The following is a 56694-nucleotide window of genomic DNA, read 5'->3' as shown; positions in this document are numbered from 1 at the left end:
GTTTTCGGCCTTGGCCGCTGCCCCCAGCTGCGCTCCCGGAGTCACCCGGTGGGCCGGGCCGGCCGTCGCGGCACCCAGCGGTACGACGATGGCGAGCACCGCGAGGCCGGCGAGCCCGGTCAAGCGGAGTTTCTGCGCACGCTGCATGGCCCCCACCTGCGATTGAGATGCCGCCGACGACGGCTTGACGGTGGTGCGAACCTATCGGCCGGCGGGGGTGCCCCATGCCACCCGAAGCCCGTTTCCGGGCGGGATCGGGGGCGGTCACACCCGTACGGGTGATCCGCCCGCGGGCGGTGGGCGACACCGCCCGCAGCGAACGGTGCCGGGGCGCCGCGCGGCGTCAGTAGGCGAGGCGGCTGCCGCCGTCGGGGGTGCTGGTGCTCGCCGTGACGAGGGCGTCCACGATCGTGGCGACCTTCGGCAGCCAGGGCGCGGCCGGACCGGCGGCCGGCGGCCGCTCCCAGCGGACCCGGCCGGCGCCGACCGGTGAGGGCGGGAGCACCACATAGCCGCCCTCGCCGTGGAACCGCAGCGAGCTGGGCACCCAGTCCCGGGAGTGCAGCAGCTCGCCCAACTCCGCGAGGTCGTAGGGCGATACGAGCAGCGACCAGCGGGTGGGGGTGGCCACCACGGGGCCGAGGCGTACGCCGAAGTGGTCCAGGGCGGCCAGGGCACGGGCGCCGGCGACGGCCGGCAGGCTCACCGCGCAGGGCGCCCGGCCGCCCGTGGCCAGTACCAGCGGGGCATCGGGGCGGTTGGTCCACCACCACCGCAGCATCCGGGCATCGGTGGTGGCGGCCAGCAGGCCGGGGTCGAAGGGGTGCGCACCGGGCACCACGCAGTCGGGGTCGGGGCAGTTGCACCGAGGGGCGGGCCGCTCGCCGAGGCCGAGCCGGGCGCCGGCCGGCTGGCGGCCGCCCGACCTGAGGCCCACTCCGGGAAGTACGGGCCACTGCCACTCGGTGGCGCACTGGAGCGCCGCACCGAGCAGCGCCGACCTTCCGCCGCGCCGGAACAGGAGCTTGCGTCGCCTTCCGAGGATCTCGCGCATGAGCGCTCGTTCCTTTCCGTTAACGCCGAGGGCTGAGTCCATCGCACTACGCATCGCATTGCAGGGCACTGCTTCCGACCCGCGGTCGTTCCGCCGTGCCGCTTCATGCCGTTTGTGACGTTTCCTGAAGGCCCGGCAGTGCAGCCCGGGGCCGATCGCGCATCGATCACGTCACGTGGATCACTGGTCACCGCGTGTACAAGGCAGCGCATCACGCCGTACGCCGAGCGTGGAACGTGGCGGGGGGTGGCGCGCGCATGGCGCTTGCGCTTGGGTCGTGCAGTCCCCGCCGCTTGGGAGTGCGTAGCGGCCGTCGGCGTGTGAGACGCCGCTGCCCGCCGGAGGGTTCCGGTGCGGCCGCAACTGGCCCCGCACCTTTCCGATTACGTACCCGCCACTGTGGTGATGACGCGCTGCTGATCGCCGTCAGTCGACCTCAAATTGACGCTCAGGGGGCTTTTTTCAGGCCAAAGTACAGACCTCGCTGACACCACAAACCCCATGGGGACAGTGCTGGACATCACATCGTTGATGCGTGTACATCTGGAGTCATTAATAGCGGAGCAGCATGACATGGGGGTTTGCGATGCTATTGAGGAAATTGAGCGGCCCACTGCACCGCACAACATCACTCAACAAAATGCCGCACTCCCTGGCAAAAAGCGGCCTGACCTGGGGTCAAACCCGGCCCGACGAGAGCCGTCGGTCATGAGCGCCCCGCACGTACCGAAAGTGGCTGGAATCGAACCAGCTCTTCCCGCCCCCGCGCACACTGTCGCGCCGCATGCCGCGAACGCTCCCGCGGACGCCGGCTCCGGCGCCCCGTCCGAGGGCGCGCCGGGCGCCCCCCGGGACCCCGGTTCCGACACCCCGTCAGCCGGCGCCGGCGGCACGTCCTCCGGCGTGTCCGGCGACGGGCAACTCGCCGCCGTCCAGGACCGGCTGGCCGGCTGGATCTCCGACCTCAGCACCCTGCACGACCTGACCGAACGGCTCGCGCACACCCGCACGCTGGACGACGCCCTGCGGGAGCTGCTGCGGGCCGGCGCGGCGCTGGTCGGCGCCCGCCGCGGGCTGGTCGTCCTCGCCCCGGCCGACGGCCTCGGCCCGGAGACCACCGTCGGCCTGGGCCTCGGCCACGCCGAGATCGGCCACATCGAGACCGTCCCGCGCCGCGCCCTGTCGTACGCCCGGATACTGGACGGCCTTCCGGAGCCCGGCGCCTGCGGCGAGGACGAGCGGGCCGAGCCGCTCGACGCCCCGGCCCGCACCGCCGACCCGCGCGCGGGCGCCGTGGTCCGCACCGAGATCTCCGAACCCGACATCCCCGGGGAGAAGGACCTCGACCCCCGCCTGCGGGAGGTCGCCGCCCGTCTCGGGTACGCGGCCAGCTACGCGGTCCCGCTCACCGCCGACCCGATCGGCCGCACCGGCGCCGCGGTCTGGCTCTACGACGAACCGGCCGAGCCCACCGAACGGCAGCGCCATCTCGTCGGCCTCTACCGGGCGCACGCCGCCGAGCACCTCGCCCGCCTCCTGGAGCTGCACCGCAGCCGGCAGGCCACCGAGACCCTCCGCGAGGAGCTGCTGCCGCACCGGCTGCCGCGGATCCCCGGCGTCCGCCTGGCGGTGCGGCACAGCACCGGGCCACGCGGCGGCGGCGACTGGTACGACGCGCTGCCGCTGCCCGACGGCGCGCTGGGCCTGGCGGTCGGCTCGGTGACCGGCTCCGGGCCGAGCGCGGTGGCCGCCATGGGGCGGCTGCGGGCCTCGCTGCGCGCCTACGCCGTCATGGAGGGCGAGGATCCGGTCGCCGTCCTGTCCGACCTCGAACTGCTGCTGCGGCTGACCGAGCCGGCCCGCAGCGCCACCGCGCTGTTCGCCTACAGCGAGCCGCCGCCCGGCACACCGGGCGGACCGGCCCTCGCCCCCGGGCCGGACGGCCTCGACGGCGCTCCCCCCTGCCCGGACGGCGGGTCGGCGGACCCCCGGGGCGGCTGGGGGAGCGCACCGGCGCGCACGCTGGTGCTGGCCGGGGCCGGCCACTGCCCGCCGCTCGTCCTGGGCGGGACGCGGACCGAGTTCGTGGAGACCTCGCTGTCGGCGCCGCTGGGCATGCTGGCCTGCTGGGAGGCGCCCAGCGTGGAGATCGAGGCGGCCGGCGGCGAGACCGTGCTGCTCTACAGCGACGGTCTGCTGCAGCGCACGGGCGAGTCCATGGACCGCGCCTTCAGCCTGCTGCACGCGGCCGCCGCGGGCGTCCCCCGGGCGATCCGGCACGATCCCGAGGCGGTCGTGGACCACATCGTGCGCACGATGCTGCCGCAGGGCCTGGACGATCCGTCGTCGGAGGAGGACGTGGTGCTGCTCGCGGCGTACTTCGAGGAGTGAGCCGGCCGCACGGAGCCGCCCGGTCCGCGGCGCGGCGACGCACCGCGGACCGGAATGCCGGAGAGGTCACACCTTTCCGCCCCTGGACCGCTTTCGATCCGCACATACGATGGAAGGCGGTTCAGTCTTTAGAGGAGGCACCGTGACCGACGAGCTCACGCCGGAGACCCCGGACGAGCACGAGCAGCCGATCAAGCAGCGGAAGAACGGCCTCTACCCGGCCGTCTCCGATGAGCTCGCGGACAACATGAAGAGCGGCTGGGCGGACACCGAGCTGCGCGACCTGCGGCCGATCGAGCAGGCCCCGAACGCCGCCCGGCGGCGGGCCGCGCTGTCCGCGCGCTTCCCCGGCGAGCGTCTGGTGATCCCGGCGGGCAATCTCAAGACCCGCTCCAACGACACCGAGTACGACTTCCGCGCCTCGACGGAGTATGTCTACCTCACCGGCGACCAGACCGACGACAGCGTCCTGGTCCTGGAGCCCCGGGGGGACACCCACGAGGCGACGATCTACCGGCTGCCCCGCTCCGACCGGGACAACGGCGAGTTCTGGCTGAACGGCATGGGCGAGCTGTGGGTCGGCCGGCGGCACAGCCTGACCGAGGCCGAGGCGCTGCTCGGCGTCCCCTGCCAGGACGTGCGCGAGCTGGCCGAGGCGCTCAAGGAGGCCGCCGGCCCGGTCCGCGTGGTGCGCGGCCACGACGCCGGCATCGAGGCCGCGCTGACCGACAAGGTCACCGCCGAGCGCGACGAGGAGCTGCGAGTCCACCTCTCCGAAGCGCGCGTGGTCAAGGACGAGTTCGAGATCGGCGAGCTGCAGAAGGCCGTCGACTCCACGGTGCGCGGCTTCGAGGACGTCGTGAAGGTCCTCGACAAGGCCGAGGCGACCAGCGAGCGCTACATCGAGGGCACGTTCTTCCTGCGCGCCCGCGTCGAGGGCAACGACGTCGGCTACGGCTCGATCTGCGCCGCCGGCCCGCACGCCACCACGCTGCACTGGGTCCGCAACAACGGCCCGGTCCGCTCCGGCGATCTGCTCCTGCTGGACGCCGGCGTGGAGACCACCTCCCTCTACACCGCCGACGTCACCCGCACCCTGCCGATCAACGGCCGCTACACCGACCTCCAGCGCACCATTTACGACGCGGTGTACGAGGCCCAGGAGGCGGGCATCGCCGCGGTCAAGCCGGGCGCGGCCTTCCGCGACTTCCACGACGCGGCGCAGCGGGTCCTCGCCGAGAAGCTGGTCGAGTGGGGCCTGCTGGAGGGCCCGGTCGAGCGGGTGCTGGAGCTGGGCCTGCAGCGCCGCTGGACCCTGCACGGCACCGGCCACATGCTCGGTCTGGACGTCCACGACTGCGCCGCGGCCCGCACCGAGTCCTACGTCAACGGCACGCTGGCGCCGGGCGTGGTGCTGACCGTCGAGCCCGGTCTGTACTTCCAGGCCGACGATCTGACGGTCCCCGAGGAGTACCGCGGCATCGGCGTCCGGATCGAGGACGACATCCTCGTGACGGAGGACGGCAACCGCAATCTGTCGGCCGGGCTGCCGCGGCGCTCGGACGAGGTCGAGGCCTGGATGGCCGGCCTGCTCGGCAAGTAGCCCGCGCGGCAACGCCGCACCCGTCCCCCGGTGGCCTCAGCCGCCGGGGGACGGGCCGTCGGCCTTCCGCGTGTACGCGCCGGCGTGGGCGGCCGCCAGGACGGCGGTCGCGGCGGAGTCGGCGAGGTCCCGGTCGACGGGGCGGCGGGTGATCAGGATCCGGTAGTAGAAGGGCGCGCCGAGCGCCGACAGCACCTGCACCGGGTCGGTGTCCGGCGGCAGTTCGCCGCGGCCGACGGCGCGTTGCACCATCCGGCCGGCCAGCGCCAGCCGCTCGTCGAAGAAGCTCCGCAGCTCCGCGGCGACCTGCGGGTCGCGTCCCGCGGCGGAGACCACCGCCTCGATCAGGCTGCGCACCCGCGCCTCCCCGTAGAAGGCGGCGATCGCGCGGGCCAGCGCCCGCAGGTCCCCGGCCAGGCTCCCGGAGTCCGGCAGCGGCACATCGGCACTCAGCTCGGTCAGCAGCTCGCAGATCAGGCCCTCGACACAGCGCCAGCGGCGGTAGACCGTGGCCAGATGGATTCCCGCGCGCTGCGCGACCTTCTCCATGGTCAGCCCGCCGAACCCGCTCTCGCCCAACTCCTCCAGGACGGCGGCCACTACGGCTTCGCGGGTGCGGGCAGTGCGCCCGCCGGGGCGGGCCTCGCCCGGGGCATGGTGCGCTGTCGTCACGACGGCTCCGTATTGCAGTGCGGGATCACGCCAAGTATTGTCCGGGAAAGGTTAATGCGAGCAACTTCGTATTAATCAGGTGTGCGCTGGTCTCGCCGGGACAGGGGACGCCGCGGGGGAGGTCCTCCCACCGCGAGACCGCGCTAACCACCTTACGCAAGGGCGATTTTCAGCCAGAAATCCGACTGCGCACGTTCGCCCCGTTTGACACCTTGCCGCCGGCACGTCCGCATGCTGCCCTGGCCCTCGCGCGCCCCGCGGCTCCCCCCTGACAGCGCCCGCGCCCCTTCGCGCCCTCGCTCCCGGATGTGGTCCGGGCCGCGCCGGTGGACTCTGGAAGGGACCGCACCGCGGCGCCCCGTGCGAGCGCGCGGGGCCGGACGGGAGGTGGGCCGCATGGACGGACGCTGGACGGCGCGCCTGGCGCTGACCGCGGCAGCGGCGGCGGTGCTGGTGCTGCTGGGCTTCGCCGGGCTGCGGAGCATCGCCCTGGTGGGCCTGGGAGCGGCCGGACTGGCCGTGGCGGCGGTCGGCCTGTGGTGGATGCTCTCCCGCAAGGGGGCCGTGCGGGTGCTGGGCCTCGTGCTCGCGCTGGCCGCCCCGCTCGCCGTCCTCGTGCTCTATGTGATCGCCGGGCTGCTCTGGGTGGTGCTCGTCTCGGTCGTGCTGTGGGCGCTGGCCGTCACCACGGGCCGGGCCGCGCTGGCGGCGCGGAGCGGCCCGGCGAGCCGGCCGGAGCCCGCGGCCGCGCCTCCCGCGCACCCCTTCCTGATCATGAACCCGCGGTCGGGCGGCGGGAAGGTCGGGGAATTCGGGCTGGTGGACAAGGCCGAGGCGCTCGGCGCCGAGGTGTGCCTACTGGATCCCGCGCACCCCCAGGACGTGACGGAACTGGCCCGGCGGGCCGTCGACGAGGGCGCGGATCTGCTCGGCGTCGCGGGCGGCGACGGCACCCAGGCCCTGGTCGCGGCCGTGGCGGCGGAGCGCGATGTGCCGTTCGTGGTGATCTCCGCCGGGACCCGCAACCACTTCGCCATGGACCTCGGCCTGGACCGCGAGGACCCCTCGACGTGCCTGGAGGCGCTGACCGACGGCGTCGAGCGGCGCGTCGATCTGGGCTTCGCCGGCGACCGCGTCTTCGTCAACAACGCCTCGTTCGGCGCCTATGCGGCGGTCGTGCAGAGCCCCGCGTACCGCGCGGACAAGGCCCGCACGACCCTGGAGATGCTGCCGGACCTGCTGACCCACCACGGCGGTCCGCACCTGGCCGTGCGCGCGGGCGGCACCGCCGTCGACGGGCCGCAGGCCGTCCTGGTGAGCAACAACCCCTACCGCATGGACGATCCGGCGGGCCTGGGGCTGCGGGAGCGGCTGGACTCCGGCGTGCTGGGGATGCTGGGCGTCAAGGTCGACAACGCGGCCCAGGCGGCCTGGATGCTGCGCGGCCGCAACGGCCCCGGGCTGACCTCGCTGAGCGCCCGGGACGTCGTCGTCGACGCGGACTCCCCCACCGTCCGGGCCGGCGTCGACGGCGAGGCCCTCACCCTGCCCACCCCCGTCCGCTGCCGGATCGCGCCCGGGGCGCTGCGCGTGCGGCTGCCCCGGCACCGCCCCGGGGTGCCGCGCGGTCTGCCGCCGATGGACTGGCACCGGGTACGGCGCCTGGCGCTGCGCACGGGACGGGATGCGACGGGGCCGAACTCAGCGGCGGGGCACCGCACTTCGCGCGGGTGACTGAGGGGCGCGGAAGGGGCGCGCCTCACGACGCCAGCGGAAGCGCCGCCCCCTCGCGCCACTTGAGGATCGAATGGCGGGAGGTGGGGGCTGACCTGCGACGTTGCCGCAAAAGTCCTGCGGACCAGGGAAAACTACGCTTGGTAGTTCTCACTGGTCCGCAGGGTTTTTCGGTGCGTTGTGCCCTGGGTGTGCCCGCTGAGGGCACAGCACATGGCCGATGGCACCTCCACCGCACTGCATACGCTGCCGGCAGGTACTTGGCACCGGAGTACGGCGAATGAGGGCGCAGGTGGGACCCAGCCCATCGCCTACGCCTTGCGAGGGAAGATGGAGCCGGGTACCACCCGGTAGGCCGTCGGGGGGTGGTACCCGGTGGCTGACTCTGGCGCGTTCGCTGAAGTCCTCGGGCTTGCGCTCGTAGCGTCGTGCAGTCGGCGGCAGGCGGAGAACCAGGACATGATGCGCTCGACGACCCAGCGGTGTCCGCCAGGTGCTGCAGGTGATTCAGTCAGCGATGGCCGCAGAGTCGAACGCACCGAGCACTCCTGCACCGCACCTCCAGAGCCTTCATCCCGCTGCCTACCAGCCCATTGAAGCGACGTCCCACCGGTCACGGAGAAGCGCACGGCGCGTACGTCGGCCCCCGACGGGCAACTGGCATCATGAGGGGAGCAGCAGTCCCACGTCACGCTAGGGGCATGGCATACATGAAACTCGTCAAAGGTCGGCCTGAAGATCAAGGGACGCGCGACCAGGCATCGGTGGATAATGCTCGAAGGGTTTTCACCGGAATACTATTTTTCGGGGCCTTCAGCGTGTGCGGCTATGCATTGCGACGCTTAACGTCGGGAGGCTTCGCGCATCTTTCGCCAATTGTATTGATTTACGCATGCGCCGGATTCGCCACGTGCGGCATAATTGCATGGATCACCTTGCGAAAGCTCTGGACGTTCATCAAGGATGAATGGCTTTACCTGAGAGAACAGAAATCGCGTAGGGGAAAGTACACCCCACCTCACCCTTAACGCTTCATCGCCTGTCTAGCACATCGGAGCGAGTTGCCCGTCCCGGCGAAAGCGAAAGCGGAAGTTCCGCATCAAGGCCATTAGTTTTTCAACTATCGAGTACTAGTTCGAGATGACTAGCCGGCGTAGCCCTTTTTTGACTGGTGCCCCACACTTAACATCACTCATCATTAATCACATGAACAAGAAGATGCGCACGGGTATCGCCGTAAGTGCGGCGGGGGCAATCGCGTTATCCTTAGGGGTAGCAGGCGATTCATCCGCCGTCAGCATGAGTTCAAAATCGTCACCTCTCAGTGCGACGCGGTGCGAGGAAGACACTTGCATCAGCGTTACGGGCTCGGGAACCTACGTGAGCGCTATAGCTATCGGCAACAACAGCGGCAGCGGCGGCAAGGCGTACATATTCGTAAATGGTTACCCTCGCTGGACGCTCGGCTACCTCAAGGGGCATTGGCGAATCCGTAAGGAAATCCACCAGCACCTCAAAGACGGGGATAGGGTCTGCGGCAGCATTGACAGCGCCGCTAAGGGACACCCCTGTGTAGACATCATCGCCTAGTCCCATTCGCCCCACAGGCCCTCAGCGGCCCGGCAGGTCCATACTGCCGGGCCGCTGTCTTGCCCCGTCAGAGTGTTTTGATGTGCAAGGTCTGGGTGAGGGCAGCTACCGCCAGCACTTCGTCGAGTACGCCGCCTGCCTGGGCATCGATAGTGAAGCAGACCTACGAATGGCTGAGGTTTCGCCGCCTCCTCCTCAGCCGTGATCCACCTCTGCCATGACTGACCTCATGCCCCGCCGCGTCACCGGAAGAGACACCGTCTCCTTGCGCAATCCGAGACCGCATGATCAAACGCAATCCACCGGGGGCGTAACAACGGGAGAAAACGACCTCTTAGAGGCCGTCGTATTCCCAGGCCCGGCCGGTCTGTCGATACTCCTCCACCGGAATCGGATCGACTCCTGGGCGCATGCGGGCGGTGTAGAGCAGCCCGTCGAGGTGATCGATCTCGTGGTGGATCAGGCGGGCGAGTCCACGTTCGTACACGGTGGACACGGTCTCGCCGGTCAGGGTCGTCGTCTCCACCGTGATCTTCAGGGGACGGGGAACGAGGCCGCGCACGTCGAAGAAGCTCAGGCACCCCTCGTACTGCTCGTCCGTCTCTCCGGAGCTGGTCGTGATCCGCGGGTTGAGGAGGACGATGGCGGGAGTCTCCCCTGGCGGCTGGACGACAGCGGCGGATCGTGCGAGACCGATCTGCGGGGCGGCGATGCCCATGCCCTTCGCGAAAGGGTGGACCTGTCCGATCCGCTCCATAGCGGCGAACAACTCGTCTACGGTGTGCTCGGCTCTGTCGCGCTCGGTAGGCAGGTCGAAAAGGCGGGCTGGTTCGGCGAGGATGCCGGCGCCGTGCTGGACGACACCGAGATCTCGCATGCGCTGGCTGGGCCGCACATCAATCACCTGAGTCCCCTTTGATCCGTGTCGCGTGGTGGCCGTGCCCGGAACCGCCACTCCAGACGGTACCGAGCGTGCAGAGCAGGTGTGGTCGTGATCCATGTGAATTGCCGTAGCTCACTCTCGTCGCTGCGTACGGGAGGGGTTCGCAAGGGGGTCGCCTCGGCGGTCATCGACGTCTCTGTGCCCCACACGGCGGGATCGAGAGCAGCAGGGAAGACGAGTTGGACTTCCAGTCGTTCGGTGGGCAGGCGGACCGCCCGCTGGAACCAGTTGCCCCACTTGTCGTCGCCGACTGTGTAGGCGTACTCGATCCATACTGATTCCCCCGGGTAGAGCGGAAAGCGGCCCTGTTCGTTGTCGAACAGCAGCCAGACTTCCTTGAAGGCGTCGCGGTCGTGCTTGGCCTCCCACCGCATCGTCTCCCCCCGGCAGGTGGCTGTCAGGTCGAGTTCGTCCCATGTCAACGGGTGGGCTCGGTAGTGCGCGTTGGACCGCTCGGGGTCGCCGGGGTGGCGGTCCACGGAGATGCGGATCAGGTAGCGGGTCACCGGTTCGCCGCCGGTGTTGCGCAGCCGCCGACGCATGGTCAGCCGGTACTTGCTGCCGTCGTACTGGAGCCGGGCCGCGTCGTGTTCCACCACGAGGGCCGATCCGGTCGCATATGGCTGCTCCGGCCTGCGCTGGGTGGGCGGCGTCGCCGGCCGCTGGGTACGAGCCTTCGCCTGCTCGTAGTCGCACCAACGTCGCCAGATCGCCTTCCCGGCGTTCAGAGCCTCGTCGGCGAGGCGCGAGAATTCCTCGCTGGGCTTGTGACGGCCCGACTCCACGTGGCTGACGTAGGACGGGTCAAAGCCCATGGCCAGAGCCAGCGCCCGCTTGGACATGCCGCGTACTTCCCGCCAGCGAGCCACCTCGGCCGCGTAGTCCTCGGCCGCCTGCTCGACCGGGATCTCCTCGCCTTGCGCCTCCATCGAAGCCCCGCCCCGCGTCATCGTTGGTGAGCATGAATGAACCGTGAGTGATCCCAGTTCACCATCCCGTCACGGCCCGCGTCGCCGTTTTCCTTCCCTCACCGGCCCGGATCGACGCTCCGGGCAGACGAGGGAGGCGAAGCATCATGCGTGTGCTGTACCTGCTCAACATCTCCAACCCTGACCGACTGTCCGCGGATTCTGGCTGGATCTTCGCGGATCTGCTTGCGCCGGCATTGGCGGATGCCGGCGCGGAGGTCACCGTCGCGGCTCCGGCTGCGGCCGGGGATGCCCGCTGCGGCTTCCGCCAGACGAAGGTGCCGGGGACGAAGTACCGGGCCCGGTTCTCCACGGATATCGACGAGCTGGTGGCGTTGATCCGGGCAGAGAAGCCCGACGCCGTCGTGGCCAACCAGATCGAGGAGGCCCCGGCCGTCCGAACCGCCCTGCTGGAGGCCGGATCGGACGCGCTTCTGGCCGGGTACTGCCACTACCTGCCGTTCTCCTTCACCGGCGGCGGTCAGCTCCTGCTCGACCCTTCGCTGAACGACGCCGGGCTGGGCCGGCCGGTGCTGTTGGCGTTCGCCGCCGGGCTGGCCGCCTGCGACAGGGTGATGGTCCACTCCGCCACCGCCGCCTCCTGGGTGTCGGCCGCAGCAGCCCGCATGACCGTCGACCTCGGCGACCTGCTGCAGGTGGTGCCCGCCCCACGGGACGAGCGTCTGGTCTGTGATCCCTCAACAGCTCACCGGGGGCAGGACGCTGGGACGATCGGCGTCTACAACCACCGTCTGTACGCGCACTACGGGACCGAGCAGTTCGTGCATCTGGCCCGCGAACTCAGCGCATCCGGCACGGTCCGGTTGCAGGTCATGGACCTGTTCGGCCAGCGCCGGGCCGTCCGTACGGGCCTGGATGACAGCCCCGAGCGGATGCGCGACCAGCTCGCAGCTCTGCCGAACATCCAGATCGTCTCCGACCGGGGCGACCGCGTCCGCTACAGGAACCTGCTGGCCGGCGCCCGCTTCGGTATCGCTCCGTTCCGCCCCGGCTGCCCCTGGTCGATGAGCGTGATCGACTGCCAGGGCATGGGGCTGCCGGTCATCTCCCCGCGACTGGGCTGGCTCGCCGAGCACATCGACCCCGAGCTGTGCTTCACCACCCCGGCTGAGGCCGTCGCCCTGGCCGAGCGCCTCGCCACGGACGACGAATTCCATGCCCTGCACGCCAAACGGGCTCATGCCTCCACCACCGACTTCACGCCCGCCCGGGTCGCCGCCCGCTACCTGGAGGCCCTCTCGTGACCGACTTCGACGCGGTCTTCCTCTCTTACGACGAGCCGATGGCCAACTCCCTCCACGCGCGCTTCCAGCGGACGCTCGGCGGCACCGCCAAGCGCGTGCACGGCGTGCACGGGATGCGCCGGGCCTACCGACTGTGCGCCGAGGTCGTCGACCGCGAGCAGTTCTTCCTCGCCGACGGCGACTTCGCCATCGACTCCGGCTTCGACGCAGCCGCCGTCGAGCCGCTGGACGAAGGCGTGTCCATGCGGGTGTGGCGGGCGGTCAATCCGGTCAACGGTCTGACGTACGGCTACGGCGGGCTGAAACTGATCCGCCGCAGCGCCCTGCGCGAGATGGGCGAGGCCGTGGACGTCCTCGCCGCGCTGCCCGGTCGCATCGAATTCGCCCAGGAGACCGCTGGGATCACTCGGTTCAACCAGAGCCCCTTCCACGCCTGGAAGGCAGGTTTCCGCGAGTGCGCGATGCTCGCCCGCGGCAGCGAGTACGGAATGGCAACCGAAGACGCCCGCCAACGGGTGGAGGCGTGGACGGATAGCAGGTGCGGGGAGTTCGCCTCCCACGCTGCCGCCGGGGCCCGTGAGGGCGTCACCTTCGCCCGCGAGGCCGCATGCGACCCGAAGCTGTTCGACCACCTCAATGATCCCTCCTGGCTGCGGGCCCAGTTCACTGCCGCTCACGGGGAGCGGGCGGTTTCCGGATGACCCACGGCCTCGTGCTCATCGAGCCGTACGCCGACCGCTTGGGCGGGCACCACCAGCGCACGCTGGTCGCGCTCGCCCAGGCCCGGCCCGGCACCCTGGTCATCGCCCCGAACGGGATCGCTCGCAACGCGGTGGGAGCCCTGCGCGAGGCGGGGGCCCGGCTGGTGACCGCGCCGGTAGGGCGTCCGGCGGCCGGGCTGCTGGGCGCCGCCCGACTCGCCGCCGGCCTCTCCTCGGCCGGGCAGTGGATCTTCCGTTCGCGCCGCTGGCCCCGTGCCTTGCGGCGAATGCCTCACCAGATCACCCTCATCGTCCGCTGTCTTACGGAGGCGTCCACGCTGCGGACCACGCTGCGCCTGGAGTCGGACGCCGAGGCGGTGGTGATCCTGACCGCGAGCGAGGCCCTGCACGGGGCCGCTGCCGTCCTCGGCGGCCTGCCGCACCTGCGGTTCGTCCACGAAGCGGTCACCACGGAGGACGCCGTGGTGCGGCTCATCGGCCGGCTCGCCCGCCGGGGGGAGAAGAAGGTGCTTGCGGTGTACCCGACGCAGACTGTGGGCGATCAGTTCGCCGCGGTCTTCCCGGATCTGCCTGCGGTGGTGCAGGCCTTCGCGGTCGACGACGGTCACCGCCTGAGCGACGCCGAACGCGACGGCGGTCGCACCGCATTCGGCATCCCCGGCGCCGAAGCCGTGGTGTGCCTGGTGGGCGGCTGGTGGCCGTACAAGGACATCGCTGTCATCGACGCCGCCTTGGACCGCCTGAAGGAACCACTGCACCTCCTCGTTGCGGGCAGCCCCCTCGATGAGGCTGTGCTGGAGCGGTGGCGGGCCTTGCCCAACCTGCGTCTGCACACGGTGCCCGGCCCGGTGGCGGAGCCGGTGCTGCGGCTGGTGTACGCCGCCGCCGACGCCGCTCTGGTCGCCCGGCATCCCGGCGTCGGCAAGGAATCCGGGCTCGTGATGGACGCCGTCCGTCTCGGCGTCCCCCTGGTCGTCTCCGACCACGACCCCTCCCTCACCGCCCGCCTTCACGGCCAGTACTGGGCACTGACCTTCCCCGTCGGCGACCCCGACGGACTCGCCGACGCCCTGCACGCCGTGGTTCGCCAGCCGCCCGAGCGGCCCGGCGCCGAGGCACCCCGGCGGCTGGGGATGTGGACCGCCGCCGAGCAAGCCGACTTCCTCGCCCGAAGCTTCGCCTCACTGCGTACGAAGGAGCCCCGATGCTGACCACACCCACCTTGATCGCTGTCATCGGCCCCGTCGAGGTGCCGCTGCTGGCCGCCTGGGTCCGCCACTACCGGTGGCTGGGCGTCGAGCGGTTCCTGATCGCCTTCCACTTCCCCGAGCACGTGCCCGACAGACAACGGCACGCACTCCAGGCCGCATGCCGCGAGCTGGGCATCATCCCGACCGGGACCAGCACCGGACCGTGGCACGAGCACACCAACTCCCAGCTCCGCGACTCCCTCCGCCACACGGCCGGCCCAGGCTGGCACCTGCTGGCCGACGCCGACGAGTTCCAGCAATACCCCGCCCCACTCACGGAGATGATCGCCCAGGCCGAGAAGTCCGGGCACCGCGTGATCGGCGGGCTGATGCTCGACCGGGTCGCCGCGAGCGGACGCCTGACCGGCTGGAGGCCCGAAGGCGGACTGGACCTCGCCTATCCCTTCGGCGGCCACCTCACCCACCGGCTTCTGCATGGCGACCCCAGAAAGATCGTCCTCGCCCGCCAGGACGTCAGCGTCGCCTCCGGCAATCACCGGGCCCATGGCCATCGGCCGGATGCGGACCGCATCTGCGCGGTGCACCATTTCAAGTGGCGCTCGGGCGTCCTCGACGACCTCCGCCGCCGAGTGCGCCACTTCTCATCCGGCACCTGGCAGGAACAGACCCCCGCCGTGCGCGACGAGGCCACCCGCCTGCTGGACCACGTCGGCCGGCACGGCGGTGTGATCAACATCAGCGATCCGCGATTCGCCTTCCGCAGGGTGAGCCTGGACCGGATGCCCTTCAGCTGGCCCGCCGAGGCCCGGAGCATCTTCACCACCTGGCGGCCGTACGCACACACCGGCCAGGATTAGAGACAATGCCCGCGTTCGCGCACGCTCGCGGAAGGGATGACCGACCCTTGCCTCTCGCCGTTCTCCTGGCCGGCCTGACCGGCTCCGGGAAGACCACTGTCGCCCAGGCTCTGGCCGACCACGGCTACATCCGGTTGTCCGTGGACGAGGAGGTGCACCGCCTCCACGGCCGCTACGGCGTGGACTACCCCGAGCACACCTACTTCGAGCGCGAACGCCCCGTCGTCGAGGCAACCCGGGAACGCTTCATCAAGGAGATCGAAGCAGGGCACGATGTCGTCCTCGACCACGGCCTGTGGCGCCGTAGCGAGCGTGACGCCTGGAGGCAGGCCGCCCGGGAGGCGGGCGGCCACCCCCTCATCGTCTACCTCCCCGCCGACCGGGAGGAACTGCTCCGGCGCCTCGCCGAGCGCAACCACCGTGAGGACGCCAATGCCCTCACCGTGACCCCCGAAGCCCTCGACGACTTCTTCGACCGCTTCGACCCACCGGCCGAAGACGAAGAGGTCATCGTCTACACCGGAGATCTGGAGGAACTCGCGGCCACGCTGTCCTCGGCGAGGTCGAGCTGAAAAAGCCCGTGATCGTCATCGGCGTCGACGCCGATCCGCTGGCTGTTCGCTGGTCGCCGCGGGTGCGGGCTGTGATGTGGGCGCGGTGCGTGCGGTGTGGCGGGTGCTGCTGGTGCGGGCTGCCTGTGCGCGCTTGTTCGGCTGAGCGGTGATGCGCCAGTTGAGGACCTCGGCGGGACGTTCGGCGGTGTCGAGTTCTCGGCGGGCGACGACCTCGGCCAGGAGGTGTCGGGTGTTGTGGCCGGCGGTCTCGGCGCGGGCGAGGGTGGTGGTCAGGGCGGGCCAGGCGGGGTCCGTAAGGATCCGGTCGGCGTGGTCGGGGACAGCTGCCCGCACGACGGCCTCGAATCGCAGGGCTGTGGCAGCGCGGGGCGCGCGGCGGGTGAGGTCCGCCAGGACCGGCTCGGCGGCTTGGCGGTAGCTGTCCTGCAGGTGGCGGACGGCTTGTTCGGCTGCGGCGGCCTGCTGTTCGTGGCCGCGCTGTGCGTGCCACGTGGCGGCGGCGCGGGCCACGTGCAGGGCTGCGAAGACCACGGCTATGGCCAGTCCGCCCGGCATGTTGGGCGCATAGGCGAGTTCTTTGGCGGCTTGGCGTAGATCGGTGGCGGCCTGGTGATCGGCACGGATGGCCGAGCGGCGGGCTCGGTTGAACGCCTTGGCTGCTGCTTGCAGTTCGGCTTGGTGCGGGCCGGGTGTGGCGCGGGCGAGGTTGTGCAGGACGTCGCCGAAGGCTTCCAGGTGCCCTTGGGCCACGGCGTCGTCTCCCACATCAAGGACCGTACGGGCCGTGTGCACAGCGGATTCGGTACGGCGCCACGACTCGGCCGGGTCCGCCACCGGTTGCGGGCGGTCGACCACCTCTTGGGAGGGGAGGCGTTCGCGCAGGCGGTTGTAGGACAGGTCGGGGGCAAGCTTGGAGCCACCGAACCAGATGGTGTCGCCGGGTGCGGCCAGGCTGTAGCCGGTCACCTCACCGGTCTCGGGGCCGGTGCGCGGCTTGACCTGGATGCCGAGCGAGCCCAGCACGGTGAAGTAGTCGTCCATGCTGCGCACGGAAGCGGCGACCGCGTACGCCTGCTCGCGCAGCCACTCCCGCGCGGTCACGTCCTGACCCTGCCGTTCGGCCTTGGCTCGCTCTGCCCCGGTCGGCGTGCGGGGAGCGGTGAGGTCGCCGGACTTCAGGCGGCGCAACCCGAACTCGACCTCGATCTTGCGGCACTCCTTCTGGGCCCGCCAGCCGTCCCGGTTGGTCCGGGGCCGGCGGCCGTCGGCGCGGACGGTGGTAGCCAGGATGTGGATGTGGTCCTCCGCGTGCCGTACCGCGATCCACCGGCAGGCTTTCTCGTCGCCCTCGGGCGCGATGCCGGTGGTGGCGACGACCCGGCGGGCGACCTCGGCCCACTCGGCGTCGGTCAGATAGCGGTCACCGGGCGCGGTGCGCACTGGGCAGTGCCACACGTGCTGCGGTGGCCTCTTGCCGAGTTCGCGGGTGCGCAGGTCGACGTGATGGTCGAGGCGGTTGGCGAGTTGGGTGTAGGTGGCGTTCGGGTCGCGGCCGGGGTCGGGTGCGCCGGCGAGGTCCCAGGCGACGACGATGTGGGGGTCGGTGTGTTCGTCGCGGCGACCGGGGCCGAACAGGTAGGCAATCAACCCGCGGGTGTCGCAGCCGGTGGAGACGTCAGGCACCATGAGCGGCCCCTTCCGCGAGCAGCTGGTCGATCAGCCGATAACTGGCCTCGGCCGCCCGCTCGATGCCCGCGAGTACGGCCTCAGTGCGCTCGGGTATCGCGCCGGAGTGGATGGCCATGGTGATCTGGTTGAGGTTGGTGCCGATGCGGTTGAGCGACCTGGTGTGTGCCTCAACGGCCTCCACCAGCGGGCGGATGGGGTCGTCCTCCGGACTGCCGGCCATGTTCGCCTTGCCGAGCGCGACCGCCAGCGCGGCGTCGCCGACGAACCCGGCGAACGCCTGGCCACGCCGCTTGGCTTCGGCGTTGATGATGCCTACGGCGGTCCGGGTGAAGCGGATGTTCTTGACCTGGTCGCGTTTCTCGGTGGTGCGCTTGCGGTTCATCCGCGCGGGCAGCACCGGGGCGTCAGGCTCACGCCACGACGGCTGCTCGACGGGCACTTGGGCATCGGCAAGCACTTCGGTATGCGGGACGGCGGGATGCTCGGCGCTGTCGGCGCAGGTCGCGGCGTTGGGCTCAGCCTTCCCCTCTACCGGCTCGGGCGCCCGCTGGCGCCCGGCCACCTCTTCCTCCGCCACCCCTGGGGCGGGTGCAAGCGCGGACGAAGCCTCGTTAGAGGCTCGTTCGCTCCAGCTTGCTGCTGTTCGTCGACCCAGGCCGAACCATCCCTTACGGCGGCGAGCGGGGTGGCGGTCGTCGGTTTCAGTGTCGTGCATGGCGGTGCTCCGGCGGTGTGTGGGCGGGACTTCGTCACGTCCGTCGCATCCGTTGCAGGGCTGGTCAGAGCAGGTACGGACGCGGGTGCTGGTACGGAGAAGTCCGTCCCGGTGAGGACGTCCGTCCCCGCGCTGACCTGCGCGGGGACGGACGCGACGGATTGATACGGACTCAGGGAGGCGGGTTAACGGCTGCGCTTGGGGCCCGTAATGGCGCCGGGCGGACCGATGGGCAGCGACCCCGTCGGCCCGGCGGGCGGCAGCCCGTAACCCTGGCGCGCCGGACCGGTCCCCTGCGCGGGATCGGGTGCCGCCTCGGCGAGATCGGGGCAGTGGCGAGCCCAGGCGTCGAGGAAGCGATTGCGCATGTACGCCTTGGCCTGCCTGCCCTTGTCGAACCGGTGGTTGGCCGAGCTGATGCCAAAGTCCCTCAGCATGTTGCCCAGGTGGTAGGCGTTCAGGCCCTTGGTGCCGTACTCCGCCCACGGACCATCGGCGTCCTGGATCAGGGCGGCGACCAGATCCTGGGTCGGCAGGGCCTCCGGGTTGTTCTCCCGCTCGAAGATGCGGTGAATGTCGCGCAGCAGCCGCGTCTTCAGACTGCTCTGCTCGTCCTGGACCGCCTCATGCCGGGTCATGGCCAGGCAGGCGGCCCGGGCCTGGGCGGGCCAGCGTCCGCCGGCCAGGTCGGCGATGATGACCAGCGGCTCCCAGGTGTCCGCCGCACGGTCCTCCACCGGCATTTCCGGCACCATGCGGGCTGCCGTGCTCCGCAGCGGCCCCAGCCAGGCGGCCAGCCGGTCACGCAGCGCGTTCAGTTCGGGCACCGAGTACCGCGACCTGAACGGCGTGACCTTCTCTCCCGGCTTGCGCTTCTGCATCCGCAGCACGACCGCCCTGTCCATGATCGTGTCGGGCAGGTCGCCGATCCCTGCGATCGCGGCCATGGCGAAGGTGGGATAGGGGGTCGGCTTGTGCTCCGGTCCGGAGATGCGCCAGGCGGGCCGGTTGCGCTGGTGTCCGGCGTTCAGCAGGCCGCGCAGGTCCTCCTTGTCGCCCGCTTTGGGGCCGAAGATGGTGTCGGCCTCGTCCACCAGCAGCGTGGGCGGGTTCTTGCCGATGACGCGGAAGATGACCGCCGGGGAGGTGTTCACCGTCATCATCGATTGGTGCACGGTCTCGTGGAGCACGTCCAGGACACGAGACTTGCCGCAGCCCTTCGTCGGGCTCACCACCGCCAGGCGGGGCGCGTGCTGCAGAGCGGTCTGGATGTGGGAGGCGGCCACCCACAGGGTGACTGCGGTGAGTGCCTCCTCGCCGGGCAGCACCACGTACTTGCCGATCGCCGCCCGCAACTCATCCAGCAGCGCGGCGCCATCACCGGCCACCTCGACCCCGGTGCCCACGTGGTCTCCGGTGCCCGCCCCGTCGTCGGGGACCACGATCTCGTGCTGCACGGTCCCCTCCACGGGACCGTCGATCCCCGGCGACCGGCGGGGACCACGATCACGGTCCCCATTGCGGTCCCCTGGCGCAACGTCCGCGCCTTGGGGACCGGTCCCCATGTGCACGCTGCTGACCTGCACGTTTCCGCCGGACGTGGATATGGGAACCGTGGCTTGCGGGGACCGGGGACCGGGCGCATCGCGGGGACGGTCCTCAGCCGGCGCGTCAGCGGGGCGCTGGTCCGCACCTGCTGCAACGTCCGACAACGCAGGGGACCGTGTGTCCACCTGTTCCGCGCGACGATAGGGGATGCCCTGGCCAGGGACCGCAACCGTGGGCCAGACGGTCTTGGGGGATGTGTTCGTGGTGCTGGGGGACGTAGAGTCCTCCATAGACGTTCCTCTCCGGTGAGGGGCAGGACGGGCAAGGTCCCGCCCCTCACCAGCTCGTCGTTCAGGGATGGGCAGTCAGCAGGGGAATCTCCGGCCCTCGGCGTTGGCGCGCCGGGGGCCGCACTGTTTCGGCGCCGGCTACGCCGTGAGCTCGTACGCGGACTGGGCAGAAAGCCATTCGTCCACCTCCCGCCAGCGGTAGCGCAGATGCCGGCCGACCTTGAGGACGTTCGGGCCGATGCGGCGATGCCGCCACTGGTAGAGGGTCTTCACCGGCACACCGAGGTAGGCGGCGACGTCCTCCGGAGTGGCCAGCGGCGCACGGTCCGGGCCGCCTGATGAAGCTGCGGGGCGTGGAATTTTGGGCATGGGACTCCTTCGAGGGGATTCGGGGTTGGACAAGATAGCCACAGATCTCCTGCAGCATCCAGCGGCATTGTGCGGAAATTCTGCGGCCGCACCAAACGGCACCTCACCGATTGGGGCTAATACCGTAAACGCTGATTCCGGATTTCCGAAATCGCTCCGCCACCTATGCCGGTTTTCGCAGGGATCTCATCAGCGCCCGACGCCCCCTCCGGGACGAACCACCAGGCGAGAGGGCTGTGGTGCCAGCTTCCGATGCCGCTGCGGCGGCGGACCGTAGCACACAATTCCGGCCTCACCGAACCGCACGTCGCGGCCGATAATTCCCCGGCGCCTACGAGTATTGGAGACTTTAAGAACCAACTCTTGCCACGGCCCGGCAATTCGAGTTAAAGCTGTCTGTCATGGCAACACGACCCGTAGAAATAGGCCCCGCCGGAGTCCAGGCTGCTCGCAATATCGAGCGCCTGCGTCTGGCTCGCGCGCTCTCCCAGCACCAGCTCGCCGAACGCTGCACCGCGCTGGGGCGCCCGCTCACCAACACCGCCATCAGTCGCACCGAGCGCGCCCGCCGCCGCTGCGACGTGGACGACCTCGTCACCATCGCCGCCGCTCTCGGCGTAGCCCCACGTGACTTGCTGCCACGGTGGACAGCCCCAGGCGTCGCCTGTCGTCCCACGATGCAGTCCCTCAGCCTCGTGCAGGGGGCCCTCCTTGGCTGACGTGTACGACCGATGGCACAAGTCCTTCCCCAAGGAAGGCGACGACGAGTGCCCGGAGCACAAGGGCAAGGTCCCCACGGCCGACCACGGCAAGGGCAAGCGCTGGCAGCTGCGCTACCGCGACCCGCTCGGCAATCAGCGTAAGGAGAATTACGACCGGAAGGTCGATGCCGAGGCGGCTGCGGCAGCCGTGGACAACGACCTGCGCCAGGGCAAGTACATCGACCCGACGGCGGCGAAGAAGACGCTCAAGACGTACGCCCGCGAGTGGCTCGACGACGCGACCGCCGGCATCGGCACGGTGGACGCGTACACGGGCATCGTCCGCAACCACATCGAGCCGCACCTGGGTCATCTGGAGTTGCGATCCCTCAACCGTCCTTCGCTCATCCAGGGTTGGGTGAAGAAGCTCCAGGGTGCGGGCCTTGAGGCGTCCACCATTGGCTTGGTCAACTCCGTGTTCTCCGCCATGCTGGACGCCGCTGTGGAGGACGGGCTGCTGCCCAAGAACCCGTGCAAGTCCAGCTCGGTCAAGCTACCCAGCAAGCCGAGGCGGAAGGTCGTCCCCTGGAGCCTGGCGCGCGTGCACGCGGTCACGGACGCTCTGCCACACCGCTTCCAGTGCGGCGGCAAGCTGGCGTTCGGCTGCGGCCTGCGCCAAGGTGAGGTCTTCGGCTTCGACGAGGACGAGCTCGACTTCGACCGCGGCGTGGTCCACATCAACCAGCAGATCAAGCTGGTCCGGTCGACCATGGTGTTCGCCCCGCCCAAGGGCAACCGGATCCGCACCGCCCCCATGGCGGACCAGCTGGCGGCCGCGATCAAGGCCCACATGAAGGACTACCCGCCGGTGTCCGTGACCCTGCCGTGGATAAAACCTGACGGTGAGCCCCGCACGTACCGGCTGCTCTTCACCGACGAGCAGGGGCGCGCGTACCACCGCAGCGTCTTCAACCAGTACGTCTGGAAGAGCGCCCTCGCCGATGCCGGAGTCATCCCGCCCCGCGAGAAGGGGTCGCCGCGCTACGCGGCCGCCCCCGACGACGGCATGCACGCCTACCGCCACGCCTACGCGTCCGTCCTCCTCGACGCCGGCGAAAGCATCAAGGCGCTGTCCGAGTACCTCGGCCACTCTGACGCCGGCTTCACGCTGCGCACGTACACGCACCTGATGCCGAACAGCGAGTCCCGTACGCGGCGGGCGATGGATGCGGCGTTCGCCCAAGCGCTTACGGGCGACACCCCCGCAGCGACCGTGCACAGCGAGGGCACACCGGCCGCGGCGGAATCCTCCGCCATGTGCCCTGCGTGTGCCCTGGTCGCCTGAATCCGACCGGTGAAGGGCGATTCAAGCCGCCGCACACCTACCCGATCACATCGGGTTTCAGCAGGTCAGAGCCCGAATTCCAGGCCGGACCGTTCACGACGCCAGCGGAAGCGCCGCCCCCTCGCGCCACTTGAGGATCTTGTCGAAGCTGACGACCGCGCCGGGGCGGCCCGTGCGGTTGCGGTAGTGGACGTGGTCGGTCAGGGCCTCGATCAGAAAGAGCCCCCGGCCGTCCTCGGCGAAGGCGGGGGCCTGCGCGGGGGTGGGCACGGGGGCCGGCGCGAGGGCGCGGTCCTCGGCCGTATGGGGCGGGGCGGAGGGTGCGGGGCGGGGGCGGAAGCCGGGGCCCGAGTCGGTGATCTCGATGCGGCAGGTGTCGCCGTCGATGAACGCCGTGACGCAGTAGTCCTCGGAGGCGGCGTCCCCGCCGTGCTCGACGGCGTTGGCACAGGCCTCGGAGAGGGCCACCGCCAGGTCGTAGCAGATGTCCGGGTCCACGCCCGCCGTCTCCATCGTGCCCAGCAGCAGGCGGCGGGCGAGCGGGACGCTCGCAGCCTCACGCCGCAAATGGAGTGACCACCAGATGCTCATCGCTCCAGCCTCCTGGCCGCGGCTCGACATATCGATACCTATTGCCGTGCCTCAAGGTCCGTAAGCATGTCCGGGACGTGATATCGCTCATTCGGCGGATGCGAAGAGTGAGCGCATCGGTGTAGGTGCAGCGCCTCCCATGCGCCCTTGCGCGCCCCGCCGGACTCCTCGGGCGCCCCGCCGGGCGCCCCTTGGTGCCGACCTGCCGTAGGCGGCCCATAAGTGCAGTGGGATGATGGCGCCGCCATGACTCCCCCGCCCGCCTCCACAGCGCGCGCGGCCGCCGATCTGCGGCTGCTGAGGGCCGCGGTCTTCGCCGCGGCCTGTGTCGCGCTGTCCGCGGCCGGGCACATCACCGCCTCGTGCGCCGGCGTCCCGCTGTGGACGCTCGGGCTGGCCGGGGTCGCGGTCTTCGCGCTCGCGGCGCCGCTGGCCGGGCGGGAGCGTTCGCTGCCGGGGATCGCCGCGGGACTCGCCGTGGCGCAGCTCGGTCTGCATGCGCTGTTCTCCTGGGGCCAGAGCCTTCGGCTCGCGCCGCCCCGCGTCGGCGGACACGGCATCGGCGGCCTCTCGGACCAGGCGGCGATCGCCCTTGCCCGCCATATCACCTGCGGGTTCGGCGCCGGGCGGATGGATGGTGCGCAGGCCCGCCGGATGCTCGGCTCGGGCGGCTTCGACACGGCGTCGGCCGCCGGGATGACCGCTCCGGCGGGGCACCCCATGGCCGGCGCCGCGGGCTCCGGGCCCGAGGCGCTGCTGCCCTCGCTGCCCATGCTGCTGGGACACCTGCTGGCCGCGCTCGCGCTCGGCTGGCTGCTGCGGCGGGGCGAGGCGGCGCTGTGGCGACTGGTGCGGCTGTCGGCGCCGGCGGCGTACGAGAGCGCCGTGCGGACGCTGGCCCATGCGGTGCGCGGGGCGCTCCGGCTGGTCCGTGCCCTGCTCACGGGACTTGCGACGGCGCACGACAAGACGCTGCGCGCCCCCGTTTCGTACGGGGATGACAAACCCGGCCCGCAGGACCCCGCACTCCACCACAGTGTGATCAGGCGCGGGCCACCCACCCTCGCCCTCGCGGCCTGACGTCACGCGAACCACGCTCCCACAGGACGGGTACGGGCTCGCGCGTCGTCGCCGTACGCGCGCCACCCGAACCGTTATGAGCACCTTTCTCCTTCCTGTGGAGTGTTTTTCGATGTCGAGGAATTCGAAGATGACGCCGATGACGACGCCGTCGCAGCAGCCGGAGTCGTCGCGGACGCGGCGCTACGCGCGCCGGATGCCGCTGGTCGGCGCCGCCGCGGCCGGCAGCGTGCTGCTGCTCGCCGGACCGGCCTTCGCGCACGTCAGCGTGCAGCCGGAGACGGCCCCGAAGGGCGGCTTCGCCACCGTCAACTTCAAGGTGCCCAACGAGCGCGACGACTCCTCGACGGTGAAGCTCGAGGTCACCCTGCCGACCGACCACCCGCTGGCGTCCGTCATGCCGCAGCCGGTGCCGGGCTGGAAGGTGTCGATCACCAAGGCCAAGCTCCCCAAGCCGATCGAGATGGAGGGCGAGAAGATCACCGAAGCCCCCTCGAAGATCACGTGGACGGCCGAGGGCAAGGGCGTCGAGCCGGGCCAGTTCCAGCAGTTCCCGCTCTCCGTGGGGCAGCTGCCGAAGGACACCGGCCAGCTCGTCTTCAAGGCCCTGCAGACGTACGACGACAAGAAGGTCGTGCGCTGGATCGAGCCCACCAAGGAAGGCGCACCGGAGCCGGAGAACCCGGCGCCGGTGCTCAAGCTCACCGCGGCCGAGGCGGACGGCCACGGCGCCGCCGCGGACGGCAAGAGCGGCGAGGACGGTGGCAAGAACACCGCCGCCGCGGCGTCCGGCAGTGACACCACGGCCCGCGTCCTGGGCGCCGCCGGCATCGTCGTCGGCCTCGCCGGAGTCGGCTTCGGCGTGTTCGCCGGCCGGCGCCGCAGCGCCTGATCACCGCATGGGCCGGCGCCCGACCCGTGCCGGCCCGTGCACTCCCTCCCGGAGCTCCGGGAGCCGAACTCACAGGATTTATCTGCAATGCGTAGAAGGACCCTGCTGGCGTCCGCCCTCACGGCGGCCGCAGCCCTCAGCCTGACCGCCTGCAACGGCGATGACCAGGACAAGCCCGCCGCCGAGGTCTCCGGCGGCACCGCCGCCAAGCCGATCGTCACGCTCGACAACCCGATGGCGAAGCCGGACCTCGTCCTGACGGACACCGCCGGCAAGAAGTACGACCTGGTGAAGGAGACCAAGGGCCACCCCACACTGATCTACTTCGGCTACACCAACTGCCCGGACGTCTGCCCGCTGACGATGGCCAACATCGCCGTCGCGGTGAAGCAGCTGCCGAAGGCCGAGCAGAAGGATCTGCGGGTCGTCTTCGTCACCTCCGACCCCGAGCGCGACACCCCGGCCACCCTCAAGAAGTGGCTCGGCGGCATCAACAAGGACTTCACCGGGCTGACCGGCAAGTTCGACACCATCCAGGCCGGCGCGCGCAGCGTGAACATCGGCATCGAGAAGCCGGTCAAGAAGAAGAACGGCGATGTCGTGTCCACCCATGGGGCGCAGGTGCTGCTCAGCTCCCCCAAGGACAACAAGATCCACTGGATGGGCATGCAGGAGGCGACCTCCGACAACTACACCAAGGCACTGCCGAAGATCGTCAAGGGACAGAACCCGTGAACCGCCGCACCACCCTCGCCGCCGCCCTCACCCTGACCACCGGTCTCGTACTGGCGGGCTGCGGCGACAGCGCGCCGAAGCTCAAGGTCGCGGACGCGTACATGCCGCAGCCGGTCACCCAGGACATGGCGGGCGCGTACTTCACCGTCAAGAACAGCGGCGGCACCGCCGACAAGCTCACCTCCGTCACCAGCGACCTGTCCAAGGACATCTCGCTGCACAAGACGGTCGGCAGCAAGATGGAGCAGGTCAACTCCCTGCCCGTACCGGCCAACGGCGAGCTGGTGCTCGGCCGCGGCGGCAGCCACCTGATGTTCATGGGCCTGAAGAAGAAGCCGGCCGAGGGCGAGAAGGTCACCGTCGAGCTGCACTTCGCCACCGCGAAGCCGATCAAGGTGGAGGTCCCGGTCAAGGCCGCCACCTACGCGCCGAAGAAGTAGCCGCCTCCGCGGAGCCGGGCCGGCCGGCTCCGCACGGACAACCAGCAGACGCAGCAACCAGCAGACGCAGTAAGGGGAGCGATCACTATGGTCACCACCGGGCTCCGGCCGGGACGGTCCGCCGTGCTGCGCCTGCTGGTCGTCGCGATGGCGCTGGCGGGTGCGCTGCTCGGCGGACTCGGCGGTGCCGCCCCGGCGTCGGCGCACGCCGCGCTGACCGGCAGCACGCCCGCGCAGGGGGCGGTGGTCGACCACGCCCCCGGGCAGGTGGCGCTCACCTTCTCCGAGGGCGTGGCCATGGGCGACGACTCCATCCGGGTCCTGGACCCGAAGGGCAAGCGGGTGGACGCCGGCAAGCTGCGCAACCTGTCCAGCGGCAACGTCGTCAAGTACGGCGCCGGGCTGCCGGCGGGGCTCGGCAACGGTACGTACACCGTCGCCTGGCAGGCGGTCTCCGCCGACAGCCACCCCGTCTCCGGCGCCTTCACCTTCTCGGTCGGCGCGCCCTCCAAGACCACCGCCGCCGTTCCCCAGGACAAGGCCGGCGGCGGGCTGGTGGGCGCGCTCTACGGGATCGCCCGCGCGCTGGCGTACACCGGGTTCGTGCTGCTGGTCGGCGGCGCCGCGTTCGTGGTGGCCTGCCGGCCGGCCGCGGCCCTCGTCCGGTCCGTGCAGCGGCTGGTCGTCCAGGGCTGGGCGCTGCTGACCGGCACCACGGTGGCGATGCTGCTGCTGCGTACCCCCTACACGGGGTCCGGCGATCTCGCCGACGTCTTCGACTTCGGCGGCCTCCAGCAGGTCCTGGTCACCAAGCCGGGTGCGGCGCTGGTCTCCCGGCTGCTGCTGCTCGCCGCCGCGGCGCTTCTCGTGGCGGTGCTCTTCGGGGCGTACGCCCGGACCCAGGAGCCGGCCGAGCCGGGCGAGGAGCCGCTGGACCCCGCGGTGGCGGAGCGGCAGCGCAAGGACCTGACCTTCGGCCTCGGCATCGGCGGAGTGATCATCGCCGCCGGGCTCGCGGCGACCTGGGCGATGGCCGAGCACGCCTCGACCGGTCTGCAGACCGCCGTCGCGATGCCGGTCGACGTGCTGCATCTGCTCGCGGTCGCCACCTGGCTCGGCGGGCTGGCGGCGCTGGCGGTGTCCCTGTACTGGGGCCCGCCGGTCGAACGGGCCGCCGTGCGCCGCTTCTCGCGGATCGCGTTCGGTTCGGTGCTGGTGCTGGTCGCCACCGGCATCTACCAGTCCTGGCGCCAGGTCGGCACCTGGCGCGCGCTGACCGACACCACGTACGGGTGGCTGCTGCTGCTCAAGGCGGGGCTGGTCACGGTGCTCGTCGGGATCGCCTGGGCGTCGCGCCGGTGGACGGGGCAGCTGGCGGAGGTGCCGGCGGGGGACGAGCTGACGGCCGAGGTGGACACGGAGGTGGGCGCGGAGAAGGCCGGCGTCGGCGTTCCGGCCACTGCCACCACCGGCGCCACCGCCACCGCCGGATCGGCCCGCGCCACCCGCCCGGCGACGGGAGCCGGCTCCGGGTCCGCAGACACCCCTGACACCTCCGGCACCCGCGACACCGGCACCCCCGACACCTCTGAAGCCCCCGACGACACACCCTCCCCCGACCCCGCCCGCGCCGCCCAACTCGCCCGGCAGCAGGCCGCGTTGGACAGCGCACAGGCCAAGCGGAAGCGCGACGCCGACCCGGAGCGGCGGGGGCTGCGCCGGTCCGTGCTGGCCGAGGCGGCGGTCGCGGCCGTCGTGCTCGTGGTGACCACGGTGCTGACGGCCACCGAGCCGGCCCGCACCGAAGAGGCGGTCAAGGCCACCTCGGGCGGGCAGTCCGCCGCGGCCGCCCGGCCGCAGGCGCTGACCGTCCCGTTCGACACCGGCGGCCCGCACGGCAAGGGCACCGCCCGCCTCGACCTCTCCCCCGGGAGCAGCACGGCCGCCAATACGGTGCGGCTGCGGCTCACGGATCCCTCGGGCAAGCCCATGGACGTCCCCGAGGTGAAGCTCGCCTTCACCCAGAAGGCCAAGAAGCTCGGGCCGCTGCCGGCCACCCCCCGGCACGAGGGCAAGGGCCGCTGGAGCGCGAGCGGGGTCCGGCTGCCGGTCCCCGGGCAGTGGCAGCTGTCGCTGGTCGTGCGGACCTCCGACATCGACCAGGTCACCGAGATCAAGAACGTGAAGATCGGCTCATGAGCAAGCAGACCTCCGGCAAGAAGGCCACCGGCAAGCGGACCCCCGACGCCCGGACCGGCGGCACCCGGACCGGCGGGCGGGGCGGCGGCCGCGTCCCCGCCCCTGCCACCGAGCCGGCCGCCACGCCGGCCGACGCGGGCGGCGCCTCCCGCGCCGCGGAGGTCTCCCGCCGCCGGCTGCTCGGCACCGTCGGCGCGGCGGGTGCGGCCGGACTGGTGGCCGGCGGGGCCGGTGGCGCGCTCGCGGCACACGCCGCGCAGGACCCCGCCCCCACCGCGCTGACCAGCATCGGCGCGACCGAGGTGGCGTTCCGGAAGACGCACGCCACGCACCAGGCGGGGATCACCACCCCGCTCCAGGCCACCGGCCATCTCGTCGCCTTCGACCTGGCCCCGGACGCGGACCGCAAGAGCGCCGCCGCGCTGCTGCGGCGCTGGTCGCGGACGGCCGAGGAGCTGATGGCCGGGCGCGTCCCGGACGCCGACACCGGGGTCGCGCTCGACGCCGGCCCGTCCTCGCTGACCGTGACCTTCGGCCTCGGGCACAGCTTCTTCGGCCGTACGGGCCTGACGAAGCGGCGCCCCGTGCAGCTCGACCCGCTGCCGGACTTCTCCGCCGACGCGCTGGACCCCCAGCGCAGCAACGGCGATCTGTGGATCCAGATCGGCGCCGACGACGCCCTGGTCGCCTTCCACGCGCTGCGCGCGCTGCAGAAGGACGCGGCCGGCAGTGCCCGGCTGCGCTGGCAGATGAACGGCTTCAACCGCACCCCGGGCGCCACCGCGCGCCCGATGACCGCCCGCAATCTGATGGGCCAGATCGACGGCACCAACAACCCCAAGCCCTCGGACCAGGACTTCGACGAGCGGATCTTCGTCGGGCGCGACGCCGAGCAGGCCTGGATGCGCGGCGGGTCGTACGCCGTCGTGCGGCGGATCCGGATGCTGCTGGACGACTGGGAGAAGCGCTCCCGGCACGAGCAGGAGAAGGTCATCGGGCGCCGCAAGGCCAACGGTGCCCCGCTGACCGGCGGTTCCGAGACCACCCCGATGCGGCTGGACGCGACCGGATCGGACGGGCTGCCGGTGATCCCGGCCAACGCGCACGCCCGGATCGCGGCGCCGGCGTCCAATCAGGGCGCGGCCCTGCTGCGCCGCCCGTTCTCCTACCACGACGGCTTCCGGGAGGACGGCGCCCCGGACGCCGGTCTGCTCTTCGTCTGCTGGCAGGCCGATCCGCTGCGGGCCTTCACCCAGATCCAGCGGAAGCTGGACCGCGGGGACGCGCTCTCGCCGTTCCTGCGGCACGAGGCGAGCGGACTGTTCGCGGTGCCGCCGGCCGCGGAGCCGGGCGGCTATGTGGGCCGGCCGCTGCTGGAGGGCTGAGCGCCCCGGGGTCACGGGCCCGGCCCGGGCCCGCCGTGGAAGTCCGGCCCGGGCCCCGGACGGGCCGGTTATCGTGGCAGGGAGGAACATCGGCGGGGTGCCCCCGCAGTTACGCGAGGGAGTCCTGATCCATGTCGGCCAGCCGCTATACCTATCTCGGCCCCGAGGGCACCTTCACGGAGGCCGCGCTGCGCAGCCTGCCCGAGGCGGCCACCCGCGAGCTGGTGCCGATGGTGTCGGTGCCGGCCGCCCTGGACGCGGTGCGCGCCGGTGAGGCCGCCGCGGCGCTGGTGCCGATCGAGAACTCCGTCGAGGGCGGGGTGACCACCACCCTCGACGAACTCGCCGCCGGCGAGCCGCTGATGATCTACCGCGAGGTGCTGCTGCCGATCGCCTTCGCGCTGCTGGTGCGCCCCGGTACGGCGATCAGCGGGGTGAAGACGGTGACCGGGCATCCGGTGGCCCAGCCGCAGGTGCGCAAGTGGCTGGCGGCCCAACTCCCGGAGGCGGTATGGGAGTCGGCGGCCTCGAACGCCGACGGTGCCCGGCTGGTGCAGGAGGGCCGCTACGACGGCGCGTTCGCCGGTGAGTTCGCGGCCGCGACGTACGGCCTCGAGCCGCTGGTCACCGACATCCACGACGCGCAGAACGCGGCCACCCGCTTCGTGCTGGTGGGCCGCCCGGCCCGGCCCGCCTCGCCCACCGGCGCGGACAAGACCTCGGTGGTGCTGTGGCTGGCCGAGGACCACCCCGGTGCGCTGCTGGAGCTGCTCCAGGAGTACGCGGTCCGCGGGGTGAACATGATGCGGATCGAGTCCCGGCCGACCGGCGAGGGCATCGGCCGCTACTGCTTCTCGGTGGACTGCGAGGGGCACCTCACCGACCGCCGGGTCAGCGAGGTCCTGATGGGGCTCAAGCGGGTCTGCCGCGAGGTGCGCTTCCTCGGCTCGTACCCGCGGGCCGACGAGGTGCTGCCGACGGTGCGGCGCGAGATGACCGACGCGGCGTTCACCGAGGCCTCGGACTGGCTGGCGCGCTGCCTGGACGGGCGGGGCTGAGCGGGCTCCTCGGGCCCGCCGCGACCCGGCGGCCGGGCTCCCGCGGAAGGGCACGACCTGCAGCTTTGGCGGGGCTGTGGGTTATCCACAAAGTTATCCACAGGCCCGGTTCTCGACCTGTGGGTAAGTCGACATGGGAAACGGACAGAGTCGACAAATCGCCCTACTGATCCCACATCACTCCACAGCACCTCACGTCGGACAGCGTCAGCACAATTCAGGTGATCAATCCTTTAGGGCGAGGCAATCCCACACGAAAGAGTGCGTGAACGGGGTTTGGACAGAGAATCCATAGCCGAGCATTTCGGCAGCGGAATGGCCTCCTCCGACTTCCACAGATCTCACACACAGCCTGTGGATAACAATCCGGAAACCCCCAGCGCCTGTGGACAACCAGGGGAATCCCGGGGGATAACCCTGACCCGCACCCCGCCCCGGAGGCCGCCCAACTGCCGCCCCGCGCGCAGTGGATCACCGGCGGGGACGCCGTGAAATCCCCTTCCCCACGCATCGCGAAAGCCCCGCGCCGGACCGGTGCGCACCCCGGAATGCGGTCGCATTTCCCGTCGCTTTCCTTCCGCCCCCCTTAAGGGAATAAACACCCCAAAACGGACAAAATGCCGTGCGGGGGAATATCGCGTCGAGTGACGTGGTGGGGCCCCGGTAGCCTGGGGGGGTGATTGACCTTCGCCTGCTTCGTGAGGACCCCAACCGTGTGCGCGCGTCCCAGCGCGCCCGTGGAGAGGACGTCGAACTCGTCGACGCGCTTCTCTCCGCCGACGAGCGGAGCAGGTCGTCCAGCGTCCGCTTCGACGAGCTGCGTGCCGAGCAGAAGTCGCTCGGCAAGCTCATCCCCAAGGCCGCCGGCGACGAGAAGGCCGCGCTGCTGAAGAAGGCCGGCGAGCTGGCCGCCGCGGTCAAGGCCGCCGACGCCGCGCAGGACGAGGCCAAGGAGGAGGCGCAGGCACTGCTGCGCAAGCTCGGCAACCTCGTCCACCCCGACGTCCCCGTGGGCGGCGAGGAGGACTTCACGGTCCTGGAGACGCACGGCACGATCCGCGACTTCGCCGCCGAGGGCTTCGCCCCGAAGGACCACCTGGAGATCGGCGAACTGCTCGGCGCCATCGACGTCGAGCGCGGCGCCAAGGTCTCCGGCTCCCGCTTCTACTACCTCACCGGCATCGGCGCGCTGCTGGAACTCGCCCTGGTCAACGCCGCCATCGCGCAGGCCACCGCCGCCGGCTTCACCCCGATGCTGACCCCCGCCCTGGTGCGCCCGCGCGCCATGGAGGGCACCGGCTTCCTCGGCCAGGCCGCGGAGAACGTCTACCACCTGGAGAAGGACGACTACTACCTGGTCGGCACCTCCGAGGTCCCGCTCGCCGCGTACCACATGGACGAGATCGTCGACGCGGCCAAGCTGCCGCTGCGCTACGCCGGTTTCTCGCCGTGCTTCCGCCGCGAGGCCGGCACCTACGGCAAGGACACCCGCGGCATCTTCCGGGTCCACCAGTTCGACAAGGTGGAGATGTTCTCCTATGTCGCGCCGCAGGACGCCCAGGCCGAGCACCAGCGCCTGCTGGACTGGGAGAAGCAGTGGCTGACCGGTCTGGAACTGCCCTTCCAGGTGATCGACGTCGCCACCGGTGACCTCGGCGCCTCGGCCTCCCGCAAGTTCGACTGCGAGGCCTGGATCCCCACCCAGGGCAAGTACCGCGAGCTGACCTCGGCCTCGAACTGCGACGAGTTCCAGGCCCGCCGGCTCTCGGTGCGGATGCGCGAGAACGTCGACGGCAAGCAGAAGGTCTCGCCGCTGGCGACCCTGAACGGCACGCTCTGCGCCGTTCCGCGCACCATCGTGGCGATCTTCGAGAACCACCAGCAGGCGGACGGCTCGGTGCGCGTCCCCGAGGTGCTCCGCCCCTACCTGGGCGGCCGCGAGATCCTGGAGCCCGTCGCCAAGTGAGCACGCCGGCTCCGCTGCCCTACAAGCTCATCGCGACGGATCTCGACGGGACGCTGCTGCGCTCCGACGAGACCGTCTCCGAGCGCACCCGCCAGGCGCTCGCCGCGGCCACCGCGGCGGGCGCGGCACACATCGTCGTCACCGGCCGGGCCGTGCCCTGGACCCGGCACATCCTGGACGCCCTGGAGTACAAGGGCCTGGCGGTGTGCGGGCAGGGCGGTCAGGTCTACCACGCCGGCGAGCACCGGCTGCTGACGTCGGTGACGCTCGACCGCCAGCTGGCCGGTCTGGCGCTGTCCAAGATCGAGGCGGAGACCGGTCCGCTGCATCTGGCGGCCAGCCGCGACGGGCTGGAGGGCGAGGTGCTGGTCGGCCCCGGCTACCGCGTCCAGGAGGGCCCGCTGCCGAACGTCCTGATGGACGACCCCGGCGAGCTGTGGGCGGCCCCGCTCAACAAGGTCTACATCCAGCACCCGACCCTGGACGACGACGCGCTGGCGCTGGCCGCGCGGCAGATCGCCGGGGATCTGGTGGGGGTGACGGTGGCCGGCGAGGGCATCGTCGAACTGCTGCCGCTGGGCCTGTCGAAGGCCACCGGGCTGTCGCTGGCCGCCCGCCGGCTGGGGGTCACCGCCAAGGAGACGCTGGCCTTCGGCGACATGCCCAACGACATCCCGATGTTCGCCTGGTCCGCGCACGGCGTGGCGATGGCCAACGCCCATGACGAGCTGAAGGCCGTCGCGCACGAAGTCACCGCCTCCCACGAGGAGGACGGCGTCGCGGTGGTGCTGGAGCGGCTCTACCTCTCCTGACCGTCCCGCGGCCCGGGCTCCGCGGGCGACCGGGGGCCCGGGCCGGCGGTCTCCGGCCCGTGCGCCTTGTCCGATGGCACCTCCCCTGCTTCCTCGGCCTCCCCTGGCTCCCCGGCCTCCTCTACCTCGGCGGCCGCCGCCGAGGTCAGCGGCCAGGCCGCGAAGCCCATGGTCAGCGCGATGGCATGGCCGAAGTCGGTGAAGCTGGCGCCGGTCAGCAGCGGAATGCCGAAGAACACCAGCACCACGGCGAGGTAGCCGTACCGCCAGGGCGGCCGCAGCCGGTAGGTCAGCACCCCGGCGGCCGCCGCCAGCCCGTACGAGACGCCGATGTCCACCACATGGGTCATCGACCGCGGCAGCCGGTGCCCCTCGATGGCCAGCAGGACGAGTTCCTGGCTGGCCAGGGTGGCCGCGATGTGCGCGCCGCCGACGGTCAGCAGCCAGCGCGTGGTCCCCGTCCAGCGCTCCACGTTGGCGTGCAGCAGCTCGAACATCACCACGTAGAGCAGGAAGGATGCCGGGCGTTCGATCCAGAAGCCGCTGATCAGCAGCGACGGCAGCGGGTGCTCGTTCAGCTCGTGGATGTTGCTGCTGGTGCGGTGGACGAGGAACTCCCCCAGCCCCTCGGAGGCGGAGGCGACCACCAGGCTGGTGACCCCGATGACCAGCAGCCAGATGTGCGTACCGGGACTGCTGCGGACCCACTCCTTCGCCCAGACCAGCGGATTGGCGCACCGCGTCCGCACACCGGGGCGCGGCGGCTCCATCGGCCCACCCATCAGCGGCGCCCTCGGCAGGCGGCGATGCGCGGCCCGGGGGCCCCGACGCGCCGCCGGAGGGACGCGGGCGCGCCGAAGTCGGTGCGGGGGCACCCGGGGTGGCCGCCGGCGCCCCCCGGGGCCGTCCCGTCCTGATTGCCGTCGATTGTCACCATTCGAGGCTAGCGTGCGGCGGAGGGCACCGCCCCGGGCACGGGGGAGCCGGTCACGGTCGGGCGGGGCGGTCCGGGGCCGGCCGGCGGCTTCCCTGCGTCACCGCCGCCGCACAGCCGGCCACCGTGCGGCAGCATCGCGTCAAGTAGGGCCCACAACCCGTCAATGACGCGTCAGGGACCGGCCGGAAGTCCCGCATCCCGGGCATAGCGTCAGGGCCGAGCCCCGGCGTACGCCTTTCCCACCGGTCCGGGGCCGCTGTTCTGAACGAGGAGCGACGCCGTGTCCCATCCCCTGTACGCGGAAGATCCCGAGCCTGCCGAACCCGTCCCGGCCGGGCTGCTGTACGTCCCCGTCCGGTCGGGCCCCGCGGGCTGCACGGCCCGCCTGTTCCGCACTCCGCTCGGCGGCCGTACCGCCGTCGGCTTCACCTCTCCCCAGCGGCTCGCCGCGGTCCTCGGCAGCGGCCAGCCGTGGGTCAGGCTCTCCGAGGCCGCGCTGCGGGCGCTGGCCGAGCCCGTCGGAGCGAGGGCGCTGACCGTGGATCCGGGCTTCGTCCCCGAGACGCCCCGGAGCCGCGGTCACCATCTGCGGGCCGTCTGAGGGAGGCGAGCACCATGAGTCATCCGACCCCCCTGAACCCGATGGGCGGCCGCACCCTGCCCCGGGCCGTCCGGGAAAACACCGCCCCCGCGGCCGGCGCCGTCACCGCCCCGCCGCGCACCGCCCTCCGGCCGCCCGCCGGCGACGGACCGGCGCGCGGCGACGGGCCGCTGTCCGGCGACGGACCGCTCTCCGGCGACGGGTCGCTGTCCGTCTGGCCCGGGTCGACGACACCCGCGGGCCATGACGACCTGGCCGTCGGCGGGGTGCCGCTCACCGAGGTGGCCGACCGGTTCGGCACCCCCTCCTACGTCCTGGACGAGGACGAGATACGCCACCGCTGCCGCGCCTACCTGCGGGCCTTCCCCGAGGCCGAGGTCTACTACGCGGCCAAGGCGTTCCTGTGCCGCGCCATGGTGCACTGGGTGCGGGAGGAGGGCCTCGGCCTGGACGTCTGCTCGGCCGGCGAACTGGAACTGGCCGTCACCGCCGGCTTCCCGCCCGAGCGGATGGTGCTGCACGGCAACGCCAAGAGCCCGGCGGATCTGCGGGCCGCGCTGCGGCTCGGCGTCGGCCGGATCGCCCTCGACAACACCTCGGAGATCGCCCGGCTGGCCGCCGCGGTCCCGGCGGGCACCCGGCAGAAGGTCCTGATCCGGGTCGTGCCGGGGATCGCCGCCGGCGGGCACGCCAAGATCCGGACCGGGACCGACGACCAGAAGTTCGGGCTGTCGATCGCCGACGGCTCCGCCCAGCACGCCATCGCCCGGGTGCTCAGCCAGCCACGCCTCGAACTGGTCGGGCTGCACTGCCACTTGGGCTCGCAGATCACCACCGTCAAGCCGTATCTGTCGGCCGTACGGCGGCTGATCGGCCTGCTGGCCCGGATCCGTGAGCAGCACGGCATCACGTTGCCCGAGCTGGACCTCGGCGGCGGCCACGGCGTCGCCTACCGCCCCGGTGAGCCGGCCCTCGACCTCGGCGCCCTCGCCGCGCGGGTCCGCGCGGAGCTGGCCCGCGGCTGCGCGGCGGCCGGGCTGCCGGTGCCCCGGCTCGCCGTCGAGCCCGGCCGCGCCGTGGTGGGCCCGGCCGGCGTCGTCCTCTACCGGGTGCTGTCGGTCAAGCGGACCGGCGCACACACCTTCGTCGCGGTGGACGGCGGGATGAGCGACAACCCGCGGCCCGCGCTGTACGGGGTGCGCTACGCCCCGCGGCTGGTCGGGCGGGACGCGGCGGCCGCGACGGAGCCGGTCACCGTCGTCGGGCGGCACTGCGAGGCGGGCGATGTGCTCGCCGCCGACGTCCCGCTGCCCGCCGATGTCCGCCCCGGCGATCTGCTGGCCGTGCCCGTCGCCGGCGCCTACCAGCTCTCGATGGCCTCCGGCTACAACCTCGTCGGCCGCCCGCCGGTGGTCGCCGTCACCGGTGGCCGCGCCCGCCTCCTGGTGCGCCGCGAATCCCTGGCGGACATGCAGGAGCGGGACATCGGACTGTGAGGCAGGGGGCGGGGGACGGGGCGGCGGGGTCACTGCCCGGCGTCCCGTCCCCCGCCCCCGTTCGCGCTCCCCGCCCCCGTTCGTGCTCCCCGCCTCCGTTCGTGCTCCCACCAGGCACTTTCCCCATCGCTTTCCTCGTCGCCTTTCTCGCCCCGGCCACTTGCATGTACGATGAATCAGTCAGTTGTAGGATGACAGGGCAACCGGCAGGCATCGACACGCATCGACTCGGACGGGACGGCCATGGCACTGCAGGCGGCGGGACGGCGCTCACTCGTGGACACCGTCGTCGATGCCCTGCGGGCCCAACTCGCCGCCGGGGAGTGGACGGTGGGGTCCCGCATCCCCACCGAGCACGCGCTCGCCGAACAGCTCGAAGTCGGCCGGAACACCGTCCGCGAGGCCGTGCGGGTGCTCGTCCATGCGGGGATGCTGCGCTCCCGGCAGGGCGAGGGCACCTTCGTGGTGTCCACCGCGGACCCCGGCGACATCATGCGCGGCGTCCAACGGGCCGGTATCCGCGACGTGTTGGAAGTGCGGATCGCGCTGGAGGCGGAGGCCGCCCGGCTGGCCGCGCTGCGCCACGAGCCCGCCGACCTGGCACGGATGCGGGCCGCGCTGGACGCGCAGACCGACCTCGCGGACGCGGAAGGCCAGCCGCACGCCGACCAGCTGGAGCTCTACGCCGACCACGACATCGCCTTCCACCGGGCCGTGGTCGAGGCCGCGCACAACACCGCGCTGACGGCCACGTACGGCTGGTTCAGCAGCTCGGTGCGGGAGGCGCTGGTCAGCGCGCTCGACGACCGGGCGATGCCGAGGATCCTGCACGGGGATCACCGCGCGGTCATGGACGCGATCGCGGCGGGCGACCCGGAGGCCGCGGAGCGGGCCACCCGCGCCCTGCTGGAGAAGCCGAAGCGGGCCGTGGAAGCCCTGCTGACCGACGACTGAGCCCCTGCCTCCGGGCCGGACGACGAGGCGCTCCCCCGCCTCTCGCACACCGGGCCGCGGTGCCCCGTGCCGCCGCGCGAGTGCGCCCGTCGCGGTGCGCCGCGGGTGGCGGCGCCCGGGCGGACTTCCGGCGCGGGAGCGGACATACCCACGAGCCGCGCGGCAGATCGCCGTTGACGGCCGGACGAGCGGAGGAACAGAGCATGCCGAGCACACCCGAGCGGGCGACCGCGGTGATCGACGCCGAGCAGGATCTGGTCGCGACACCGCCGGTCGCCACCGCCCGCCGCCGGCTGCGGGCCCACCCCGCCCTGCTGATGGCCGGGATCGTGCTCGCCGCGCTCAACATGCGCACCGCGCTGGCCGGTGTCTCCCCGCTGCTCGGGGAGATCGGCCGGCACTTCCGGCTGACGCCGACCGCCAGCAGCCTGGTGACGACCATTCCGCTGGTCTTCATGGGGCTCGGCTCGATCGCCGCGCCGAAGCTGGCGCGGCGCTGGGGCACGGAGGCGGTGCTGTGCGGGGCGCTGGTGGCGCTGTGCGGCGGCATCGTGCTGCGGATCGCCCCGCCGGTGGTCGCGCTGTTCGCCGGGTGTGCGGTGGTGGGGTCCTCCATAGCCCTGCTGAACGTGCTGATGCCGGGGCTGATCAAGCGGGACTTCCCGGACCGGGCCGCGGGAATGACGGCGCTGTACTCGACCGCGATGATCCTGGGCGCGACCGTCTCGGCCGCCACGGCGGTCCCGCTGGAGGACGCGCTCGGCAGCTGGCAGGGGTCGCTGGTCTCCTGGTCGCTGCTGGCCGCCGTCGCCGCGGTCGTCTGGATCCCGCAGGCCCTGCTCGTCCGGCGCGGCAGCCGGCACGGCGCGCCCGCGGCCACCCCGGCGCACCACGGCGCGGGCGGGCCGAAGCTGAGCCGGTCCCCGCTGGCCTGGCAGGTCACGCTCTTCATGGGCTCGCAGTCGCTGATCGCGTACGTGAGCATCGCCTGGATGCCGACGATCTTCACCGACCACGGCATGGCCAAGAGCGAGGCCGGGCTGGTCTTCGCGTTCAGCACGCTGCTGCAGATGGCCGGTTCGTTCGTGGTGCCGGTGCTCGCGGGGCGGATGCGGCGTCAGCGTCTGCTGGGTGTGGCGGTGTCCGCGCTGATGGCCTGCGGCGTCGCCGGTCTGCTGCTGGCGCCGGTGGCCGGCGCCTGGCTGTGGGCCGTGCTGCTCGGCGTGGGACAGGGCGGTGCGCTGGGGCTGGCCCTGACGATGATGGTGCTGCGCTCCGGTGACGCCCACACCGCCGCCCGGCTCTCCGGCATGGCCCAGACCGGCGGCTACCTCCTCGCCGCCGCCGGGCCCCTGGTCCTGGGCGCCGTCCACCAGGCCACCGGCGGCTGGAGCGTCCCGCTGGTCCTGCTGCTCGGAGTCTGCGCCGGCCTGGCACTGCTGGCCACGGGCGCGGGACGGGACCGCCGGATCGGTGAGCGGGTTAACGGCAGCTAGGGCCTGATCGGGACTACGGGCCTGGGGGCTGTTCCGGACGACGGGGTCTAGGACGGGCTCTGGGGCGTGTCCGCAGAGTCGCCGCGAGCCCCGCCCGGCGGGCGGGGCTCGCGGCTTCTGGTGCGCTGCACTCGCTGCATCCGCTGCGCTCGCTCCGTCTCGGCTCCCCTTCAGCCGGTGGGTGCCGAGCGCGCTCGCAAGGCGGGAGGTCGTCCTCGTAGTGGGTCTACGTGGACGAGCCCGACAACGCAGGTGGGGTCCCCCCCCCGCGCCGTTCAGGCGGGGGGATGCGTGCCAGGCGCCGCGAGCCAGGCGGGACTTCGCGGACACGGCCTAGCCCGTACGGGGAAGTAAGGGGCGCTGGTGGGGCGGGGTCCCGGAGATCTCCGGGAGCCCTTTTCGTGGTGGTCACCTGACGGTCGGGGCGGTGTCCTACGGTGCCCCCATGAGCGAGGTTCAGCACACCGTTCACCAGCCGGGACCGTGGTCCTCCCGTCGTGGCCGCCGTGGCCGGCTCCTTCTCGCGGCCGTCCTGGTCGTCCTGCTCGTCCTGGGCGGCCTGCTGCTGGCCCGGTGGCTGCGCGGGCGGCAGGCCGTGGGCACCCTGACGGTCCCGGAGGGGCAGCGGGCCGGACAGATCTACGCCGCCGCGGACAAGGCCCTGAAGGTGCCCGCGGGTTCCACGGCGAGGGCCGCGCGGAGCGCGCACCTCACACTGCCGGACGACGCCCACGGCAACCCCGAGGGCTACCTCTTTCCGGCGACGTATCCGCTCCGCTCGGACACCACCCCGGCCTCGCTGCTCTCCTACATGGTCAGGACCGCCCGGGGGCACCTCGCCGACCGCGGCGTCTCCTCCTACCGGACGGTGGTCATCGCCAGCATCGTGCAGGCCGAGGCGGACCGGCCGGCCGACATGGGCAAGGTCGCCCGGGTCATCACCAACCGGCTCGACCACCACATGCCGCTGCAGATGGATTCGACGCTCAACTACGCGCTGGGCCGCAGCACGCTGCGCACCAGCCACGCCGACACCAGGATCGACAGCCCCTACAACACCTACCGCAACCAGGGCCTGCCGCCGACGCCGATCGACAGCCCCGGGGCGGACGCGCTGCGGGCGGCCGGGGCACCGCCCGCCGGTGACTGGCTCTACTTCGTCACGGTCACACCGGGCGACACCCGCTTCACGGCCGACTACCAGCGGCATCTGAGCAACGTGCGGGAGTTCAACCGCCGCCAGCGGGACGAGCCGAGCGGAGACGCGATGAGTGGTGGCTCGGTGAGCGGTGGCGGGGCGAGTGGGGGCGCGGCGAGTGGGGGCGCGGCGAGTGGGGGCGGGGGCTCGGCGAGCGGTGGCGGAGCCTGAAGCGGGGCCGTGACGGCACGACGCCGACGGGCCCGCGGGGCGGCAGGGACGAGGTCCGTCCTGCCGCCCCGCGGGCCCGGTCGTCCAAAGGGGGTTACTCCTCGCCCGTCAGGGTGAGCGACTTCAGACGGCGGCCGGCGTACCAGGTGGCGACGACCGTGAGGCCGACCAACAGGCAGATGGCGGTGGGCAGTCCGACGTCCGAGGTGATCGCACCCTCCGCGGCCACCCGCTGCCCGACGGCCAGCGCCCACTGCTGGACGCTGAGGGTCTTCGCGCCCGGGATGAGCGTCCCCATGAGCGCTTCCCAGACCAGGGCGTAGACCAGGCCGAACACCACGGCGTGCCGGGTGAGCGTGCCGAAGAGGAGGAAGAGGGCGCTGTAGGCGACCGAGGCGATCGCCGCCGCCACCGCGTACCCCACGGCCATCTGCTGGCTGTTGCCGTTGAGGAGGTAGCCGGCGAGCAGGACCGGCAGGGACGAGAAGACGACCGTGACACCGATCGCGACAAGGAGCTTGGTGAAGATGATCGTCGGCCGGGTCACCGGCTTGGCCAGGAGGTAGACCACCGAGCCGTCGTCGATCTCCGGGCCGATCGCGCCCGTACCGGCGATGACGCCGATCAGTGGCACCATCGTGCCCAGCGCGAAGCCGCCCAGGATGCCGCCGGCGGTGGAGTCGTCCGCGTTGGCCAGCGCGCGCACGGCGATGGCGAGCACCACCAGCAACGTGGGCAGCGCGAAGAGGATCAGGGCCCGCCGCCGGCCGAGCAGGGCGCGGTAGGTGAGCCGGGCGACGGTCGGGTGGAACAGTGCGGCCTTGGGCGCGCGCGGGGGCGCGGGCGGGGCCGCCGGGGTGGTCGTGGACATGCGTCAGGGCTCCTTTCAGGCCTCGGTCAGGCCGCTACGAGGTAGGAGAAGACGGATTCCAGCGACTCGTCGGAGGGCGAGACCGTCAGCAGGCGGATGCCGTGCTCGCGGGCGACCCGCGGCAGGAGTTCGGTGAAGCGGCCGAAGTCGACCGCCTGGACGCGCAGGGCACCTTCGGCGAGGTCCACCTCGATCCCGGCCGTCGAGGGGTCGGCGATCAGGGCACCGGCCAGCGCCCGGTCGTTGTCGGACCGGATGAGGTAGCGGTGCGGGCGGTCCGTCATCAGGCGGCGGATCTTGCGGAAGTCGCCGGACGCGGCGTGCCGTCCGGCCACCACCACCTCGATGTGGGAGGCGAGTTGCTCGACCTCTTCGAGGATGTGCGAGGAGAACAGGACCGTCCGGCCCTGGTCGCCCATCTGCCGCAGCAGCTCCATCAGCTGCATCCGCTGGCGCGGGTCCATCCCGTTGAACGGCTCGTCGAGCAGCAGCACGGACGGGTCGTGGACCAGCGCGGACGCCATCTTCACGCGCTGGCGCATGCCCTTGCTGTACGTCGAGATCTTGCGGTCCTGGGCGTACTCCATCTCGACGGTGGCCAGCGCCCGGGCCGCCTCCGCCCGGCCCAGGCCGTGCAACTCGGCGTTGGCGACGACGAATTCGCGCCCGGTGAGGAAGTCGTACATCGCCTCGCGCTCGGGGACGATGCCGATGTGGCGGTAGATACCGGCGTTGCGCCAGATCGTCGCGCCGTCGAGGGTGACGGTGCCGTTGGAGGGGGCGAGGAAGCCACCCATCATGTTGATGAGGGTCGACTTGCCGGCGCCGTTGGGGCCGAGCAGGCCGGTCACGCCGGGCCCGATGGACATCGTGATGTCGTTGACGGCGACGACGTTGCCGAACCAGCGCGAGACATGGTCGATGGAGAGGTGCGTCATGGGCGCGGCCCGTTCCTTCGGAGGGTCGTGGTGGGGCCGGGGGCGCCGCCCGGCAGCGGCCGGCGGCGGGCGGGCGTCACAGCCCGGCCTTCCGGTAGCGGCGCAGCAGCAGGGCGTAGCAGCCGGCGATGACCGAGAGCGTGACGAGGAGGTAGACGAATCCGGCGCCGGTCGAGGGAGCGATGCTGTCGGGGAAGGAGCTGGTGCCCCCGAGGAACGTCGACTGCACTCCGTCGATCAGGGTGATCGGGGAGAACAGCCCCAGCCAGCCGGCGGCGGCGTCGTTGCCCTGGACGTGGGCGATCCCCTGGAGCGCGCTCACCGCGCCGTACGGAATGGTCAGGACGGCGATCACGGCGGCGACGCCGAAGCCGCGCCGCGGGGTGGCCGCGGAGACGACCAGGCCGATCCCGGCGAACAGCAGGGAGAGCAGCACCACGGAGACCAGTCCCTGGGCCAGCCCCTTCGTCTGGTCGAGGAAGTCCATCTTCGCCAGCAGCGCTCCGGCGTAGAGCACCAGCAGGGGGGCGGTGGTGAGGGCGAACAGGGCGGCGGCCATGGCCGCGAACTTCGATGCCACGTAGTCGCCCCGCTCGATGGGGCGGGAGAAATACAGCGGTATCGACCGGAAGCGCAGGTCGCGGGAGACCGACTGCGGGGCCTGCGACGCCAGATAGAGGCCGATGACGGCCTGGAGGTAGATGGCGTAGCCGGAGTAGCCGACCGGGAGCTTGCCGGCCTTGGTGAACACCGCCACCGCGACCATGATCGCGGCGGGCAGGCACATCACGGCGAAGAGCAGCATCGGCAGCACCTTGCTCTTGGCCGAGCGGCCCAGACCGTAGGCGCCGCGCAGGCTCTGCGAGAAGAGCGACCGGCGGGCGTAGGCGCGGCCCAGGCGGGGGCCGTCGTAGTGGCGGTAGCCGATGTTGTGGATGTGCGCGCCGCCGGGCGCACCGGCCACGGCCGTCGCGGACGGGGCCGCCGCGGTCTGGGGCGTCGTGGGCTCAGGCGACATCGTGGGCGCCTCCGTCCTGGGTGGCGTGCGGGGAGCGCGGGGCGCCCGCGGGGGCGGGGATGGCCTGCGCCGCGGCGTCCGCGTCACGGAAGACCTCGGCGATCTGGTGGCGGCGCTGTTCCATCCGGACCAGGCCCAGCCCGAGCCCGGCGACGGTGTCCCGCACCAGGTCGTAGGTCTCCTCGCCGGCCGCCTCGACATACAGGAGGTGGCCGGAGGAGGCGAGGCTCTCGGAGCCGCCCGCGGCGGTGGTCACCGCGACGCCGGCGGCGGCCAGGGCCGTGCGCAGCGCTCCGGTGCCGTCCGGATGGGCGTCGGTGTCCGTCACCTCGACCGCCAGCGAGGCCGTGACCTGCGTGAACTCATCGGTCGAGGAGGAGCGCAGCAGCTTGCCGCCGTCGATGACGACGACATGATCACAGGTGCGCTCCAGCTCGCCGAGGAGGTGGGAGGTCACCAGGACGGAGATCCCGAAGTCACGGTGGACGCGCTGGATCAGCCCCAGCATCTCGTCCCGCCCGGACGGGTCGAGGCCGTTGGTGGGCTCGTCGAGGAAGACCAGCTGGGGGTCGTGGACCAGGGCCTGGGCCAGCTTCACCCGCTGCTTCATACCCGTCGAGTAGCCGCCGATGGGGCGGTAGCGCTCCTCGTAGAGGCCGACGTGGCGCAGGGTGTCCGCGGTGCGCTCGCGGGCGGCGGTCGGCGGCAGCCCGGACATCCGGGCCATGTGCACGACGAATTCGGTGGCCGAGACGTCCGGCGGCAGGCAGTCGTGCTCGGGCATGTAGCCGACCCGTTCACGGATGGTGCTGCCGTCCTTGGTCACGTCCAGGCCGAGGACATGCGCACTCCCCTCGGTGGCCGGAGCCAGTCCCAGAAGGATTTTGATCAGGGTGGACTTGCCGGCGCCGTTGGCACCCACCAGGCCCGTTACGCCGGGGGCGATGTCAACGGAGAGCCGGTCCAAGGCGGTCACCCGCGGGAACCGCTTGCTCAGGCTTTCGGTCACGATCACAGTCACGACGTAGACGCTAGTGGCGCCCGCCACACCGGTCGTCACCCCAGACGATGGGATCTCCCTCCCCCTGCGGTAGTACATGCCCGTAGGGGTCTCCTCCCGGGAGCTCCCCCGGCGTCAGGGCCCGCGGTGCCCGCGCCTGACCGCTCTTGACGCCGCCGTCGGTCATTGTCACATTTACCGGTGTCAAGTTACGAGCACGTACCGCGATGAACTGCTCAGGGACGGGACGGTTGGCGATGGCCCCGGTGACCACAGCGACCTCACGGGAAGCAGCGGAACTCAAGTCCGAACTGAGGGGGTTCAGAGAGGTCCAGCGGCTCGCCTATGCCTGCGCGGAGGCGGTGGCCGCACAGCTCAGGCCCGGGGTCACCGAGCGTACGGCGGCGCGGATGCAGCGCGACTGGCTGCGCGAGCGCGGGGTACGGGACTGGTTCCACCTGCCGTTCGCGTGGTTCGGCGACCGCACCGCCTTTGTCAACTTCCGGGTGCCGCTCCAGTTCTTCCCCACCCACCGCGCGCTGGAGCCGGGGATGCCCTTCATCCTCGACATGGCGCCGGTCCACCAGGGGTTCACCGCCGACATCGGCTACTCGGGCTGTCTGGGCCTCAACCCCGTGCACGACCGGCTCCTCGCCGACCTCGAAGCACACCGGGACCTGATCCTGCGCGAGGTGCGCGAGCGGCGGTCGCTGCGGGAGATCTACGAGGACGTCGACCGGCTGATGGTGCGGCAGGGCTACGCCAACCGCCACCGCGCCTACCCGTTCGGCGTGATCGCGCACAAGATCGACCGGGTCGGGGCGCGCCGCTGGTCCCCCACCCTCTTCGGGTTCGGCGTCCGCTCCCTGCGGGGTCTCGCCTCCGATGCGCTGCGCGGCCACCGGGACGGCTGGTCCCCGCTGTGGAGCCCGTATCGCTTCTCCGACCACCCGCCGACACCGGGGCTGTGGGCGGTCGAACCCCACCTGGGATTCCGCGGAACCGGCGCGAAGTTCGAGGAGATCCTGGTCGTGACGGACTCGGCGGACCCGCGGGAAAGCGCCTTTTGGCTGGACGACGATCTGCCGCATGTGCGGCGCCGGCAGGAGGAGAGGGCCGCGTGAACACGGGACGTGGAGGGGGACAGGGGCGTGGAGAGGGTCCGGGACAAGGCCATGGAGACGGGCAGGGGCGGGGCGACAGGGTGGGCGACGGGCACGGGCAGGAGCGTGGGGATGGGCACGGGGAAGGGCGTGGAGAGGGGCGAGGGCCGGGGCGGGGAGAGGGAAGGGGCCGGAAGAGGGGGTCGGGGATGAGCCGGGGGCAGCGGAGCGGCGCAACGGGCGGCGAGGCCGTGGCCGGTGCGGGGATCGCGGGGGCGCGGGAGCGCCGGGTGCGGACCGGCGGGATCGAGCTGTGCGTCGCGGAGCTGGGCGATCCGGAGCAGCCGACGGTGCTGCTGGTGCACGGCTATCCCGACAGCAAGGAGGTGTGGTCCGAGGTCGCCCGCGGGCTGGCCGACCGCTTCCATGTGGTGCTCTACGACGTCCGGGGCTGCGGCCGGTCCACCGCCCCGCGGCCGCTGCGGGGCGGCTTCACCCTGGAAAAGCTGACGGATGACTTCCTGGCCGTCGCCGACGCCGTCAGCCCGGATCGCCCGGTCCATCTCGTCGGCCACGACTGGGGCTCGGTACAGGGCTGGGAGTTCGCCACGGTGCGGCGCACGGAGGGCCGGATCGCCTCCTTCACCTCCATGTCGGGCCCGTCCCTGGACCACTTCGGCCACTGGATCAAGAAGCGGATGACGCGCCCCACCCCCCGGCGCGCCGCCCAACTGCTGCAGCAGAGCGCCAAGTCCTGGTACGTCGGCGTGCTGCACACCCCCGTGCTGCCCGAGCTGGCGTGGAAGGGCCCGCTCGGCAAGCACTGGCCGCGGGTCCTGGAGCGGCTGGAGAAGATGCCGGCCGGCGACTACCCCACCGCCTCGCTGCCGAGGGACGCGGCGCACGGCGCCTGGCTCTACCGCGACAATGTGCTCCCCCGGCTCCGCCGCCCGCGCGGCGACGCCTATGCGCACTGCCCGGTCCAGCTGATCACCCCCACCGGCGACGCCTTCCTCTCCGAGCGGCTCTACGACGACCTGGAGGAGTGGGCTCCCCAGCTGGTGCGCCGCACCCTCGCGGCCAAGCACTGGGTGCCGCGTACCCGCCCGGACCAACTGGTGTCCTGGATCGGCGCGTTCGTCACCGCCAAGGAGGAGGGCGATCCGGCGCGGCGGGTCGTGGCGTCCGGGCCGCATGCCGACCGGTTCGGCGGGCAGCTGGTACTGGTGACCGGCGCGGCCAGCGGCATCGGCCGGGCGACGGCGTTCGCCTTCGCGGAGGCCGGTGCGCGGATCATCGCCGTCGACCGGGACGCCGAGGGCGCGGCACGGACCGCGGACATGTCCCGGCTGATCGGCGCACCCCAGGCCTGGGCGGAGGTCGTCGACATCGCGGACGGGACGGCGATGGAGAAGCTCGCCGACCGGGTCGACGCGGACTACGGCACGGTCGACGTGCTGGTGAACAACGCCGGTATCGGGCTGGCCGGCCCCTTCCTCCGGACCACCACCGAGGACTGGAAGAAGGTCCTGGACGTGAACCTCTGGGGAGTCATCCATGGCTGCCGGGTCTTCGGCAGGCGGATGGCGGACCGCGGGCAGGGCGGTCACATCGTCAACACCGCCTCGGCCGCCGCCTTCCTCCCGTCGAAGATGCTGCCCGCCTACAGCACGTCGAAGGCGGCGGTCCTGATGCTCAGCGAGTGTCTGCGCGCCGAGCTGGCGGGGCAGGGCATCGGCGTCACGGCCATGTGCCCGGGGCTGGTCGACACCGCCATCGCCAACACCGCCGGCTCCACCGGGGCCCCGGCCGACGAGGAGAAGCGGCGCCAGGAAGAGACCGGGCGGAAGGACCCGCGGCGCAACTACCCGCCGGAGAAGGTCGCCGACGCCATCCTGCGCGCGGTCGTCCGCAACCAGGCGGTGGTGCCGGTCACCCCCGAAGCACGCGGCGCCCGCCTGCTGTCCCGCTTCGCCCCGCGCCTGCTGCGCACCTTCGCCCGCTTCGAGCGGCGGGTGTAGGGCCGGGGCTGTACCGGGGCGACCCGGGTATCAGGTATCGGGTGCCGGTGCAGGCGGGTGCCCACCACACGGCGAGTGCTCGCCGCCGGCCACACGCGAGGCCCGGCCACGTGCGCAGTGCCGCAGACCCTGCGCGGCCCGAGTACGGCCCCACCGACTACGGAACTGGCCGGGCCGGCCGGAGCAGCAGTCGGCCTCGGCCTGAGCAGCTGCCGACCGGAGCAGCGGCCGACCGGCACCGGACCAGATGCCCCCGCCGGCGGACAGGAGAACCAACCACCCCAGGAGCACGCAGCATGACCACCCCGGACCTCCCGTCGCACGTCCAGTCGCACGTCCAGGAGCCCCACCCCATCGCGCCGCGGCGGGTCTCGTTCGACTGGCGGGCCACACCGCTGGTGTGGATACCGGACGAGCCCACCGCCACCCACGTCATCAATGTGCTGCACCTGCTGCTACCGGCGGGCGAACGGTGGTTCGTCAAGGTCTTCAAGGAAGCCCTGCCGCTGGTCCGGGACGACCAACTCCGCGCGGACGTCAAGGGCTTCATGGGTCAGGAGGCCACCCACAGCGTCCAGCACTCCACCGTGCTCGACCACTTGGCCCACCAAGGCCTGGACACCGCCCCCTACACCCGGCACGTCGATTCCCTCTTCGCCCGCCTCCTGGGTGAGAAGCCACCCTTCGGCCTCCCGCTCACCGACCGGGAGTGGCTGCGCTTCCGGCTCTCCGTGATCGCCGCCATCGAGCAGTTCACGGCGGTGCTCGGCGACTGGGTGCTGAGCGCCGAGGGCCTCGACCGCGCCGGGCCCGACCCGGTCATGCTCGATCTGCTGCGCTGGCACGGCGCGGAGGAGGTCGAGCACCGCGCGGTCGCCTTCGACATGTACCAGCACACCGGTGGCGAGGATCCCGCCCGCTATCTCCGCCGCGTCCTGGGGATGGCCATGACCGCCCCTGTGCTGCTCTACCTCTGGGGCTGGGGCGCCGCCTACCTCCTGCGGCACGACCCGCAACTGGCCGCCCCCTCCCGCTACTCGCTGCGCGCGCACCGCCGTGCCGTCCGCAAGGGGCTGCTGCCCACCTGGGGTGAGCTGGGAGCGGCGATACCGCGGTATCTGCGGCGGTCGTACCATCCCTCGCAGGAAGGGTCGCTGCGCACGGCCGTCGCCTATCTGGCCTCCTCCCCGGCGGCACGCGCCGCGGCGAGTGCGGTGGGCCGAGCGGCTCTCCCGTGACGCGCGGCCATGGTGTGAGGAGCAACCGCATGACCGAGCAGCCGCAGCCCGCCGAATACCGCATCGAGGACCTGGCACACCTCAGCGGTGCCACCGTCCGCACGATCCGTGCGTACCAGGACCGCGGGCTGCTCCCCCGCCCCGAACGCCGCGGCCGGGCCAATGTCTACGGCGACGCCCACCTGGCGCGGCTGCGCCAGATCGCCGGTCTCCTCGACCGCGGCTACACCCTGGCCAGCATCAAGGAACTCCTCCAGGCCTGGGACGCGGGCCTCGACCTCGGCGGGGTCCTGGGCCTGGTCACCGAGATCGACGGGCCGTGGACCGACGAGGAGCCCGCCCGCCTCTCCCGCGCCGAACTGAGTGCCGCCTTCGGAGGCGCCTCGGACGAGACGGCGATCGCTGAGGCCGTCGAACTGGGCGTCCTGGAGCGGGTCCCCGGCCGGGACGACGCCTTCCTCGTACCCAGCCCGCAGGAACTCGCCGTCGCCGCCGATCTGCATGCGGCAGGTGTCCCGCTCCTGGCGATCTCGCGCCATCTGCGGGAAGTGCGCGGCCAGATCGAGCAGATCGCCGCACGGTTCCTGGACTTCACCACCGAGCACATCTTCCAGCCGTACCTGGACCACCCGCCGACCGGGGCCGAGGCGGCGGAGGCCGCCACTCTGGTGCGCCGGCTGCGCCCCCTGGCCCAGCAGACCGTCGACGCCGAACTCGCCCGCGCCATGCGCACCCTGGCCACCCAGTACCTGCGCCACCACCTCAGCGATGCCCGCCCCACGAAGGCACCCGGTCCGCACGGGACGGTAGCGGGAACGCCCCGAGGAGAGGCAAGGGCGGCAGCCGGGCCGGCGGTCGGGCCGGCCGCTGGACCAGCAGAAGGGGCGGCCGGCGGCCCCGTGGGTGTCCCCAGGCCACGTACCCCCGCCGCGCTTCCGGGAGCCGTGCAGCCGGTCTCGGCACCCCGTCCCGCCACCGACCCGACGGCAGCGTTCGAGACGGTGACGCTCCCCGCCAACACCGTGCGGGCTGTACGGGCGCTGGTGGGCCCGGAGCACACGGCGGCCTTCCTCGCCGCCGCCGCAGAGCGGGAGGTGCACGCCCGCACGATGGACGCCCTGGCGGCAGGTGGAAGCGGCCCCGCACCGGCGGGCACACCGGCCCGGACCACCGCCCACCAGGACGACAGCCCGGCCCCCGAGGAGAGCGACCGGGGCCGCCCGGCCGGGCCCTGACCCTGCGCTCGTCAGCCCCCGGCCACCGGCCAGTCCCACTCGGAGCCCGCAGCCCACGCCCGAGCCACAGGCTCCAGGCCACCGGCCCCGGCCGGGCTCAGGCCCCGCCCCACCCCTCGCATCCCTCTTGAGTTGTCAAGGTTCAGCCGAGCGCGGCCCCTACCGCGCCCTTCCGTGCCGTCAGCATCAACTAGCCGGATCCGGAAGCCAGTTGCCATGGAATCCGTAGGGCACCCGCTGGGGGAGATGGACCGTGGCGACCGGGTCGGCGGATATGTCCTCCGTGTCGAGTACGACGAGATCGCTGGCATCGGTGGAGGCGTCGTAGACATAGGTCAGCAGCCAGCCGGGCCCTCCCGGACGGTCGTCGGCCGGGGCGAAGACCGCCTCGCCCGGGGTGCGCCCGGGACCGAAGTCGTGCCGGACGACCCCGCCCTTCTCCAGGTCGTAGCGGAGCAGGGCGCCGGGTATCGGACCGGTGCCCGGCAGCTCGGCGGTGGTGGCATGTCCGAAGCGGGCCGGTTGGCCGGCGAGCCGGTCGTCCACCCTGGGGAACTCGCAGAAGCAGTCGTCGAGTTGCTCCTCGGCGACGGTGCCGGTGTCGAGATCGATCGTCCAGCGCCACAGGTGCGCCGGGGTCCCGTCGCCGAAGTCCGCATAGCGGGCCACATGGAGCACAATGCGCCGGTCGCCCTCGTCGTGGGCGTTCAGGGCGTGGAAGACGTAACAGGGGTCGATGGACAGCCAGCGGACCGCGCCCCGGGGATCGTCGCGGCGCAGCACGCCGAGCCGGGCGCCGTACTCCGGGTCCCAGCGGTACGGCATGCCGGGGCGGCTGTGGTCGAAGACCACCGGGAGGTCCATGAAGACGACATGGCGCGCGGTGAGGTGGAAGTCGTGCATCATCGTCGGCCCCGGGACATCGATGGGCCGGCTGAGCACCAACTCCCCCGAAGCGTCGGCACGGTGGTACGTGAGATAGGGCGGGGTGGGGCCGCCGTAGCCGAAGAAGTGCAGCTCACCGGTGACCGGGCAGGTCTTGGGGTGGGCGGTCATGGCGGTGGTGAGCCGGCCCCCGAAGTCATGGACGCCGATGGTCTCCAGCTCATGGCCGGGGCGGCAGTCGATCTCGTACGGGAACGACGACTCGACCAGGGCGAGGGTGCGTCCGGCATGGCGGACGACATGGGTGTTGGCCACGCCCGCCGCCAGATTCCGGCGGCCCTGCGCGTCCACCGGCCGCGCGCCCTCGGTGAGGGTGGCGGTACGCACCCAGCGGTTGCGGTAGGAGACGGCCCGGCCGCCCTCCAGGCGCAGGCCGTGGACCATGCCGTCGCCGAAGAACCAGTGCGGGGTGGCGGCGTCGCGCGGGTTGGGTCCGTTGCGCAGGAACCAGCCGGTGAGTTCGGGCGGGATCGTGCCCGTGACCGGGAGGTCGTAGGCGGTCAGTTCGTCCGTCACCGGGGCGAAGTTGCCCGCCATGTGCGGGGCCGGGGCGTCGGATGCGGATGCGGTGGTCGGGGATGTGGTGGTCATGAGGTCAGGCCTCCCTGGATGTCGGTCCGCGTACCGGACTCCCGCTGGAAGCGGGCTCGGGCCCGCTCCGGATAGGCGGCGGTGAAGCGGACGGGAAGGATGAATCCGGCGAGCTGGATGGCGATCGAGACGGCCACGCTCCACCCGAGGGCGGTGACTGCGGCCTGGGCGAGCGCGGTGAGCGTGAAGGACGACGCCCAGGCGGCGGTGAGCACGACGTTGATGCGGCGGAACAGCGGACTGTCCCAGACCTCCGGCGGGGCCATCCGTCGCGCGAACCCCAGCGTGAAGGGCCGCCGCACGGCGATCGACACCCAGGCGATCAGCGCAAGCCAGCCCATCGAGAGGGCACTGCCGTAGCTCTTCAGCGCGCTGTCCGGCTGGGCGAAGGCCAGTGTCCCGAGGGCCGCGAAGAACGCGATCGTGCCGTACTCCAGCAGGCGGTGTTCGAGCGAGAGGCCGGCCGCGCGATCGGCGAGGAGCAGCACCACGGCCGTCGCCAGAGCGGCGAGCGCACCCCACTGCCAACCGGCCGAGGACACCCCCGCGAAGACCAGCCAGGGAATGAAGCCCCGCAGATAGTTCATGGTTCCCCCTCGTCGCCCGCACCCGCCGGCGCTCCGCGCGCCGGCCGGTCGCCGCCCTGCGCGGCACATTCCACTCTCGACATGTCGAACATAGAAGCTCCACCTTTGACATGTCAACAGTGGAAGGTAAAGTCGGGACCATGAGCCTGAAACATGCCGTGCTGGGACTGCTGGCCGATTCCCCGGCGAGCGGCTACGACCTGATGAAGCTGTTCAACGCCTCACTGTCGAATGTCTGGCCGGCCACGCAGAGCCAGGTCTACGGCGAGCTGACCAAGCTCACGACGGCCGGTCTCGCCGAGGTCGCGGCCCACGGCCCCCGCGGCCGCAAGGAGTACGCGATCACCGATGACGGCCTGGCGGAGCTGCGCCACTGGCTCGTCGAGGTCGAACCCACCGGCCATCCGCGCCATGACGGCCTGCTGCGCATCTTCTTCCTCGGCCTCGTCACGCCGCTCGAGGCGCAGACCTACCTCCTGCATCAGGCCGAGCGCGCCGCGCGCGCCCACGCCGAACTCGAGCATCTCGACGAGACCGCCCAGTGGGACGAGGACATGATCTCGGTCCACGGGCGGATCGCGCTGGAGTACGGCCTGCGGATGTCGGCGTTCCAGGAGGAGTGGGCGCGGTGGGCGGCCGAGGAGGTCACCGGCGCCAAGGCGAGAAGGGCGAGCGAACTCGCGCGGCGCAGGCACGAGCCGGGCCGGCCGCAGGACGAGAGCGGCCAGGAAAGAGCAGGCCGGACCGCGGGGGACTGACACCCGTCGGCCGCCCCTCACCGGAGGCCGCACGACCACCAACGCCGAGAGACCCCCGCTTCACGGCCTCCCCGCCCCACGCGGCCACGAGCCCCGTGCCCGGTTCAGAGCCCCGGCGCGCCCCACACCGGGAACCACCGCGACAGGTCCTGCTCGATGGTCAGGTCGTCCCCGAGCATCGCCCGCACCTGGAGTTCCAGCGGGTTGTCGCGCTTCTCGCCGGCGTCCGTCGTGGGGGCGAAGGGGTAGAACGTGCCGCGCTTGTAGAGGTAGACCAGCGCCAGCGGCCGCTGCCGTTCGTCGCGGAAGCCGACGAGCGAACACAGCAGCTGTGGGCCGAAACCCGACTCCTCCAGCGAGGTGTTGACCGCGTGCAGGTCATTGACCAGGCCCGCGACATCCTCCGCCGGGTGCCGTGCGAGCAGCCACGAGTAGCCGTACGCGTCCTGGGAGAACTCCACCGAGCCGTCCAGCAGGGCCCGCGCGTCCTCCTGGATGCGCGAGAAGGCGCCGCCCTCGACGCTCGCGAAGCACACCGACCCCAGGCCGGTGGGCTCGAACCCGGCCGCGGCCTGGAGCGTCACCGCGGCCGACGGCAGGGCGAAGAGCTGGTCGAGATCGGGGCGTACCGGCTTGCTGCGGCCCAGGAGGGCGTCCAGAAATCCCATGCGCGGGGTACTCCTTGCTCGTTGCGGGCGGCACCGTGTGTCACGGCCGTCCCAGCTCCGCCGCGATCCGGCCCAGCTGGTCCAGCCGTTGCTCCAGCGTCGGGTGCGAGGACAGCAGCCGGTTGAAGCTCTCCTTGTTGAACGCCGGGGCGAAGTAGAAGGCGTTGAACGCCTGGTCCTTGCGCAGGTCCTCGGTCGGGATCCGCGCGATCTGGCCGGTGACCTTGGTGAGCGCCGAGGCCAGCGCCGACGGGCGGCCGGTCAGCAGCGCGGCGGCCCGGTCGGCGGACAGCTCACGGTAACGGGACAGCAGCCGGGTCAGCAGGAAGCTGATCGCGTAGACGACCACGCTGACGCCGGTGACGATGAGCACGGCGATGGCCGCGTTCTGGTCCCGGTTGTTGCGGCCGATGCCGCTCCACAGGGCGGCGCGGGTGATGATCCCGGCCAGCACGCCGAGGAACGAGGCGATGGTCATCACCGCGACATCGCGGTGGGCGACGTGCGAGAGCTCATGGGCCAGCACGCCCTCCAGCTCCTCCGGCTCCAGCCGCCGGAGCAGCCCGGTCGTGGCGCAGACCATCGAATTCTTCTGGTTGCGGCCGGTGGCGAACGCGTTCGGCACATCCGACTCGGCGATCGCGACCCGGGGCTTGGGCATGTCGGCCAGCGCGCACAGCCGGTCGACGGCGCCGTGCAGCGCGGGCGCCTCCTCCGGGGTGACCTCGCGCGCCCCCATGCTGAAGGCAGCGATCCGGTCGCTGAACCAGAACTGCGCGACGAACAGCCCGCCCGCGATCAGCAGGACCACCACCCACGCGCCCTTGAGCAGCACCACCAGCACGCCGACGACGACCACGTACAGCAGTCCGATGAAGAACATCGTCGTGACCATGCGTGAGGTCAGCCCGCGGTCCGGGGCGAATCGGGTCTGTGCCATGGCTCCTCCACACGCCGCACTTCGCGCAGTGTGCCGACCCGCTCGCGCGCCGTCTCGGGCGCCGCGCGCCGCGTACCTCACACTGCGCCGCTGTCCCGATTCTCCCTCTTCACAGCTATATGCGGGGTAAAGCTCGGGCCAGGAGACCACCGGGCGCGTCGGACGGCCCGCCCCGTAGGGCCGGCCGTCCCCGGGGAAACCCGTCTAGCGGGCCGCGCCCAGCTGCGCCGGCGCCTCCGTGACGATGCGCTCGAAGACCGCGGGGTCGGCCTCGAAGAGCGAATCGGCGATCGGCCAGTGGAGGACCAGCTCGTCGATGCCCAGCTCGGCATGGCGGCCGGCGAAGTCGACGAAGGCGTCCACGGAGTCCAGCGGGCGGTCCGGGGTGAAGCCCGTCAGCATGATCTTCTGCAGCTCGGCGGCGTCCCGGCCCTGGTCGGCGCAGGCCTTCCCCAGCCGTTCGACCTGCCCGCGGATCGCCTCGCGCGACTCGTCGGGCGTCCCGCCCGCGTTGACGACCTTGGGATCGCCGGTCGTCACCCAGGCCTGGCCGTACCGGGCGGCCAGCTTCAGCCCGCGCGGCCCGGTGGCCGCCACCGCGAACGGCAGCCGGGGCCGCTGCACACAGCCGGGGATGTTGCGCACCTCGTGCGCGGAGTAGTGCTCGCCCCGGTAGGAGACGACGTCCTGGCTCAGCATCCGGTCCAGCAGACCGACGAACTCGGCGAAGCGGTCGGCCCGTTCCCGCGGCTCCCAGGGCTCCTGGCCCAGCGCGGTGGCGTCGAAGCCGTTGCCGCCGGCGCCGATGCCAAGGGTGATCCGGCCGTCGCTGATGTCGTCGAGGGAGATCAGTTCCTTGGCGAGCGTGACCGGGTGCCGGAAGTTCGGCGAGGTGACGAGGGTGCCCAGGCGCAGCCGGGAGGTGGCCGCCGCGGCCGCGGTCAGCGTCGGCAGGGCGCCGAACCAGGTCTGGTCGCGGAAGCTGCGCCACGAGAGGTGGTCGTAGGTGTACGCGGCGTGGAAGCCCAGTTCCTCGGCGCGCTGCCACACCTCCCGTCCAGCCTGGGACCAGCGGCGGACGGGGAGTATCACGGTGCTCAGTCGCATACCCACGAGCGTACGGCCGCCCGGAAGGTGCTCCTCGATCCGCCTCGGCGGCCGCCACCCCGTCCGCCGCGGGGCTCATCCGCGCGACCCACCGCCCGCCTGTGCACGGCGGTACGGGAAGATGGCCCCGTGACTGATGCCTCCGCCACGCCATCCCGGGGCCCCGCTACGGCCGTTGCGCCCCGGCTGATCGCCACCGACCTCGACGGCACCCTGCTGCACGACGACAAGACGGTCTCCGACCGGACGATCGCCGCGCTCGCCGCCGCCGAGCGGGCCGGCATCGAGGTGTTCTTCGTCACCGGCCGGCCGGCCCGCTGGATGGGCGTGGTCAGCGACCATGTGCACGGCCACGGCCTGGCGATCTGCGCGAACGGCGCGGCCGTCGTCGATCTGCACCGCGGCGGCCGGATCGTCGAGGTCAGCGCCCTGGAGCGGACCGCCGCGCTGTCCGTGGTGGACGCGCTGCGCGACGCCGCCCCCGGTACCTCGTTCGCGGTCGAACGCACCGGCGGCATCCACTACGAGCCGCACTACCCGCCCCTGCTGCTGGACCCGGCCGCGGTCGTCGCGCCGGCCGAGAAGCTGCTCGCCGAGGACTTCGTCACCTCTCCGGTCCCCGACGCGCCGTCGCAGGACGCCCCGGCGGGTGCGGCCGACGGCCCCGCCTTCCCGGACCAGCCGGTGATCAAGCTGCTCGCCCACCACCCCGAGCTGGACCCCGACGCCTTCCTCACCCTGGCCCGTACGGTCGCCGGCGGCCTCGCCTCCTTCACCCGGTCCAGCCCCACCGCCCTCCTGGAGATCAGCGGGCCCGGGGTCAGCAAGGCGGGCACCCTCGCCCACTGCTGTGCGGAGCGCGGCATCGCCCCGGAGGAGGTCGTCGCCTTCGGGGACATGCCGAACGACATAGAGATGCTGACCTGGGCGGGCACCTCGTACGCCATGGCCAACGCCCACCCGGACGTGCTGGCCGCCACGACGCGCCACACCGCTTCCAACAACGACGACGGTGTCGCCATCGTCATCGAGCGGATCCTGGCGGAGGGCCGCCGGCAGCGCTGAGCGCGCCCCGGCGCCCCCTCACAGCGGCGCCTCCCACCACACCGTCGTCCCCGTCCCGGCCTCGCCCAGCCCCGGTCCGTAGGTGCTGCGGCCGCCCAGCGACTCCGCGCGCTTGGCGAGGTTGCGCAGACCGCTGCGGCGGCCGCCGTCCGGGATGCCGATGCCGTCGTCGGCGACCGTGAGCCGGACCCCGTCGGTGCCGTCCGGCAGGCTGATCGTGGCGTCGACGATTACCTCGATCCGGGACGCCTGGGCGTGCCGGAAGGCGTTCGACAGCGCCTCGCGCAGTGCGGCGATCAGGTTCTTGCCGGTCAGCTCGCCGACCCGGGAGTCGACCGCGCCGACGAAGGCGGCGG

The 56694-nt window shown here is 71.9% G+C and carries 52 protein-coding genes (2 of these 52 cut by a window edge); 31 read left to right on the top strand and 21 right to left on the bottom strand.

Annotation, left to right across the window (positions count from 1 at the left end; all coding sequences use genetic code 11):
• Both IEY78_RS07775 and IEY78_RS07770 read right to left on the bottom strand, forming a co-directional pair.
• A protein-coding gene (locus IEY78_RS07775; RefSeq protein WP_189096828.1) for a hypothetical protein crosses the window boundary here: on the bottom strand, positions 1-147 show its 5' end (the start). The gene continues 477 nt to the left of window position 1, outside the view; 147 of the gene's 624 nt are visible here — the first part of the coding sequence; the start codon lies at positions 145-147; its stop codon lies beyond the left edge, outside the window.
• A gap of 196 nt (positions 148-343) precedes the next feature.
• Positions 344-1054 (bottom strand): bifunctional DNA primase/polymerase, encoded by a 711-nt coding sequence (locus IEY78_RS07770; protein ID WP_189096827.1) that lies wholly within the window; start codon positions 1052-1054, stop codon positions 344-346.
• Between the two features lie 732 nt (positions 1055-1786).
• Here IEY78_RS07770 and IEY78_RS07765 point away from each other — a divergent pair.
• Positions 1787-3445: a PP2C family protein-serine/threonine phosphatase gene (locus IEY78_RS07765; protein WP_189096826.1), complete on the top strand. Its 1659-nt coding sequence runs from the start codon at positions 1787-1789 to the stop codon at positions 3443-3445.
• A gap of 142 nt (positions 3446-3587) precedes the next feature.
• Positions 3588-5048, top strand: coding sequence for an aminopeptidase P family protein (locus IEY78_RS07760; protein WP_189096825.1), 1461 nt, complete (start codon positions 3588-3590; stop codon positions 5046-5048).
• Positions 5049-5084: 36 nt separating this feature from the next.
• Here the strand turns inward: IEY78_RS07760 and IEY78_RS07755 are convergent, their stop codons facing one another.
• On the bottom strand, positions 5085-5720 hold the full coding sequence (locus IEY78_RS07755) for a TetR/AcrR family transcriptional regulator (RefSeq protein WP_189096824.1): 636 nt from the start codon (positions 5718-5720) through the stop codon (positions 5085-5087).
• Positions 5721-6116: 396 nt separating this feature from the next.
• Here IEY78_RS07755 and IEY78_RS07750 point away from each other — a divergent pair, with 396 nt between their 5' ends.
• A complete protein-coding gene (locus tag IEY78_RS07750; RefSeq protein WP_189096823.1) occupies positions 6117-7454 on the top strand; it encodes a diacylglycerol/lipid kinase family protein in 1338 nt (445 codons plus the stop codon).
• Positions 7455-8660: 1206 nt separating this feature from the next.
• Positions 8661-9044, top strand: coding sequence for a hypothetical protein (locus tag IEY78_RS07740; RefSeq protein WP_189096822.1), 384 nt, complete (start codon positions 8661-8663; stop codon positions 9042-9044).
• 334 nt (positions 9045-9378) lie between these two features.
• Here IEY78_RS07740 and IEY78_RS34230 read toward each other — a convergent pair whose 3' ends face one another.
• Positions 9379-9948, bottom strand: coding sequence for a peptide deformylase (locus tag IEY78_RS34230; RefSeq protein WP_229699767.1), 570 nt, complete (start codon positions 9946-9948; stop codon positions 9379-9381).
• Complete coding sequence (locus IEY78_RS34225) at positions 9945-10916, bottom strand: helix-turn-helix domain-containing protein (protein WP_229699766.1); 972 nt, start codon at positions 10914-10916, stop codon at positions 9945-9947. The genes IEY78_RS34230 and IEY78_RS34225 overlap by 4 nt, the downstream gene beginning before the upstream one ends.
• 146 nt (positions 10917-11062) lie before the next feature.
• On the opposite strand from IEY78_RS34225, the gene IEY78_RS07730 reads away from it, so the two are divergent.
• The 5 genes from IEY78_RS07730 to IEY78_RS07710 are packed head-to-tail and all read left to right on the top strand — an operon-like array spanning position 11063 to position 15582.
• The gene (locus tag IEY78_RS07730) at positions 11063-12220 is read left to right on the top strand and encodes a glycosyltransferase (RefSeq protein ID WP_189096821.1); all 1158 of its coding nucleotides are present in this window, start codon (positions 11063-11065) and stop codon (positions 12218-12220) included.
• A complete protein-coding gene (locus IEY78_RS07725) occupies positions 12217-12921 on the top strand; it encodes a hypothetical protein (protein ID WP_189096820.1) in 705 nt (234 codons plus the stop codon). The genes IEY78_RS07730 and IEY78_RS07725 overlap by 4 nt, the downstream gene beginning before the upstream one ends.
• Positions 12918-14153, top strand: a complete 1236-nt coding sequence (locus IEY78_RS07720) for a glycosyltransferase family protein (RefSeq protein WP_189096819.1) — start codon at positions 12918-12920, stop codon at positions 14151-14153. The genes IEY78_RS07725 and IEY78_RS07720 overlap by 4 nt, the downstream gene beginning before the upstream one ends.
• A complete protein-coding gene (locus IEY78_RS07715) occupies positions 14147-15010 on the top strand; it encodes a glycosyltransferase family protein (protein WP_189096818.1) in 864 nt (287 codons plus the stop codon). Before IEY78_RS07720 ends, IEY78_RS07715 begins: the two co-directional genes overlap by 7 nt.
• A 47-nt stretch (positions 15011-15057) precedes the next feature.
• On the top strand, positions 15058-15582 hold the full coding sequence (locus tag IEY78_RS07710) for a P-loop nucleotide/nucleoside kinase family protein (protein ID WP_189096817.1): 525 nt from the start codon (positions 15058-15060) through the stop codon (positions 15580-15582).
• 15 nt (positions 15583-15597) lie between these two features.
• On the opposite strand, the gene IEY78_RS07705 is transcribed toward IEY78_RS07710, so the two are convergent.
• From IEY78_RS07705 to IEY78_RS07690, 4 genes are all read right to left on the bottom strand, one after another.
• Positions 15598-17271 (bottom strand): relaxase/mobilization nuclease domain-containing protein, encoded by a 1674-nt coding sequence (locus tag IEY78_RS07705; protein WP_189096816.1) that lies wholly within the window; start codon positions 17269-17271, stop codon positions 15598-15600.
• Positions 17261-17989, bottom strand: coding sequence for a MobC domain-containing protein (locus IEY78_RS07700; protein WP_229699765.1), 729 nt, complete (start codon positions 17987-17989; stop codon positions 17261-17263). Before IEY78_RS07700 ends, IEY78_RS07705 begins: the two co-directional genes overlap by 11 nt.
• A gap of 185 nt (positions 17990-18174) precedes the next feature.
• On the bottom strand, positions 18175-19344 hold the full coding sequence (locus IEY78_RS07695) for a DUF3631 domain-containing protein (protein WP_373294085.1): 1170 nt from the start codon (positions 19342-19344) through the stop codon (positions 18175-18177).
• 621 nt (positions 19345-19965) lie between these two features.
• Positions 19966-20196, bottom strand: a complete 231-nt coding sequence (locus IEY78_RS07690) for a helix-turn-helix domain-containing protein (protein ID WP_189096814.1) — start codon at positions 20194-20196, stop codon at positions 19966-19968.
• Positions 20197-20597: 401 nt separating this feature from the next.
• On the opposite strand from IEY78_RS07690, the gene IEY78_RS07685 reads away from it, so the two are divergent.
• Together IEY78_RS07685 and IEY78_RS07680 are read left to right on the top strand one after the other, a co-directional pair.
• The gene (locus IEY78_RS07685; protein ID WP_189096813.1) at positions 20598-20915 is read left to right on the top strand and encodes a helix-turn-helix domain-containing protein; all 318 of its coding nucleotides are present in this window, start codon (positions 20598-20600) and stop codon (positions 20913-20915) included.
• Complete coding sequence (locus tag IEY78_RS07680) at positions 20908-22242, top strand: tyrosine-type recombinase/integrase (protein WP_229699764.1); 1335 nt, start codon at positions 20908-20910, stop codon at positions 22240-22242. Before IEY78_RS07685 ends, IEY78_RS07680 begins: the two co-directional genes overlap by 8 nt.
• Before the next feature lie 93 nt (positions 22243-22335).
• Here the strand turns inward: IEY78_RS07680 and IEY78_RS07675 are convergent, their stop codons facing one another.
• Positions 22336-22833, bottom strand: a complete 498-nt coding sequence (locus tag IEY78_RS07675; protein ID WP_189096812.1) for an ATP-binding protein — start codon at positions 22831-22833, stop codon at positions 22336-22338.
• 246 nt (positions 22834-23079) lie between these two features.
• Between IEY78_RS07675 and IEY78_RS07670 the strand changes: the two genes are divergently transcribed.
• The 9 genes from IEY78_RS07670 (at position 23080) to IEY78_RS07630 (ending at position 33400) form a co-directional block, all read left to right on the top strand.
• Positions 23080-23913, top strand: a complete 834-nt coding sequence (locus IEY78_RS07670; protein WP_189096811.1) for a hypothetical protein — start codon at positions 23080-23082, stop codon at positions 23911-23913.
• Between the two features lie 139 nt (positions 23914-24052).
• Complete coding sequence (locus IEY78_RS07665) at positions 24053-24805, top strand: YcnI family copper-binding membrane protein (protein WP_229699763.1); 753 nt, start codon at positions 24053-24055, stop codon at positions 24803-24805.
• Positions 24806-24892: 87 nt separating this feature from the next.
• Entirely contained in the window at positions 24893-25540 is a 648-nt protein-coding gene (locus IEY78_RS07660; RefSeq protein WP_189096809.1) for an SCO family protein, read from the top strand.
• Positions 25537-25980, top strand: a complete 444-nt coding sequence (locus IEY78_RS07655; RefSeq protein WP_189096808.1) for a copper chaperone PCu(A)C — start codon at positions 25537-25539, stop codon at positions 25978-25980. Before IEY78_RS07660 ends, IEY78_RS07655 begins: the two co-directional genes overlap by 4 nt.
• A gap of 87 nt (positions 25981-26067) precedes the next feature.
• Positions 26068-28179 carry a copper resistance CopC/CopD family protein gene (locus IEY78_RS07650; protein ID WP_189096807.1) on the top strand — a complete coding sequence of 704 codons (2112 nt, stop codon included), beginning with the start codon at positions 26068-26070 and terminating at the stop codon, positions 28177-28179.
• Positions 28176-29564, top strand: a complete 1389-nt coding sequence (gene efeB, locus IEY78_RS07645; protein ID WP_229699762.1) for an iron uptake transporter deferrochelatase/peroxidase subunit — start codon at positions 28176-28178, stop codon at positions 29562-29564. The genes IEY78_RS07650 and efeB overlap by 4 nt, the downstream gene beginning before the upstream one ends.
• A gap of 131 nt (positions 29565-29695) precedes the next feature.
• Positions 29696-30622, top strand: a complete 927-nt coding sequence (gene pheA, locus IEY78_RS07640; protein WP_189096805.1) for a prephenate dehydratase — start codon at positions 29696-29698, stop codon at positions 30620-30622.
• A 676-nt stretch (positions 30623-31298) separates the two neighbouring features.
• Positions 31299-32588, top strand: coding sequence for a serine--tRNA ligase (gene serS / locus IEY78_RS07635; protein WP_189096804.1), 1290 nt, complete (start codon positions 31299-31301; stop codon positions 32586-32588).
• Complete coding sequence (locus IEY78_RS07630) at positions 32585-33400, top strand: HAD family hydrolase (RefSeq protein ID WP_189096803.1); 816 nt, start codon at positions 32585-32587, stop codon at positions 33398-33400. The genes serS and IEY78_RS07630 overlap by 4 nt, the downstream gene beginning before the upstream one ends.
• On the opposite strand, the gene IEY78_RS07625 is transcribed toward IEY78_RS07630, so the two are convergent.
• Entirely contained in the window at positions 33388-34182 is a 795-nt protein-coding gene (locus IEY78_RS07625) for a rhomboid-like protein (protein ID WP_373294079.1), read from the bottom strand. The genes IEY78_RS07630 and IEY78_RS07625 overlap by 13 nt on opposite strands.
• Before the next feature lie 435 nt (positions 34183-34617).
• Here IEY78_RS07625 and IEY78_RS07620 point away from each other — a divergent pair, with 435 nt between their 5' ends.
• The 5 genes from IEY78_RS07620 to mltG all read left to right on the top strand — a co-directional run bounded on the left by IEY78_RS07620 (position 34618) and on the right by mltG (position 40253).
• Positions 34618-34938 carry an SAV_915 family protein gene (locus IEY78_RS07620; protein WP_189096802.1) on the top strand — a complete coding sequence of 107 codons (321 nt, stop codon included), beginning with the start codon at positions 34618-34620 and terminating at the stop codon, positions 34936-34938.
• A 14-nt stretch (positions 34939-34952) separates the two neighbouring features.
• On the top strand, positions 34953-36434 hold the full coding sequence (gene lysA / locus IEY78_RS07615) for a diaminopimelate decarboxylase (protein ID WP_229699761.1): 1482 nt from the start codon (positions 34953-34955) through the stop codon (positions 36432-36434).
• A 243-nt stretch (positions 36435-36677) separates the two neighbouring features.
• Complete coding sequence (locus IEY78_RS07610; protein ID WP_189096801.1) at positions 36678-37388, top strand: FadR/GntR family transcriptional regulator; 711 nt, start codon at positions 36678-36680, stop codon at positions 37386-37388.
• A 203-nt stretch (positions 37389-37591) separates the two neighbouring features.
• On the top strand, positions 37592-38884 hold the full coding sequence (locus IEY78_RS07605; RefSeq protein ID WP_189096800.1) for a CynX/NimT family MFS transporter: 1293 nt from the start codon (positions 37592-37594) through the stop codon (positions 38882-38884).
• Between the two features lie 445 nt (positions 38885-39329).
• Complete coding sequence (gene mltG, locus IEY78_RS07600; protein WP_189096799.1) at positions 39330-40253, top strand: endolytic transglycosylase MltG; 924 nt, start codon at positions 39330-39332, stop codon at positions 40251-40253.
• Positions 40254-40347: 94 nt separating this feature from the next.
• Here mltG and IEY78_RS07595 read toward each other — a convergent pair whose 3' ends face one another.
• From IEY78_RS07595 to IEY78_RS07580, 4 genes are all read right to left on the bottom strand, one after another.
• A complete protein-coding gene (locus IEY78_RS07595) occupies positions 40348-41067 on the bottom strand; it encodes an ABC transporter permease subunit (RefSeq protein WP_189096887.1) in 720 nt (239 codons plus the stop codon).
• 83 nt (positions 41068-41150) lie between these two features.
• Positions 41151-42062, bottom strand: coding sequence for an ABC transporter ATP-binding protein (locus tag IEY78_RS07590; RefSeq protein ID WP_189096798.1), 912 nt, complete (start codon positions 42060-42062; stop codon positions 41151-41153).
• A 76-nt stretch (positions 42063-42138) separates the two neighbouring features.
• Positions 42139-43080 carry an ABC transporter permease subunit gene (locus tag IEY78_RS07585; RefSeq protein WP_229699760.1) on the bottom strand — a complete coding sequence of 314 codons (942 nt, stop codon included), beginning with the start codon at positions 43078-43080 and terminating at the stop codon, positions 42139-42141.
• A complete protein-coding gene (locus tag IEY78_RS07580) occupies positions 43070-44128 on the bottom strand; it encodes an ABC transporter ATP-binding protein (protein WP_189096797.1) in 1059 nt (352 codons plus the stop codon). Before IEY78_RS07580 ends, IEY78_RS07585 begins: the two co-directional genes overlap by 11 nt.
• Positions 44129-44337: 209 nt before the next feature.
• Here IEY78_RS07580 and IEY78_RS07575 point away from each other — a divergent pair, with 209 nt between their 5' ends.
• From IEY78_RS07575 to IEY78_RS07560, 4 genes are all read left to right on the top strand, one after another.
• Positions 44338-45204, top strand: coding sequence for a M24 family metallopeptidase (locus IEY78_RS07575; RefSeq protein WP_189096885.1), 867 nt, complete (start codon positions 44338-44340; stop codon positions 45202-45204).
• Between the two features lie 188 nt (positions 45205-45392).
• Positions 45393-47204, top strand: coding sequence for an SDR family oxidoreductase (locus IEY78_RS07570; protein ID WP_229699758.1), 1812 nt, complete (start codon positions 45393-45395; stop codon positions 47202-47204).
• 296 nt (positions 47205-47500) lie between these two features.
• The gene (locus IEY78_RS07565; protein ID WP_189096796.1) at positions 47501-48442 is read left to right on the top strand and encodes a metal-dependent hydrolase; all 942 of its coding nucleotides are present in this window, start codon (positions 47501-47503) and stop codon (positions 48440-48442) included.
• Positions 48443-48471: 29 nt separating this feature from the next.
• A complete protein-coding gene (locus IEY78_RS07560; RefSeq protein ID WP_189096795.1) occupies positions 48472-49677 on the top strand; it encodes a MerR family transcriptional regulator in 1206 nt (401 codons plus the stop codon).
• A 186-nt stretch (positions 49678-49863) separates the two neighbouring features.
• Here IEY78_RS07560 and IEY78_RS07555 read toward each other — a convergent pair whose 3' ends face one another.
• Both IEY78_RS07555 and IEY78_RS07550 read right to left on the bottom strand, forming a co-directional pair.
• A complete protein-coding gene (locus IEY78_RS07555) occupies positions 49864-51213 on the bottom strand; it encodes a carotenoid oxygenase family protein (RefSeq protein WP_189096794.1) in 1350 nt (449 codons plus the stop codon).
• Positions 51210-51800, bottom strand: a complete 591-nt coding sequence (locus IEY78_RS07550) for a DUF3159 domain-containing protein (protein ID WP_189096793.1) — start codon at positions 51798-51800, stop codon at positions 51210-51212. The genes IEY78_RS07555 and IEY78_RS07550 overlap by 4 nt, the downstream gene beginning before the upstream one ends.
• 140 nt (positions 51801-51940) lie before the next feature.
• On the opposite strand from IEY78_RS07550, the gene IEY78_RS07545 reads away from it, so the two are divergent.
• The gene (locus IEY78_RS07545; RefSeq protein ID WP_189096792.1) at positions 51941-52558 is read left to right on the top strand and encodes a helix-turn-helix transcriptional regulator; all 618 of its coding nucleotides are present in this window, start codon (positions 51941-51943) and stop codon (positions 52556-52558) included.
• Positions 52559-52662: 104 nt separating this feature from the next.
• Here IEY78_RS07545 and pspAB read toward each other — a convergent pair whose 3' ends face one another.
• The 3 genes from pspAB to IEY78_RS07530 form a co-directional block, all read right to left on the bottom strand.
• Positions 52663-53226 carry a PspA-associated protein PspAB gene (gene pspAB, locus IEY78_RS07540; RefSeq protein ID WP_189096791.1) on the bottom strand — a complete coding sequence of 188 codons (564 nt, stop codon included), beginning with the start codon at positions 53224-53226 and terminating at the stop codon, positions 52663-52665.
• A gap of 40 nt (positions 53227-53266) precedes the next feature.
• Complete coding sequence (htpX, locus tag IEY78_RS07535; RefSeq protein WP_189096790.1) at positions 53267-54166, bottom strand: zinc metalloprotease HtpX; 900 nt, start codon at positions 54164-54166, stop codon at positions 53267-53269.
• Positions 54167-54370: 204 nt separating this feature from the next.
• A complete protein-coding gene (locus tag IEY78_RS07530) occupies positions 54371-55279 on the bottom strand; it encodes an LLM class flavin-dependent oxidoreductase (protein ID WP_189096789.1) in 909 nt (302 codons plus the stop codon).
• 123 nt (positions 55280-55402) lie between these two features.
• Between IEY78_RS07530 and IEY78_RS07525 the strand changes: the two genes are divergently transcribed.
• Positions 55403-56338, top strand: a complete 936-nt coding sequence (locus IEY78_RS07525) for an HAD hydrolase family protein (protein WP_189096788.1) — start codon at positions 55403-55405, stop codon at positions 56336-56338.
• 18 nt (positions 56339-56356) lie between these two features.
• Here IEY78_RS07525 and IEY78_RS07520 read toward each other — a convergent pair whose 3' ends face one another.
• A protein-coding gene (locus IEY78_RS07520) for a sensor histidine kinase (protein ID WP_189096883.1) crosses the window boundary here: on the bottom strand, positions 56357-56694 show its final stretch. Its footprint extends 1342 nt past the window's final position; only the last 338 of its 1680 coding nucleotides appear in the window; its start codon lies off the right edge, out of view — the gene reads right to left on this strand; it ends in the stop codon at positions 56357-56359.

Origin of the sequence: Streptomyces kronopolitis, assembly GCF_014646275.1 — a bacterium.
Lineage (GTDB): Bacteria > Actinomycetota > Actinomycetes > Streptomycetales > Streptomycetaceae > Streptomyces > Streptomyces kronopolitis.
Note: the sequence above shows the minus strand (reverse complement) of the source record. Positions and strands in the feature narration are given on the sequence as shown.

Coding starts and splice junctions, on each gene's coding strand:
- IEY78_RS07590 (WP_189096798.1), bottom strand. CDS start 42,062: ATGACGCACCTCTCCATCGACCATGTCTCGCGCTGGTTCGGCAACGTC.
- IEY78_RS07675 (WP_189096812.1), bottom strand. CDS start 22,833: ATGAGCATCTGGTGGTCACTCCATTTGCGGCGTGAGGCTGCGAGCGTC.
- IEY78_RS07565 (WP_189096796.1), top strand. CDS start 47,501: ATGACCACCCCGGACCTCCCGTCGCACGTCCAGTCGCACGTCCAGGAG.
- lysA (WP_229699761.1), top strand. CDS start 34,953: ATGAGTCATCCGACCCCCCTGAACCCGATGGGCGGCCGCACCCTGCCC.
- IEY78_RS07585 (WP_229699760.1), bottom strand. CDS start 43,080: ATGTCGCCTGAGCCCACGACGCCCCAGACCGCGGCGGCCCCGTCCGCG.
- IEY78_RS34225 (WP_229699766.1), bottom strand. CDS start 10,916: ATGGAGGCGCAAGGCGAGGAGATCCCGGTCGAGCAGGCGGCCGAGGAC.
- IEY78_RS07720 (WP_189096819.1), top strand. CDS start 12,918: ATGACCCACGGCCTCGTGCTCATCGAGCCGTACGCCGACCGCTTGGGC.
- IEY78_RS07700 (WP_229699765.1), bottom strand. CDS start 17,989: ATGCACGACACTGAAACCGACGACCGCCACCCCGCTCGCCGCCGTAAG.
- IEY78_RS07610 (WP_189096801.1), top strand. CDS start 36,678: ATGGCACTGCAGGCGGCGGGACGGCGCTCACTCGTGGACACCGTCGTC.
- IEY78_RS07605 (WP_189096800.1), top strand. CDS start 37,592: ATGCCGAGCACACCCGAGCGGGCGACCGCGGTGATCGACGCCGAGCAG.
- pheA (WP_189096805.1), top strand. CDS start 29,696: ATGTCGGCCAGCCGCTATACCTATCTCGGCCCCGAGGGCACCTTCACG.
- IEY78_RS07570 (WP_229699758.1), top strand. CDS start 45,393: ATGAGCCGGGGGCAGCGGAGCGGCGCAACGGGCGGCGAGGCCGTGGCC.
- IEY78_RS07560 (WP_189096795.1), top strand. CDS start 48,472: ATGACCGAGCAGCCGCAGCCCGCCGAATACCGCATCGAGGACCTGGCA.
- IEY78_RS07750 (WP_189096823.1), top strand. CDS start 6,117: ATGGACGGACGCTGGACGGCGCGCCTGGCGCTGACCGCGGCAGCGGCG.
- IEY78_RS07575 (WP_189096885.1), top strand. CDS start 44,338: ATGGCCCCGGTGACCACAGCGACCTCACGGGAAGCAGCGGAACTCAAG.
- IEY78_RS07770 (WP_189096827.1), bottom strand. CDS start 1,054: ATGCGCGAGATCCTCGGAAGGCGACGCAAGCTCCTGTTCCGGCGCGGC.
- IEY78_RS07705 (WP_189096816.1), bottom strand. CDS start 17,271: ATGGTGCCTGACGTCTCCACCGGCTGCGACACCCGCGGGTTGATTGCC.
- IEY78_RS07685 (WP_189096813.1), top strand. CDS start 20,598: ATGGCAACACGACCCGTAGAAATAGGCCCCGCCGGAGTCCAGGCTGCT.
- IEY78_RS07625 (WP_373294079.1), bottom strand. CDS start 34,182: ATGGGTGGGCCGATGGAGCCGCCGCGCCCCGGTGTGCGGACGCGGTGC.
- IEY78_RS07670 (WP_189096811.1), top strand. CDS start 23,080: ATGACTCCCCCGCCCGCCTCCACAGCGCGCGCGGCCGCCGATCTGCGG.
- IEY78_RS07740 (WP_189096822.1), top strand. CDS start 8,661: ATGAACAAGAAGATGCGCACGGGTATCGCCGTAAGTGCGGCGGGGGCA.
- IEY78_RS07665 (WP_229699763.1), top strand. CDS start 24,053: ATGACGACGCCGTCGCAGCAGCCGGAGTCGTCGCGGACGCGGCGCTAC.
- IEY78_RS07715 (WP_189096818.1), top strand. CDS start 14,147: ATGCTGACCACACCCACCTTGATCGCTGTCATCGGCCCCGTCGAGGTG.
- IEY78_RS07555 (WP_189096794.1), bottom strand. CDS start 51,213: ATGACCACCACATCCCCGACCACCGCATCCGCATCCGACGCCCCGGCC.
- IEY78_RS07730 (WP_189096821.1), top strand. CDS start 11,063: ATGCGTGTGCTGTACCTGCTCAACATCTCCAACCCTGACCGACTGTCC.
- htpX (WP_189096790.1), bottom strand. CDS start 54,166: ATGGCACAGACCCGATTCGCCCCGGACCGCGGGCTGACCTCACGCATG.
- IEY78_RS07650 (WP_189096807.1), top strand. CDS start 26,068: ATGGTCACCACCGGGCTCCGGCCGGGACGGTCCGCCGTGCTGCGCCTG.
- IEY78_RS07550 (WP_189096793.1), bottom strand. CDS start 51,800: ATGAACTATCTGCGGGGCTTCATTCCCTGGCTGGTCTTCGCGGGGGTG.
- pspAB (WP_189096791.1), bottom strand. CDS start 53,226: ATGGGATTTCTGGACGCCCTCCTGGGCCGCAGCAAGCCGGTACGCCCC.
- IEY78_RS07690 (WP_189096814.1), bottom strand. CDS start 20,196: ATGCCCAAAATTCCACGCCCCGCAGCTTCATCAGGCGGCCCGGACCGT.
- efeB (WP_229699762.1), top strand. CDS start 28,176: ATGAGCAAGCAGACCTCCGGCAAGAAGGCCACCGGCAAGCGGACCCCC.
- IEY78_RS07660 (WP_189096809.1), top strand. CDS start 24,893: ATGCGTAGAAGGACCCTGCTGGCGTCCGCCCTCACGGCGGCCGCAGCC.
- mltG (WP_189096799.1), top strand. CDS start 39,330: ATGAGCGAGGTTCAGCACACCGTTCACCAGCCGGGACCGTGGTCCTCC.
- IEY78_RS07545 (WP_189096792.1), top strand. CDS start 51,941: ATGAGCCTGAAACATGCCGTGCTGGGACTGCTGGCCGATTCCCCGGCG.